This window comes from Faecalibacterium hattorii (assembly GCF_003287455.1).
Classification (GTDB): domain Bacteria; phylum Bacillota; class Clostridia; order Oscillospirales; family Ruminococcaceae; genus Faecalibacterium; species Faecalibacterium hattorii.
This window is the reverse complement of the sequence record NZ_PRLC01000016.1, coordinates 1-56,801: the sequence shown is the minus strand read 5'-3', so window position 1 is coordinate 56,801 and position 56,801 is coordinate 1. Positions and strand designations below refer to the sequence as shown.

The following is a 56,801-nucleotide window of genomic DNA, read 5'->3' as shown; positions in this document are numbered from 1 at the left end:
TGCCAATATAAGGTATATATCATCGACGAGGTGCACATGCTCTCCACGGCAGCCTTCAATGCGCTGCTGAAAACGCTGGAAGAACCGCCCGCCCACGTGATCTTCATCTTGGCGACGACGGAGATCCAGAAGGTCCCCGCCACCATCCTGTCCCGCTGCCAGCGGTATGATTTCACCCGCATCGGGCCCGAAGATATCGCCAAGCGGGTGGAGTACATCGCCGGGCAGGAGGGCTTGGAGCTGACCGGCGACGGCGCAGAGCTGATCGCCCGGCTGGCCGATGGCGCCATGCGCGATGCGCTGTCCATTCTGGACACCTGCGCGGGCGTGACGGCTAAGGTGGACGCCGATGTGGTCCGCCGGATGGCGGGCGTCACTGACCGGAGCTACCTGTTCCGCATCTCGGACGCCATCGAGGCGCAGGATGCGGCGGCGGCGCTGGCTCAACTGGCCCAATTGCGCCAGCAGTCGGTGGACGTGAAGCGGCTGACCGAAGAGCTCATCGCGCATTACCGTGCTTTGATGCTGGCGGCGCTGCCCGGCGGGCAGACGCTGCTGTCCGGTGTGTCGCCGGAGGAAGAGGCACAGTACCTCGAAAAAGGGCCGCATCTGGGCCAGCGGGAGGCCATCCGTGCCATCCGCACGCTGGGCAACGCCTTGGAGCACATGACCCGCGGCAGCGATCAGCGGATCGAGCTGGAATTGGCCCTGTTCAGCCTGTCGGAACCGGCCCAGCAGCCGGTGTATGCGGCAGCTGCCGCACCGGCCCGCGCAGCGGCTCCCCAGCCGGAGGCACCCCGTCCCTTTGCGACGGCTCCGGTGCAGCCCTTTGCCAGCGAACCCGCTGCGCCGACTGCGCCCGCTCCGGAGCCGGTCCAGCAGCCGACCATTCCGACCTCGCAGCCGGAACCGGCAGCACCCGTGGCAGAGGAGCCAGCAAAGTCGGCTCCCGCGCCGCAGGAAAGCGTCCCAGCCCCTGTGGAGGACGACCTGCCTCCGCTGCCAGAAGAGCCGCCGGTCGCCGACGCAGCCCCGCTGCCGTGGGACGAACCGGCCCAGCTCACTCAGCCGGTGCAGGAGCAAAAACCGGCTCCGCAGCCGGAACCCCGGCCGCAGCCGACGGCACCCGCCCCGGCGAACCCCGCAGACCCCAAGCTCAACACGCCCCGCAAGGTGGCGGCGGAGGGCATCAACCCCTTCCCACAGTGGGGCGAGGTGGTCAAGCTGCTGCAAGAAAAAGACCCCATGCTCTACACCTATCTGAAGAAGTCGAAGGGCTATTTCGACGGCACCCGTGTGCTGATCGACGGAGGAAAGACCTTCCGGGATTTCATCCGCGCCAACAAGGACAGCCAGCGGCTCATCAAAAAGCTGATCGCGCAGGTGTCCGGCGTGGCGGTGCCCATTGGCCCATACGAGCCGAAGAATGTCCACCGCCCCTCGGCCAACGCCGAGGAGTCGCTGCACAAATTGGAGCAGCTGGGGCTGGACGTCAGCATTGAGGATTCCGCGAAAAAGAATCGATAATATAAAAAGGAGAACCCACTATGAAAGCAAGAATGCCCGCAGGTTTTGGCCGCCCCGATATGAACGCCCTGATGCGTCAGGCACAGAAGATGCAGGATGACATGAAGGCCAAACAGGCCGAGCTGGAAGCCGCCGAGTACACCGGCAGCGCCTCCGGTGAGATGGTCACCGTCAAGATGAACGGCAAGCACGAGGTGCTGAGCATCTCCATCAAGCCCGAAGCCGTGGACCCCGACGACATCGAAATGCTGGAAGACCTCGTGGCAGCGGCCATCAATGCCACCGTCAAGCAGGTGGACGAGACGGCGGAAGCCGAGATGGGCAAGCTGACCGGCGGCCTGAACATTCCGGGCCTCTGATCCGGCAGGAGGGATCGTCATGGGTTATAATGCAGCCCCGCTGGAAAAGCTGATCGAAGAGTTCGGCAAGTTTCCGGGAATCGGCCGCAAGGGCGCGACCCGGATGGCGTATCAGGTGCTGAGCATGTCGGATGAGGACGCCGCCGCGCTGGCGGGTGCCATCCAGAACGCCCACACCAAGCTCCATCGCTGCCGCGTCTGCCAGAATTACACCGAGGCCGAGCTGTGCCCCATCTGCGCCAGCGCCAAGCGGGACCATTCCATCATCTGCGTGGTGGAGACCCCCCGCGACGTACAGGCTTTTGAGCGCACCCGCGAGTACCACGGCATGTACCATGTGCTCCACGGCCTCATCAGCCCGATGGACGGCATCGGCGCCGAGCAGCTCACCGTCAAGGAGCTGCTGGCCCGGCTGGGCGACGGCGAGGTAAAAGAGGTCATCATGGCGATGAACCCCACCGTCGAGGGCGAGGCGACCGCCATGTATCTGGCCAAGCTCATCAAGCCGCTGGGCATCAAGACCACCCGGCTGGCCTACGGTCTGCCGGTGGGTGCCAGCTTGGAGTACACCGACGAAACGACCCTGTACCGGGCCTTGTCCGGTCGCGGGGAACTGTGACGGCCTGATTTTTGGGAAGAATTTACACTTTCTTCAAAAACGGGCCTTGCAAAACCATAAAAATATGATATACTAACAAGACGATACCAGAGCAGAAGGGAGGCGTGCCCATGGCACCGACCAAAGAGCGTCCGGCGACGAAGACCATCGCCACAAACCGTGAAGCACGCCACGAATATTTTGTTCTGGAAGCGCTGGAAACAGGTGTGGAGCTGAAGGGCACCGAGGTGAAGAGCCTCCGCGCCGGCGGCGTCAACCTGAAGGACAGCTGGGTCGATATCGAAAACGGCGAGCTTCTGGTCAAAGGGATGCACATCACCCCCTACGACCACGGCAACATCTTCAATCAGGATCCCATGCGGGTGCGGCGTTTGCTGGCCCACAAGAGCGAGATCCGGCGGCTGCACCAGCAGTGCAAGCTGCAAGGCTACACCCTTGTGCCCCTTTCGCTCTACTTCAAGCATGGCCGCGTCAAGATGGAAGTGGGCCTGTGCAAGGGCAAAAAGCTCTACGACAAGCGTGCCGACGCCGCCAAGCGCGACGCAAAGCGCTCCATCGACCGGGCCGTTAAATCCAACGGCGTCTACTATTGATTCAGGCAGACTTCCTGCCGCAGGATCTTTTCGCTTTTCCGCACATCGCAAGGTGTGCGTTATAAGGGGGCGTAAAGGTTTCGACGGGGGGAGCGAGGTCTGGGCAGCGGGTAGCAGCGGGGGACCTGCTCTAAACTCCTCCAAAAAATTAACTGACAACAACAATTATCAGTTGCTCGCAGCCTGAGTGCTGCGCGTTCCGCCCACTCTTGTGTCGTGTGGGGCCGGGGCGTCCTTTAGACACAGCACCTGAACGGACCTAAGCTTTGCGGACCGGCAGGAACTCATGAAGCTACCAAAGCGTTAGCCTGACGATCGGCGTGACGCGGCGGGAATGTTGTAGATCGCCTGCACCCGGAGACACCTACACTGAACTCCTTTCGGACATGGGTTCGACTCCCATCGCCTCCACCATCCGCAGCGCGGACGAACCCTCGAAAGAAAACGAGTGATCGTTTCCTTTCGGGGGCTTTCTTTTTGGCAAAAATGTTCCAAGAGAAATATTTGTGATCCAATATGAGAAAAATCGGAGAGGTACGATGCTGATTTATACGGCGGCAACGCTTCTGTCCTGCCTTTTGACATGGCACAGACAAAAAAGACTACAGGCTCAGATGGTGCAGGAAACAGCACTTCAGGCGTTTTTTCAAAACATGATCTGCGCATTGCCGCTGCTGATCGTGAGTGCGGCCCGCTGGGGTGTCGGCACAGACTTTTATTATACATACCTGCCGGAGTTCCGGGAGCTGCAATGGATCCGAGGCGGCGGGGGAGAGGCGCTGCGGGATGAACTGTTTGGCCCGCTCCTGCCATGGCTGAGCCAGTGGGGGCTGCCCGGAACTACGCAGGAAGCGGCGGAATTTTTCCGCGTCGTTCTGGATAACAGCGAGGCGGGGTATCGCGCCTTGATGGAACTGGGCGTTTGGCTGAATGGAAACTTCCGCGTGGTGATCGTTCTCACTTCGACTCTCGTGGCGGGCTGCGTGTTCTATGCGATTTTTACCCAAAGCAGCAGCCCGGTGCTGGCAGTTTACCTTTATGTGGCGACCAGCAATTATTTTTTGAGCCTGAACATCATCCGGCAGTACGTTGCAATTGGCATTGGTCTGGTCGCCGTCCGCTTCATCCGGGAACGGCGGCTGCTTCCGTTTCTGATTTGCGTGGCGGCGGCAATGTTTTTTCACACAACGGCGGTGCTGCTTTTGCCGTGCTATTTTCTCTGCCGCATCGAGGTCAAGCCTCGCTGTGCGTTTGCGGCGGTGGGGGTGACATTGGTGCTCTCCGGTCCGCTGGGAGCGCTGGCTGCGTGGCTCATGCCGCGCGTCGGGCTGGCTTACTATGCCCGCTATCTCGGTTCGGCATGGTCAAAGGACGGATTTGAATGGATGTTCTTTGCCATCAATCTGTGCGTGCTGCTTTTCTGCGGTCATTACTGGGCCAAAGCCAAGGTGGAGAACCCGTATTACGTGATCTGGTATAATATGACACTCCTCGGAACTTTGGCGCTGGCTTTTTCCGGAGTGCTGCCGCTGATGAAGCGGGTCAATTACTATTACGCGGCACCGCAGTTTCTGCTTCTGCCGGAAGCATTGCGGGCAGAAGAGGACTCCAAACGCCGCAAATTGATGACGGCGGCGCTGGCGGTCGCTTTTGCGTTGGAAACACTGGTGGCTGTGGGAATCTATAATAAAAATGGTGTGCTTCCTTATTGTGTGCTGGAACGCTGATTCGGGCTTGATAGGAAGCCCAAAGCATGATATAATCTAAAATAGTACTGTTATGAGGCTAGAAGTGCGGACTGATTGGGGAGAACATAAAGGAATGCAGAAAATTAAAATACTGGTGGCGATGCACAAGGCGTATTCACTGCCGGGAGAAAATATTTATGCTCCCATTCAGGTGGGCGGGGTCCGGATCCCCGGAATGGAAAATGCTCTGCGTGACGATACCGGGGAGAATATTTCCGCAAAGAACAAGTACTATTGCGAGATGACGGCGCTCTATTGGGCGTGGAAAAATCTGGACGCGGACTGCATTGGGCTGGTCCACTACCGGCGCTACTTTGCCGGAAAGCGGTTCGCGCTCCGCAAGGAAAGCCGGATCGCGAACCGTTCCCAGATCGAAGAGGCACTGGAAAAGGCGCCGGTGATCCTGCCGCAAAAGCGAAATTACTGGATCGAGACGACCTATTCGCAGTATGCCCATGCGCACCATAAAAAAGATATGGATCTTGTACGGTCGATTCTGGAAGAGCGTTACCCGGAGTATGTCCGCGCGTTCGACGATGTGATGGAGCGGACGGCAGGGCACCGGTTCAATATGTTCATTATGCGCCGGGATCTGCTGGATCACTACTGTACATGGCTCTTTGATGTTCTGGATCGTGCGGAGCGGCAGATCAACCTGTCGGAGTACGATGAATACAACAAGCGCGTCTTCGGTTTTCTTTCGGAGCGGCTGCTGGATGTGTGGGTCGAGACGAATCATATTTCCTATACCGAAATGCCGGTGGTGTTCATGGAAAGCCAGCATTGGCTGAAAAAGGGCATGGCATTTATTGAGCGCAAGTTTCGGAAAAACTGGACGTAAAAGTAAAAATGACAAAACCAATGGACGAAATAAAAGATCGGGTCGCGGCAGTGGTCGTGACCTATAATCGCGCAGAGATGCTGCGGCAATGTCTGATGTCTCTGCAAAAGCAGACGATGCCCTGTGATATTCTGGTCGTGGACAATGCCAGCACGGACGATACCCAAGCCCTTGTGCAGCGTGCGGCGCAACACGATGCGTCGATCTTCTACCGGAACACGGGCGAGAACCTCGGCGGCGCTGGCGGCTTCAATTTTGGGATGCGCTGGGCGGTAGAAGTAGGCTATGCCTTCGTCTGGGTCATGGACGACGACTGCTTCCCGGAACCAGTGGCTTTGGAGAAGCTTCTGGATGCAGACCGTCTTTTGCAGGGCGAGTATGGCTGGCTGAGCAGTGTGGCGCTTTGGACGGACGGCAGGGAATGCCGCATGAACCGCCCCAAGATCAAGAAGAACTTCTATGACCGCATCGAGCTGCTGCGGGATGGCATTCTGCTGGCGGAACAGGCGACATTTGTCTCGCTGTTCCTGAAAGCGGAAACGATCCACGCAGTGGGTCTGCCCGTCAAAGAGTTCTTTATCTGGGGTGATGATATCGAATATACCCGGCGCATCACGATACGGGAGAAAATGCCGTGCTATGTGGTGGGCCAGAGCCGCGTCATCCATGCTATGAAAAACAACAGCGGAAGCAATCTGGCGGTGGATTCCGTGGAGCGTCTGGGCCGCTATAAACTGGCTTTCCGCAACGAAGCCTATATTTACCGCCGCGAGGGGGCAAAGGGCATCGCCTATTACATTGCCAAGCGCGGGCGGGATTTTTTATGGGTGCTGACCCGCGCAAAAGATCACCGGCTGAAACGGCTTGGCGTGCTCCTGTGCGGCGTGGGGAAGGGACTTGCGTTTTACCCGAAGCAGGAACGGATTTGAAATGGCGGGCTTGCTGAGGAAGTGGAATAGAGTGCACGAGGAAATGAGAGAGGATTCATTGACGACAACACCTAAAATATCGGTCATCATTCCGGTCTACAATGTGGAGGACTATTTGCGGCCCTGTCTGGACAGTATGATCGACCAGCCTGTAGCAGCAGCCGTCAACATCCTGCGAGAGTACCGCCCGGAGCTTTTGACCGAGCCGACAGCCGAAAAAGAAGGATTCTAAAACATTTGCCGTCTGTGTGTTTTCACACGGACGGTTTTCTTGTATAATAGAGGAAACTTCTATTTCAGGAGCCAAAGGAGGCCGCTCTATGCTCAAACAATCGCAGCTCGACCTTTGCGGGCGGGTGGATTTTACGCGCGAGGTGCCGCTGCTTGGGCGGGACGAAGGGTTTTCGTTTGCGTGCGCGGGGTGCGGGGACTGCTGCCGGGGGCGGGAGGACATCGTGCTGTCGGGGTTTGACCTGTGGCGGATCGCGGCGCGGCTGCGTCTGCCGCCCCGGACGGTGGCGCGGGCGTTCTGCAAGGCGTCCATCGGGGTGGTGAGCCGTCTGCCCGTGCTGCGGCTGGCCCCGGTGCGGGAGGAGGGGAACAACTGCCCCTTCCTGACCCACAGCCGCTGCGCCATCCATGACGCCGAGCCGCTGGTCTGCGCGCTCTACCCGCTGGCGCAGGAGATCACCAAAGAGGGGAGCGTCAGCTACTTTTTGCAGCCGACCTCCTGCGGCGGGCAGGTCATCTCAGCCAAAGTGGGGGACTATCTGGCCCGGTACGACATCCCGGCGCGGGAGGCTACGGATGTGCGCTGGGCGCAGGTGTGCATGGCGCTGGAAGACCGGGTGGAGGCGCTGGAAGCGGTGTTCGAGCCGGTGTTTATCCGGCGGGTGCAGCAAAAACTCTGGCAAGCGCTTTATTATCGGTACGACTTCGCCGCGCCCTTTCTGCCCCAGTTGGAAGAAAATCTGCGCGGATTGGACGCAGAACTGGAAAAACTGTCCGCACTGCAAAAGCGAAGGAACGTTCGTTTTCGTGAATCAATCGAAAAAACTGATAAATAAAATTACTTCCATCGATAACTTAGGTTGTTGCCGGATTGTATTCGGGCAGGAAATGTGCTATACTTCACGAGTGTAAAGCGGAACGAGAAAAACCGCTTGTCAAAACGCTTTCCCGCGGCAGCCTGTGGCCGCGAAATGTAAAATTGAGGGAGTAATGATTATGCGTAAAATCACTCGTCGTTCGTTCCTGTCTGCCGCCGCTGTCTGCGGCGCTGCCGCAGCCTTGACCGCTTGCGGCGGCTCTTCCAGCTCTGCCGCAGCTTCTTCCACGGCTTCCTCCGCGGCCTCCGCTGCCGGTTCCGCTGCTGCGGACGGCCAGAGCTATACCGTCGGCATCTGCCAGTTGGTCGAGCATGCGGCGCTGGACGCAGCTACGCAGGGCTTTGAGGACGCCCTGACTGAGGCGTTCGGCGACAACGTGAAGTTCGACTTCCAGAACGCACAGAACGATTCCGCGACCTGCGCCACCATCGCCAACGGCTTTGTTTCCGCCGGTGTGGATCTGATCATGGCCAACGCCACCCCCGCCCTGCAGGCGGCACAGGCAGCCACCAACAGCATCCCCATTCTGGGCACCTCCGTCACCGAGTACGGCGTGGCGCTGGGCCTGACCGACTTCGACGGCACCGTGGGCGGCAACGTCTCCGGCACCTCCGATCTGGCTCCGCTGGATCAGCAGGCTGAGATGATCACCGAGTGGCTGCCCGACGTTAAGAAGGTCGGTCTGCTCTACTGCTCCGCTGAGGCCAACAGCCAGTATCAGGTGGATGAGGTTCAGAAGTATCTGGAAGCTGCCGGTGTGACCGCCACCCAGTACGCCTTCTCCGACTCCAACGACCTCGCTTCCGTCTGCCAGAAGGCGGCCGACGAGAACGACGCCGTCTATGTTCCCACCGACAACACCGTTGCCGCCAACACCGGCATTGTGGACGGCATCTGCCGCCCGGCCAAGAAGCCCGTCTTCGCGGGTGAGGAGGGCATCTGCGCGGGCTGCGGCGTGGCGACCCTGTCCATCAGCTACTACGATCTGGGCCACACCACCGGCGAGATGGCAGCTAAGATCCTGACCGGCGAGGCCGATATCTCCACCATGCCCATCGAGTACACCAGCGTGACCAAGAAGTACAACAAGACCATCTGCGATGATCTGGGCGTGACTGTGCCGGAAGGCTACGAGGCCATCGAGGGCTGAATTCCTCGGATAAACATCTGAAATACAGCGGAGAAGGGCGATTTTTGGCTCTTCTCCGCTTTGGTGTCCTAAAAAAGTGTATCGTTTGGAGGTTTTATTTTGGAACTGCTTGCTAGACTTGCCAATCTGCCCGGTGCGCTGCCCGGTGCCTGTGCGCAGGGCCTCATCTGGGGCATCATGGCCATTGGCGTGTATCTGACCTACCGCATCCTTGACGTGGCAGACCTGACCGTGGACGGCTCCTTCGGCACCGGCGGCGCGGTCTGCGTCATGTGTCTGCTCTCCGGCATGAACGTCTGGGCGGCGCTCTTCATCGCGCTGCTGGCCGGCCTTGCCACCGGCCTTGTCACCGGTCTGCTCCACACCTTTATGGGCATCCCGGCCATCCTTGCCGGTATCCTGACCCAGTTGGCCCTTTACTCCATCAACCTGAAGATCATGGGCAAGGCGAACCAGTCCATCAATGTGGACAAGTACGATCTGCTCATCTCCTTGCGCTGGGTCAAGGAGTTCGCCCTGCACAACCCCATCATCATGGTCATCATCGTCACGGCTGTGCTGATCGGTGTGCTGTACTGGTTCTTTGGCACGGAGCTGGGCTGCGGCATCCGCGCCACCGGCTCCAATCCAGCCATGTCCCGCGCACAGGGCATCAACACCAACCTCAACGTGGTGCTGGGTCTGGCCGTGTCCAACGGTCTGGTGGCCCTGTCCGGTGCGCTGCTGAGCCAGTATCAGGGCTTTTCGGATGTCAGCATGGGCCGCGGCGCCATCGTCATCGGTCTGGCCGCTGTCATCATCGGCGAGGCCGTATTTGGCCGCATCTTCCAGAACTTCGCCCTCAAGCTCGTGTCCGTTTCGCTGGGCGCAATCATCTACTACATCGTCATCCAGCTGGTGCTGACCCTCGGCTTTGACGCAAACCTCCTCAAGCTGCTCAGTGCTTCGGTCGTGGCCGTGTTCCTCGCGGTGCCGTATTGGAAGGGCAAGTATTTTGCCAAGCCCACCGCCAAGAAGAAGGAGGGTGCAAAAAATGCTTGAGATCCAGAACGTATCCAAGACCTTCAACGCCGGTACCGTCAACCAGAAGACCGCGCTGAACGGCCTGAACCTGAAGCTGAACGAGGGGGACTTCGTCACCGTCATCGGCGGCAACGGCGCGGGTAAGTCCACCATGCTGAACGCGGTGGCCGGTGTCTGGCCCGTGGACGAGGGCAAGATCCTCATTGACGGCATCGATGTGACCAAGCTGAGCGAGCACCAGCGTGCCGCCTACATCGGCCGCGTTTTCCAAGACCCCATGACCGGCACCGCCGCCACCATGCAGATCGAGGAGAACCTTGCGCTGGCGGCCCGCCGCGGCAAGCGGCGCGGGCTGCGCATCGGCATCACCAAGGCGGAGCGGGAGCGCTACCGCGAGCTGCTCAAGAGCCTCGACCTCGGCTTGGAGGATCGCCTTACCGCCCGCGTGGGTCTGCTTTCCGGCGGCCAGCGTCAGGCTCTGACCCTGCTGATGGCCACCATGAACAAGCCCAAGCTCCTGCTGCTGGACGAGCACACCGCTGCGCTGGACCCCAAGACCGCGCTCAAGGTGCTGACCCTTTCGGCCAAGATCGTGGAAGAAAACCATCTGACCACCATGATGATCACCCACAATATGAAGGATGCCATCAAGTACGGCAACCGCCTCATCATGATGTACGAGGGCCACATCATCTACGACGTCTCCGGCGAGGAGAAGAAGAAGCTGCAGGTCTCCGACCTGCTGGCCAAGTTCCAGATCGCCAGCGGCGGTGAGTTCGCCAACGACCGGATGATCCTGTCTTGATGGGATCATAACACAAAGGGCGTTCCGCCCGGAAATGGGAGGAACGCCCTTTTTCTGCGCCCGGATTGCAATCGTAAGGGAAAACGTGTGCAATAAGGGTAGATTTCAAAAACTCCATGAAAGGAGGAGACCGGATGAGCCGCGAGATCATAAACAGTGTGCTTCTGTTATGGGGCAGTCTGTTCTGTGCGGTGTCGAGTCTGTATTTCTGGATCACAAAATATTATCGGACGGTGAAGCGTGACTGGATCTACCGGATGCAGGTCTCGACATCGGTTCTGCTGTTCTGGGATGCGATGACGAACCTGTTCCGGGGCAGACCGGACCTGCTGGGGTTCTGGATGGTCCGCATCAGCAATTTTCTCAACTTTTTTCTCGTGGAACTGACGCTGCTGTTTTTTCACTACTACATCTGTGCAATGCTCCTGACGCCGGAAGAAAACGCAGCCCTCAAGCGGGTGAAGGTGGTGCGGGCCCTTTGCTGTGTGGGCCTTGCGCTGGTGGTCGTATCGCAGTTCACCGGGTTGTATTATACGTTCGATGCGTCCAATGTCTACCACCGCAGCGCAGGGTATCCCATTTCCATGATCGTTCCGGTGGTGGCCATGGCGCTGGACGGCAGTCTGCTGCTGCAATACAGGGCACGCATCAGCCGCGGCATGTTTCTGGCAACGGGGTCTTATCTGGTGCTGCCGCTGCTGGCGATCTCGATCCAGATCGTACACTACGGTCTGGCGCTGGTCGATCTGGCCATCGGCGTTGCGATGGTCCTGATGTTTCTGGTCTCCATCAAGGAGCAGAACGAGGCGATGCTCCGGCTGGAAACGAGCCGAGCCCAGATCGCCGAAAAGCTGGAGATCGCCACGGTGCTGAACCGCTGCGTGGAGAAGCTTTCCACCGGCGGGCGGGACCTCGACAAGGCCACCAACGAGCTGCTGGGGGTCATCAGCGATTACTTTGCCGCCGACCGCAGCTATATCTTCGAACTGGACCGGGAGCGGAACGTCATCGTCAACACCCACGAGGCGGTGCGGGAGGGCGTGAGCGAGGAAAAGGACAATCTGCAGGAAGTCCCGCTGGAAGCAGTGGCCGAGTGGATCGAAGCGTTTGAGCGGGAGGGCGTCTACTTCCTGCCCGACCTCGAACAGAAAAAGGGCCAGCTCATCTATGACGTGCTGGCACCCCAGAACATTCATTCGCTGCTGGCGGTGCCGCTGCTGCGAGACCATGTCGTGACCGGTTTTCTGGGGGTAGACAACCCCAAGGAGCATGTGGGAGACGCCACGCTGCTGTCCTCCATCCAGTTCTTCGTGACCAACAGTCTGGAGCAGAAAAAGACGCAGGAGCGGCTGTATAAGTTCTGTTATATCGATATGCTGACGGGCCTTTCCAACCGCAACCGCTACATGGAGAACCTGAGCGGCTGGGAGAAAGGGACGCTGAGGGAGATCGGCGGCATTTACATGGACCTGAACGGTCTCAAGCACTGCAACGACCGCTTCGGCCACGAGGCCGGGGATGCCCTCATCCGCCGCACCGCCGACGCCCTGAACGAAGTCTTCCCCGGCGAAGGATACCGCATCGGCGGCGATGAGTTCGTGGTGCTGCGCTGCCCCATCGGGCAGGAGGACTTTGCCGACAAGGTGCACCAGCTCCGGGAAGCCCTTGTCCGCCACGGCGTCGATGCCGCCATCGGCTCGTTCTGGCAGCCGCTGGTCGAAGATCTGCCTGCCTTCCTCCGCGAAGCCGACGACCGGATGTACAGGGAAAAGGAACGCCAGAAGCGCTCTGCGCGGCCTTCCGTTTAGGCAAATCGTTCGGAATCCAATAAGATACAATAAGCAGCGCCCGCCGGGAGATCTCCATGCGGGCGCTGCTTTTTTCTTAGAACCGTTATTTTCTTGCCTCACATTGCGGCATAAAAAAGCCGGGAGCCGACGCGCAATGGTCGGTTCCCGGCAGACGGAAGCGCGGGGGCGAAACTCAGCGTTTGATATCGTAGTTCATATTCATCAGGTTGCGGATGGAGCTCACATCGTCGGTGATGTTGGCATCGCCGTGGATGGTGTGCTTGATGGCGCTGCTGGCCACGGCGAAGTTGATCATATCCATGGCCTTGTAATCGTGGAGCATGGCGTAGATCAGGCCGCTGGCAAAAGCGTCGCCGCCGCCCACGCGGTCGAGGATGTTAAAGGTGAACAGCTTGCTCTCGAAGGTGTGGCCTTCGTACCACATAAAGGCCTTCAGGCTGTTTTCGCTGCCGCTGTGGGCGTAGCGCACATGGCGGGCGATGCACTTCAGGTTGGGATAGCGCTCAATGAAGTGCTGGAAAATCTCATCCTGCTGCTCGTAGCTGGGCTGCAGGGGCACGCCGTCCTTCCAGTCGCCCTTGGAGTGGTCGGTTTCGTCCTTCCACAGGTGGTAAGGCTCGATGCCCAGCAGCACATCCACGTAGGGGAGGCACTCGGTGCAGAAGTCGCGGGCTTCCTCCCAAGTCCAGAGCGTCGAGCGGAAGTTGCCGTCGAAGCTGACGGTCAGGCCCTTCTTCTTGGCGGTCTTGAGCATGTCGATGATGAGGCCGCGGCAGTTGGGGGCCAGCGCCGGGGTGATGCCGCTCAGGTGCAGCCAGTCGAAGCCGTCCAGCAGAGCGTCGAGATCCACCTGCGAGAAATCGTACTCGGTGATGACGCTGTGCTTGCGGTCATAGATGACCTTGGAGGCACGGATGCCATAGCCGGTCTCCAGATAGTAGGTGCCAAGGCGGTTCGAGGGGGTCTCGTCCGGCTCGGTCAGAATCATGGGGGTGCAGTGGACATCGTTGGAGCGCAGCCAGCGCACGGCGCTTTTGCCCAAGCTGTTGTTGGGCACTACGCTGAAGAAGGTGCTGTCCACGCCAAGGTTTGCCAGAGCCAAAGCGATATTGGCCTCGCTGCCGCCGTAGCTGGCCTCGAAGCTGGATGCCATGCGGATCTTCTCGTAGTTCGGCGGGGTCAGGCGCAGCATGATCTCACCGCAGGTGATGAACTTCTGGCCGTTGGCCTCGCTGCCAAGGATCGGATTGTAGTGTTCCATAACGCTCCTCCTAAAAAGTCGTTGCTTTATACCGTAACGATGTGAGAACACATTGTTGTATCCATTATACCGCACCCCGAAGCAGATAGCAAGCAAATGCCGCGGATGAAAAGAGAAAATAAGCGGGGATTTTTGTGGAGGGTGACGAAAAAAGCTTTACGTGAAAATGGGGTCTATTTGGGAGCGAATGTCTTCCGATAGATCATCGCTTCGATAGCCGTGATAGATATTGTTCTGCGTGCAATTGAATGTATAATATTTTCCGTTTCGCTTTCCATAGAAGCGCTGCCCAATAGGTACGGAGCGGTTTAAAAGATCTTGCGCTTCATCATCGGTAAGATCCATGGGACTGGCGACCTTACCTTTTCCATAAGGGTTAAAGCGGGAGGACTTATGTTTTCCACTGTTGGCCTGATAAATACGACGACCTAAGGCAATCTCATAGTCCTGAAGGTGCTGAACGGTTGCAATGTTTTTCAGGGTACAATCCATGCCTCTGCGCGTTCCGGTCAAAACTGGAGCGATAAAGTGATCGTGTGATAAGAGGCTGGCGACAAAACCACCATTTTCAGCAGCGTAGGCACAAATGGAAGAAGTGTTTCCATCAAAAAGAAAAGGGAAATCCGAAAAATCAGCTGTAGCAGAGTTTGAAAGAATCGTACTGAGCAAAATCCTTTCATTGGGGTCCGGAATCAAAGCAAGCAGCTTGCGAAGCGGAAAACCCTTCACAAGTTCAAATCCCGTATCCTTGCGTGGTGCGGTGATAAAAGGAGATTCCTCCAAGTTGGAGTAGGTTCTATTTTTGGCGGCTTTTTTGATTTGAAAGCAGATCGTTGCGTACCGATGCAGTGCTTCCAAAGCATCATGAAAATTTTCAAAGGAATAAAAAAATGAAAGATCGTTTATCCCAATACGCATTTTTCGTCCTTGCTCTTATAATAAGTCCAATAAAGCGTTTTCCCACTCATCAAAAAATCCAGCAGGCCACTCGCTGATCTGCCCGGATGGGAACATTTTCGGGAAAACAACGGTATGTGCGTAATCATTGTTCTGACTCTGTGAAAAGTACGCGATCGAGACATTACTGCTTTCAATGTGCTTTTGCTTTACGGCGACGCGGAGACCATTCAAAATGTGATCGCTATGAGTTTCAACGATCACCTGAATCCCGCTGGCAGCAACACGCGCAAGAAGTTCACCGAGCATCCGTTGACCGCGCGGATGAATATGCGCTTCTGGATTTTCGATCAGAATCAGGTCACCGGGTCTAGATGAGAGAAGTGAAATCAAAACGGGGAGCACGTAAGTGATTCCGAAGCCGACATTGACGCTTTTGTAGGTACCGGAGCGATCATTGCCTTCGCGATAATCATAAGTCAAATCGACACTGCGCCGCAAACTGTCAACAACGACACGGGGAGAGACGCCGGGAGAGATCTCATTACACCAAAGTTGAAGCTGGTCAATCAATGAATTGCTTCGGGCACCGGGTTGAGAAGAACGAATTGCCTTAGTGCAAAGAATAGGATCACCAGAGTGCTCTGCAAGATATTGCAAAGAAAACTCACCATTTACACCGAATTCGTGATTTTCCAACTGCATGGGGTCATCAATGGTGTGATAATCTGGCTGTGGCTCGATTCGAGCAGAAGAAAGATAAAGAAAACGGTTCCCGAAAAGTACAGAGTCTTGTGGGGCAAGAGCCGGATCAAGGGGATCCTTTAACGGCAAAACGGCGCTTTCTGCGTTGTACGCAAAGGAATAGGAGTGGGAAATTCCGTTTTCCCAAAAGGCCAGAGTAATTTCATCGGAAGCGGCTTTTTCGTAAAGAACATCCTGCCCATTGCCAAGCTTGATGTATCGACCGTTCAATTTTAGAGACTTAATGGTTTCGCCTTCGGCGGATTGGCGAAGCAAAAGAAGGCTTTGCAAAACGGTAGATTTTCCCATGCCATTGAGACCGGTCAGAATGGAAATCGAGCCCAGAGGAATTTCCTGAGATTTAAAACATTTGAAGTTTTCGAGCTTTATTCGTTCGAGCATATAAATGCCTCCAGAAATTCTTGTGTCATGTTAATGCGGCGACGTACAGCAGAGCTATCGCCGCCGCGCAAAGCGTTGCGGTATTCGTCTTTTTGCAGAAGGTCATGAAAGCATTTCAAAAAATCCGAAGAATGTGCGCGAAGAATACTTTCTTTTTCTGCGGACAGACGAGAAAAACAAACCGAACATACTTCAAACAGCGCTTTGTTGAGACGCCCGCGCCGCCAATCCTTGTTTTGCGTCCGAAAAGCATACTTTCCAAACAGAAAAGCGCATAGATCCATCGTATGGCAAAAATCAGAGCGAATTTGATCGAGTCTTCCGGGGGAACATTTTTTCAGTTCTTTTAGTGCATAGCTTAAAAAGCTGTCAATATTGCCATTGTAACATTTTTCGTAGTCGAACAGAGTAAAAGCAAGATATCGATTGATGTACTCCCGGTCGGTCATACGATCTGTTTCAACAGCGTTCTGCGTTGCATTCAGGAACGATTCGGATTTTGCAAGTTCCTCCGTCAATTTCGTTCCGTCACCCTCATAAAGCGCTTGTCGGATTTCTTGCTCCGAAAGCGTAAGGCCGCCGGTATTGATGCGTTGGAAGATATTGCGGACGATTTCATCCGGCGTCCCGCGTTCGACCAAGTATAACACCAACTGAGATTCTTTGATGCGGCGAATATACTGCCGTGGGAGTTCTGAGAATGTCTTTCCGTTAAATTGCGTCAAATATTGAAGCCCCTCTAATCTGTAAGGCGGAGTTTTAGAAGGGTCGTTATCCTTTTCGGAAGGCATCAGATAATTCTGGAATGCAGTAAGACGCTGAAGGCCATCAATGACTACCCATGAGCTTTCATCGGCTGCATCGAAATAGAATGCAGGAAGGGGGATCTTTAGCATCAGAGACTCGATCAGACGACTCTGCTGCTGCATGGACCATAAATTGCCCTGCCTTTGAAAAAGCGGCTTCAAGTCGATTTCATTATAATTCAGACGATCCAAAATGGCGTCGACATTAACGGATCTGGTTTGGATATGCACATCTGCAGGAATAAAGGTGGGTGCACTAGAGGGGTCATCAGGATAATCCTCACTGGTTTCAAAAGAAGTGATTTGAACTCCCTTTGCGCGCAGGTCATTTGAAGCTTGTTCGAATTCTTCAACGGTCAAGTGATTGTCCTTATCTTGCAAAATATCAAAAGCAATCTGTTGGCTGACAATATGATTGCTTTCTTGCGCGATCTTGACAATTTGAGATATACGATCTTGATACACGCTGTCTATCACAGTGCACGCCCTCCATTTAAAGTAAAAACAATTTACTTTATTATAACATGCGTCGGTTAAAACACAAGAAAAATCCAATCAAATCCCCGTCAAATCAAAGCTGGGGGTATACTCTTCCTTGGCGCTGCTCTTCTGCTGCATATAGCCGTCGGTCAGGCCGAGGTCCATGGCGTAGTTGACCACCCGGCGGTACTCGTAGGTGGTGATGCGGCGGCCGATGCCGTGGTCGGCGGCTTTGTAGAAGGGAGTGTACTGGCTCATGACGCTGGGCAGGAAGCAGCCGGGGTCCGCGCGGTTCCATGCGGCCATCTGGTCGAGGACGGCGAAGCTGTCGTCCACATGGCCGGGCAGGGCGAGGTGGCGCAGGATGACGCCCTTTTGCAGGATGCCGTCTGCGTCGAAGACCGGATGGCCGGTTTGGGCCATCATGGCCTCAATGCCCGCTTTCGCCGCCGCGAAATAGTCCGGTGCAGCGGAAAGCTCCGCCGAGAGGGAAGAGGAAACATATTTCAGGTCGGCCAGCCAGATATCAATGTACCCCCGCCAGCGCTCGATGCTGTCCAGCGTTTCGTAGCCGCCGGTGTTGCAGACGATGGGCAGGTGCAGCCCCTTGGCGCGGGCTTCGTCCAGCGCCGCGATGATCCACGGCTGCCACTGGCCGGGGGTGACAAGGTTGATGTTGTGGGCCCCCTGCGCCTGAAGGTCGAGGAAGATCTCGGCCAGATGCTCCACCGTGATCTCTTTGCCCAGCCCCTCGGCGCTGATGGGGTAGTTCTGGCAGAAGCAGCACTTCAGGGTGCAGCCGGAGAAAAACACCGTGCCGCTGCCCCGTGTGCCGCTGATGCAGGGTTCCTCCCAGAAGTGGAGGGCGGCGCGGGCGGCCTTTAAGGTGCCGCCGGCCCCGCAGAAGCCGATCCGCCCGGAAGCGCGGTCGGCATGGCACTGCCGGGGGCAGAGCGTACAGTTTTTGGGGGCGAAGGGGAAGGTTTTCGGCATACTATCCAAGTCCTTTGCAAAAGTTTCGAACAAATTGCTCGCTTCTATTATACCATTTTCGGGCGCAGTTGTGGTATACTATGGGTGAATATTTCATATCGTGAAAGAATACTGCATAATTTTTGGGAGGAAGCCATGCGTACCGAAAACGAAGAGATCCGAGATCACCTGAAATATCTGTCTCTGCTGGCGCGGGACTACCCGTCCCAAGCGGCGGCGGCCAGCGAGATCATCAGCACACAGGCGCTGCTCAAGCTGCCCAAGGGCACCGAGCACTTCATGAGCGACCTGCACGGCGAAAACGAAGCCTTCGTCCACATCCTGAACTCGGCCTCCGGCGTCATCCGGGAAAAGGTCGATATCGTGCTGGGGGACACCATCCCGGTAGGAGCCCGTGCGGAGCTGGCCACCCTCATCTATTACCCTAACGAGAAGCTGCCTCAGCTCAAGGCCCGCTGCGCCGACGAGGACGAGCTGGAACAGTGGTACACCACGACCCTGTTGCGGCTCATCGACATCTGCCGCTTGGTCTCCTCGAAGCACACCCGTGAGCATGTGCGGGGGTGTCTGCCCGTCAGCTGCGGCTACATTCTGGACGAGCTGCTCCATGCCCACTTCGAGGATCACGACAAAGACCTGTATTACGGCCAGATCGTCGGCAGCATCATCGAGAATGGCCGGGCCGATAAATTCATCGTCCGCCTGTGTGAGCTGATCAAGCGGCTGGCCGTGGATAAATTACATATCGTCGGTGATCTGTTTGATCGCGGCCCCCGCCCCGATATCATTCTGGATCTGCTCATGCGCCACCACAACGTCGATATCCAGTGGGGCAACCACGATGTCGTCTGGATGGGCGCTGCGGCGGGCAGCCCCATCTGCATCTGCACCGTGCTGAAAACGACGCTGGCCTACCACAACCACGGGATGCTGGAAGACTGCTACGGCATCAACCTCCGTCACTTGCAGCGGATGGCCGAGCAGTTCTATGGCGATGACGACCTGACCCTCTGGATACCCCACACCGACGCGGCCCGCGGCCCCTACACCCCCGGTATGCTCCACCGCTGCGCCGTCATGCACAAGGCCGTCACCATCCTGATGCTCAAGATGGAGTGCCGCGTCATCGACCGCAACCCCGATTTCAAGATGCAGGGGCGGGATTTCCTCCGCCGCATCGACTGGGAAAAGGGAACCGTCACCGTGGGCGGCAAGGAGTACCCCCTGCGGGATACCAGCTTCCCCACCGTGGACCCCGCCGACCCCGCCAAGCTCAACCCCGACGAGCAGGTGGTGCTGGATAAGCTCGTGCAGTCCTTCCGCCAGAGCGAGAAATTACAGCAGCACATTGAATTTTTGTACGCCAAGGGCAGCGTCTACCACATTGAAAACGGCAACCTGCTTTACCACGGCGTCGTGCCCATGACCAAAAACGGCAGCTTCGCCGTGGAGCGGTTCGAGGGCCACAGCTATTCCGGCCGTGCCCTGATGGATTACTGCGATGAGCGTGCCCGCCGGGGCTACTTTGCGCCGGAGGGCTCTGCCGCCCGCCAGAGCGGACAGGATTTCCTGTGGTATCTGTGGTGCGGCAAGCTGTCGCCGCTGTTCGGCCGCAGCGCCATGACCACCTTTGAGCGCATTTACATCGCCGACCCCGCCACCTATGAGGAAATCAAGGACCCCTATTATACATGGTATAACGAGGAGGCCGCCTGCCGCCGCATCTTGGCCGAGTTCGGTCTGCCCGGCACGAACCACATCGTCAACGGTCATGTTCCCGTCCGCGAAAAGAGCGGCGAGAGCCCCATCAAGGGCGGGGGACGGCTCGTGGTTATCGACGGCGGCTTCTGCCGCGCTTACCACGACAAAACCGGCATCGCGGGGTATACGCTGGTCTACTCCAGCCGCACCATGTCCCTGCGCACCCATCAGCCCTTCGAGAGCGCCGAAAAGGCCGTGAACGAGAACATCGATATCATTTCCCAGAAAAACATTCTGGAGACCGAGAACCACCGCATCCTCGTGGAGGAGACCGACGAGGGCGAGGTGCTGCGGGAGCGCGTGCATGACCTGAAACAGCTCGTCAAAGCCTATCAGTTGGGCTGGATCAAGGAAACCCACTGCGAAGACTGCGTCTGGTAAGGGCGGTTTGTATCGTGCAGTCTGTCGAAGTTTCTGGCAGATTTTTGAAAAAACGAACAAATTCACAGAATATCTTCATTTTTTCTGGGCAAAACAGAAAATAATCCCTGCTGTGCAAATGGGTCTTTGCTTTTTGGCCGAAGTTGTGTATAATAAGATAGCATATCATGAGGGCTTTTGCCCTTTTGGTACGCATCGGATGTAACGAGTGAAGAGAAACGGAACCCTTTGGGGGCGGTCACACGCAGCCCCACGACAAGGAGATCATAAAATTGGAAAAGTTTGTTATTACGGGCGGTAAGCCCCTGCACGGCGCGGTCACCATCTCTGGCGCAAAAAATGCGGCTGTGGGCATCCTGCCGGCCACCATTCTGGCCGGTGACGTCTGCGTCATTGAGAATCTGCCCGATATCAGCGATGTGGCGGTGAGCCTGAAGATCCTGAGCGTCCTTGGTGCCCAGATCCGGATGCTGAACCGGAACACCTACGAGATCGACACCACCCACCTCACCAGCACCAATGTGCCGGACGATCTGTCCCGCCAGATGCGCGCCAGCTACTACTTCCTCGGCGCGCTGCTGTCCCGCTTTGGCAAGGCGCAGGTGGCCATGCCCGGCGGCTGTAACCTTGGCCCCCGCCCCATCGACCAGCACCTCAAGGCCTTCAGCGCCCTCGGCGCGGAGGACAGCGTGGACTACGGCATGATCACGGTCCGCGCCAAGGAGGGCCTGACCGGCGCTCATATCTTCTTCGATAAGGTCAGCGTCGGCGCGACCATGAACGGGATGCTTTCCGCCGTCATGGCGGAGGGCCAGACCATCCTTGAGAACTGTGCCAAGGAGCCTCATGTCGTCGATCTGGCAAACTTCCTGAATATGTGCGGCGCGGATGTGCGCGGCGCGGGCACCGATGTCATCAAGGTGCGCGGCGTCGAGCGGATGCACGGCTGCACCTACAGCATCATCCCGGATCAGATTGAGGCGGGCAGCTATATGGTGGCTGCCGCTGCCACCGGAGGCGATGTCCTTATCGAAAACGTCACCCCGAAGCATCTGGAACCCATCACCGCAAAGCTCCGCCGTGCGGGTGTCGAGGTGGAGGAGTTTGATGACTCCGTCCGCGTCCGCCGCACCGGCGATATCCTGCCCCTGAAGATCAACACCATGCCCCACCCCGGCTTCCCGACTGATATGCAGCCCCTGATGGGCGTGCTGCTCAGCGTGGCCAAGGGCACCTCTACCATCACCGAGAGCGTCTGGGACAACCGCTTCCGCTATGTGGACGAGCTGCGCAAGATGGGCGCGAACGTTCAGGTGGACGGTCAGGTGGCCGTTTTTGAGGGTGTGGAGAAGCTCACTCCGGCCCCGCTCCGCGCTTCCGACCTGCGTGCCGGCGCGGCCATGGTCGTCGCGGCCCTGATGGCCGACGGCACCAGCGAGATCGAGGAGATCGGCCACATCGAGCGCGGCTACGAGAACATCGTGGAGAAGCTGCGCGGCCTTGGTGCCGACATCTGCAAGGTGGATCGTGCACCCGCCGCGCTGGAATCGGCGATGTAACAAATAAATCATGCAGCCTACTGCGGTCCCGCGGTGGGCTGCTTTTATGAGGAGATCAATGTCTGAATTCATCTCATTATACTCCGGTTCCTCCGGCAACAGCAGCGTGGTGCGCTGCGGGGAGCGGTATCTCATCATCGACATGGGGAAAGGTGTGCGCACTACGAGTGCGGCCCTCAAGGCGCTGGACCTGAACATCTCGGACTGCGCGGGCATCCTCGTCACCCACGAGCACAGCGACCACGTCAAGGGGCTGTCCACCTTCCTCAAGAAGAATCCGCTGCCGGTCTACGGCGCGGCGGCGACGTTGGATTTTCTGGACGCCAACGGCATCGTGCCCGTCTCCTGCGAGCTGCGCAGCCTTTCCGGAGGGGAAGAGGACATCGGCGATTTCGGCGTTACGGCCTTTCCCACCAGCCACGATGTACCCTGCGTCGGCTACCGCATCCACACCCCGGACGGCAAGACCATGACCATCGCCACCGACCTTGGCGTGCTGACGCCGCCGGTGCACGAGGCGCTGTCCGGCTGTGACCTCGTTGCACTGGAAAGCAACTATGATCTTCACATGCTCCGCAGCGGCCCGTATCCCTACTACTTACGCTCCCGCATCGAGTCCCAGCGGGGCCACCTCTCCAACGACGAGTGCTCGGCGAAGCTGCTGGAACTCATCCAAGAGGGCTGCGAAAAGTTCGCGCTCTGCCACCTCTCGCAGGAGAACAACAGCCCCCAGTTGGCATTGCAGACCGTTTTCAGCACCCTCGGCGCCGCCGGTGTCGTGCCCGATAAGGACTGCGTTGTCCAGACCCAGCGCCGAAATGAGATCAGCCCGGCGCTGGCGTTTTAAGGCTCCGGGCGGCTGTCCGCACCGGGTCGTTTGACGAAGTTCGAATCCTTCCTGCAGACCATCTTCGGATGGTCTGCTTTTTTATGCTTTTCTCTCTGTTTTCTTGTGCAAAACTGCTACATTTCCACAGGTTAGATGAAACGGGAGGTCCTGAAATCAACGAAATAAGGTATCATTACAAAAGCAAAAAAATTCGAATGCCAAAAAATCCTATAAACCTATTGACATTCTAGGGAAATGGGTATATCATACGGCCAACGGGAAACGAGCCGGGGAAAAGGGAGAGCGCACAAACCGAGGCAAAAACGTGCTGCTCCGGCCCGGCGGACCGGAAATTCTGACAAAAGGAGGGGACGGCAATGGACTGGAACGTGATCGCGCAATATCTGCCGCAGTACGAAAAGGCCGCGTGGCTCACGCTGCGGTTGGGCGTCATTGGCATTTTATGGTCCATCGGCATCGGCCTTGTCTGTGCCGTGCTCCAATACGATAGAGTTCCGGTGCTTCGCCGGATCGTAGGAGCTTACATCCAGCTCAGCCGGAACACGCCGCTTCTGGTGCAGCTGTTCTTCATTTACTATGGTCTGCCGAAAGTCGGCATCAAGACCAACGCCGAGATCTGCGGCATCGCGGGTCTGGCATTTCTGGGAGGCAGCTACATGGCGGAGGCGTTCCGCAGCGGCTTGGAGGCCATTGAACCCATCCAGACCGAAAGCGCCTACAGCCTTGGCATGAGCCGTCTGCAGACGCTGCGCTACGTCATCCTGCCGCAGGCAGTGTCCACCAGTATGCCGGCCTTCATGGCAAACGTCATCTTCCTGCTCAAAGAGACCAGTGTCTTCAGCGCGGTCAGCCTGATGGACCTGATGTTTACGGCAAAGGATCTCATCGGCCTGTACTACAAGACACCGGAGTGTCTGTTCCTGCTGGTGGTGTTCTACCTCATCATCCTGCTGCCGGTGTCGCTGCTGGGCAGTTGGCTGGAAAGGAGGGTGCGCTATGCCGGATTTGGGTCTTGAAGTCCTGTTCAAGGGCAAAAACATGCTTCGCCTGTTGGGCGGCCTCGGCGTGGCGCTCCGGATCAGCGCCATCTCCGTTCTCATCAGCTTGCCGCTGGGCATCCTGCTGGGCGTGCTGATGACCTTCAAAAATCCCATCCTGAAAGCCATCCTCCGGGTCTATCTGGAGATCATCCGGATCATGCCGCAGATGGTGCTGCTCTTCCTTGTCTACTTCGGCACGACCCGCGCCTTCGGGTGGGACCTGCCCGGCGAGACGGCCTCCATCATCGTCTTTGTGCTGTGGGGCACGGCGGAGATGAGCGACCTTGTGCGTGGAGCGCTGATCGCCATCCCGAAGCACCAGTACGAGAGCAGCGAAGCGCTGGGCATGAGCCGGGCGCAGACTTATTGGTACATCATCATCCCGCAGACGGTGCGGCGGCTGATCCCGCTGTCTATCAACCTCATCACCCGCATGATCAAGACCACCAGCCTTGTGCTGATGATCGGCGTGGTGGAGGTGCTGAAAGTCTCCCAGCAGATCATCGAGGCCAACCGCATGGCCAGCCCCAACGCGGCCTTTGGCATCTATCTGACCGTCTTTATGCTTTACTTCCTCGCGTGCTGGCCCATCAACCTGCTTGCGAGCTGCCTCGAAAAGAAATGGAAGTGACCGGAAATGGCAGAACCGATTTTGACCGTAGACCATCTGGTGAAAAGCTATGATGGTCATACCAACATCCTTGAAAATGTCAGCTTCGCCGTCAAACCCGGCGAGGTCATCGTGGTGGTCGGGCCTTCCGGCTGCGGCAAAAGCACGCTGCTGCGCTGTCTGAACGGCTTGGAGCCGGTGCAGAGCGGCCGGGTGCAGTTGGGCGGCGAGACCATCGCCTACGGCGGCAAGAACCTACAGGCCCTGCGCCAGCGCATCGGCATGGTGTTCCAAAGCTACGAGCTCTTCCCGCACCTGACCGTGCTGGACAACATCCTGTTGGGCCCGACTAAGGTGCAGAAGCGCCCGAAGGCCGAGGTACAGAAGGAGGCCGAAGCCCTGCTGGACCGGGTGGGCCTTCTGCAAAAGGCCAAGAGCTACCCGCGGGAGCTTTCCGGCGGCCAGAAGCAGCGCGTCGCCATTGTTCGGGCACTGTGTATGCACCCGGAGATCCTGCTCTTTGACGAAGTGACCGCCGCCCTCGACCCCGAAATGGTCCGCGAGGTGCTGGACGTCATGCTGGACTTGGCGCGGGAAGGGAAGACGATGATCATCGTCACCCACGAGATGCAGTTTGCCCGTGCCGTGGCGAACCGGGTGCTGTTCCTTGACGGCGGGCGGATCGTAGAAGAGGCTGCACCGGCCCAGTTCTTCGACCACCCCCAGACCGAGCGGGCAAAGAAGTTCCTGAATACGTTCACGTTCGATGCGGTGAAGTAAGGGAAAAGCTCCCGAAGATGCGGCCCCTTCGCACAAATTCTGTTAGAAACTGCAATGGTGTGCAGTTTGAGATCGTATGGGAAAGATTTTGTAAAGGAGAAACCATTATGAAAACGAATAAGATCACTCGCCGTTCCTTCCTGCTGGGTCTGGGGGCTGTGTCCGCAGCCGCTGTGCTGACGGCGTGCGGCTCCTCCAGCTCCAACGCTGCTTCCGGTGCAGCCTCCGGCAGCACCGCTTCTGCGGGCGGCGATACCGTTTACCGCACACTGGACGAGATCAAGGCCGACGGCACCGTGAACATCGGCGTCTTCTCCGACAAGAACCCCTTCGGCTATGTGGACGAGAACGGCGAGTATCAGGGCTACGATGTCTACTTCGCCAACCGTCTGGGCGAGGATCTGGGCGTCGAGGTGAACTTCGTCTCCACCGAGGCGGCCAACCGCATCGAGTACCTGCAGACCGGCAAGGTGGACATCATCCTCGCCAACTTCACTGTGACCCCGGAGCGCGCCGAGGAAGTCGATTTCGCGCTGCCTTACATGAACGTTGCGCTGGGCGTCATCTCGCCGGACAGCAATGTGATCACCAGCCTCGACAACTGGAACGCCGACGATCAGATGATCGTCATCTCCGGCACCACCGCCGAGACCTATCTGGTCAAGAACTACCCCGATATCCCCCTGCAGAAGTACGATTCCTACGCTACCGCTAAGAACGCGCTGGAGAACGGCAACGGTGTGGCATGGGCCAACGATAACACCGAGGTCATCGCTTTCGCAAAGCAGAACCCCGGCTATACCGTCGGCATCCCCTCGCTGGGCAGTCAGGACACCATCGCCCCGGCCGTCAGCAAGGGCAACACCACCCTGCTGGACTGGATCAACGATGAGATCAAGTCGCTGGCCGAGGAGCAGTTCTTCCACAAGGACTACGAGGAGACCCTTGTGGACACCTACGGCATGGATTACGAGGACGAGCTCGTGGTTGAGGGCGGCGTGACCAACGCATAAGCTCAACAGCAAACAGAAAGGGAGCTTCCCCATTGCGGGAGGCTCCCTTTTCGTGTGGGTTGCGTTTACTCGATATCCTCGTATTCGGGGTCTTCATCCTCTTCGTCGTCGGAAACATCCTCGGCGTGGATGCGCTTGCGCAGCCGCTCACGGAATTCCTCGGCGCGGATGCCGCTCTGGTTTGGCGTCAGGTCGGGGGCAGGGTGGCCGTCCGGCAGATGGGCACCGAAAGCGGGCACGAAGAAGAATTTACGGACGATGAAGATCAGCGCGATAGCGCCGACGCTGAGGAGGTTCTCGATGGCGGATTCATGCCCGACGACCATGTGGCGGGCGATGGCATAGAGCAGCACCTCCAAGCTGCTGCCGGGGCTGTGCTTGGCCAGCATCTTGATGAACTCGATGCCGATGACGATGTCCAGCGCCCGTTCCAGAAACGACCGGATCTCCACATCGTTGCCGTCGAACAGCAAGCCGGGCATCCACTTGATCAGCGGTATGATCGTGAGCAGCAACCCGATGAGCACCAGCCCGGAAAGTACGATCTCCAACAGGGTGGACGCTTGAATGATGTAGTTCTTCAGGGCAGCGCGGCTGTGGCTCTCCATGCGGGAAGTCTCTGGTTTGAGCATGATCGGTTCTCCTTCACATCAGAAATCTGGGGGAAATACCCAAACTTTTTCTTCATTGTAGCAAAGATTCTGAGGGAAGTCAAATAAACTGAACAAACTGTAAGAATTTATTGGGCCGCCACATAGCCGGACTGCTCAACACAGGCGCGGCCCGCGTCGGTGGAGAGCCAATCGTAGACCTTGCGCTCCGGGCTGTCGGCGGCGGAATCCTGCCGGATGGCGGCATAGAATTCGTTGCACAGCGGGTAGCTCTGGTCGGCGATGGTGTGGTTGGAGGGCGTCACGCCGTCCACGGCAAGCAGCCGCAGACCGGGCTTCGAGTACATCTCGCTGATGTAGTAGTAGACCGAAAATCCGATGGCGTTAGCGGAGTTGTTGTACTCGGCGATGTCGTCCACCAGTTCGTCCATCATGGTGGGGGCCAGCTCGGTGGGGGCGTCCATCAGCTCGCCGCCTTGGATCAGAAGCTTCTGGAACAGGGTCTGGCTGCCGGAGTCCTCCCGGCGCTGGAAGGCGACGATCTCAGCATCCGCGCCGCCGACCTCCTTCCAGTTGGTGATCTTCCCGGCGTAAATGTCCCGGAGCTGCTGCTGGGTCAGGCTCTGGACCGGGTTTTCCTCGTTCACGATGAAGACCAGTGCATCCCGGCCGAGGGCTTTCTGGTCCAGCGGGGCACCGTCTGCGGCCAGTTCTTCCTTAACTGAGTCCGGGGCCTCATACGCGATGATGAGCTTGGTGCCGTTCTCGTTGTCACCGTACAGGCCGAGGTTCCGCCACGCCCACGCAGTCGTGTTGGTGGTCACGCAGCTCTGGGCCGTTTCCAAGTCCATGCCGGTGGTGTCGGCCATGACCTGCGCAATGAGGGGGATACAGGCTGTGGAACCGTCGGTAACCGGGAACTCATCCACGGAGAGGATGGGTGCGGCGGGCACCTCACTGGAAGCCGAGGATGCGGGCTCTTCGGGCTGGGAAGAGGAGGCGGGTTCGCTGGAGGAAGCGCTGCCCCCGCCGCACGCGGTCAGCACCGCAGCGGACGAAAGGAACCCCAGACCCAGCAGGAAAGAGCGGCGGGAAATCTTAGACTGTCTCATGAAAAATACCTCCCTTAGAAGTAGTAATTCTCCGCGTCGTCGCCGGAGGAGTAGAAGATGTTCTGGCAGTAGACCCACTGGCCGTGGAGGTCCATCCAGCCGTACTCGAAGCCTTTGCGCGCCACGAAGACGCCGTCGGGCAGGGGATTGGCCGTGTTGGTGTAGTAGCCGTTGCAGGAACCCAGCCCGGCAAGGACCACGTTGCCGGTGCTGTCGATGAGGTCATAGAGCCAATTCTGGCCGGGGCCTTGGTAGGAGACGGAGAGATAGAACTCACCCCCGGCGGCGGTGACGGGCCACAGGTAGCCTTGGAAGTCGGCCCCGTAGCGGGCTTTGATGGCGTCGAGGTCAAGGGTCTTATTCGTGCCGTTCGGCCCGCAGATGGTGCTGGTGGTCACCTCGTAGTCGTCGTTGTCGTACTGGCGCAGCCAGACCCAGCCGCCGTCTACGTTATACAGATCCGTGCGCTGTAAGCCCTCAATGGGCGCTACCACCGTATCGGTCAGGACAGCACCGGTGTTCTGGTCATAGATGCGGAGGGTGCCGTCCTTGGCGTAGACGGCGAGGGTGTCGGTGCCGAGGGATTCGTCGCGCACTTCCAGCACATCGCCGGTGTTCAGGTCGTGCAGCTCGTAGTCGCCAAGGTCTTGCCGATAGGTCACGGCCACGCCGGGGGCATAGGCGCTGATGGGATCCTCAAACTCACAGAGCACCTCGCTCTGGCCGGTGCTGGTGAGGTCAACGAGCTGATACGTTCCGTTTTCGCTCTGGAAGCTGGCCACCCCGGCACTCAGATAGGCGACAAAGCCGCTCCGCTCCTCGCCGGTGGTGGCATTCAGCAGGGAGGTCTGCTCAATAGAAGATCCGTCATCGGAATAGGTGTCGATCTCCAGCCAGTCCGTCGGAGCGGAAGCGTCCCCGTTGGAAAGTGTCACCGAAAGGACGGCGGCATGGTCGTTCCGGTAGACCACAGTGCCGTCCCGCTCCTGTATCTGCACGGCGGAATACTGGTAGAGGTCGTCGTTTTCCTCGTCGGGCGCGGCGTCACCGGGGGCATAGATGCCGAACGCCAGCCGGTCGCCCGCCGCAACGCAGGTGTAGGCGTTTTCGGGCACGGGCAGCTCTTCGCCGGTGGCAAGGTCAAGGACCCGGACATCGCCCGGCGCATGATCGTGAACGGGGGAATCAGCAAAGCTCGTCGGGGTCGTCAGGATCAGCAGACCGCCGGAAAGGTCGGCGTCATAAGGGGCCTCCAGCGAAAGCACTTCCGCACCGGTCTTGTCGAACAGGCCGCAGCGCCGCCCGCTGGCGGTGGAGTTGTCCGACCACTGGCAGAAGTAGTAGTTCGTCTCGCCGGTGATGTGGTCTGTCAGCAGGTAGGAAGTCTCTGTAATAGGGGACTGGCGCAGCACCGTATCCCCGCAGAGGATGGTATTGCCGCCCGGTGCATTGTAGCTGTACAGGATGCGCAGTTTGCCGTCCTTCAGAGAAGCGGCGTCGTAGTTCTTGGGCGCGTCCTGCTCCTGCTGGGCCGGGCGGGAAGCCGGAGCAGAAGGCTGGGGCAGCACCGAGCAGGATGCCAGCAGTCCTGCCGCCATGGAGAGGCTGAGCGCGGCGCAGCCGACACGGAGAAGGTTCTGTTTCATCATTCGTACCTCACTGGGTCAAGGGGAAAAATCAGAGGGAAGGATTCCCATTTGATTATAATACGAAACACCCGGACATTCCATTGCATTGGAACATCCGGGTGTGGTTACAATTTGGTTACAGCGAGTCAAGCCTTCGCCGTCTCCGCTTCTTCCATTTTGACGAGTTGGTGGAGGAAGGGGAAAAGGAAGGGCACCGTGACAACAAAGGTCAGCACGTCGGCGATGGGCTGACAGATCTCAATGCCCAGCAGCCCGAACATCCGGGGCAGGGTAAGGATGAGCGGGATGAAGAAGACGCCCTGTCGGCAGCACGCAAGAAAGGTGGCCCGGCCGGATTTGCCGATGCTCTGGAACAGCATGTTGCCCGCTACGATCACCGGCTGCAGGAAGCACGCAAAGCACTGATACCGGAAGGCGGGCAGGGCAATGGCGGTCACTTCGGGGTCATCGCGGAACAACTTGATGAGGGCTTCCGCGTTGAACCAGCACGCTGCAACGATGACGCTCAAAAAACAGAAGCTGGCGCACATGGTAAAGACACAGGCCTTTTCCACCCGGCGGTATTTGCGGGCACCGTAGTTGAAACCCGCCACCGGTTGAAAGCCCTGTCCGGTGCCGATGGCCACCGAGATGATGAACATGAAGATGCGGGACACGATGCTCATGCCCGCCACGGCAGCGTCGCCGTAGCTGCGGGCGGCAATGTTCAGCAGCATACCACCGATGCTGTTCAGGCCCTGCCGCCCGAAGCTGGGCAGACCGGTCATCAGGATGGTGCCGAACTCCGCCGGGCTGCGGGTGACGGCGCTGAACTGGAACTGGCTGACCGTCTTGCCGCGCAGGAACATGGACAGCAGGATGCAGAAGCTGATGCTCTGGCTCAGGGCAGTGGCGATGCCCGCCCCGGCGGTGCCCAGCCCGAACCCGAAGATGAACACCGGGTCCAGCACCATATTCAGCACGCCGCCGGTGACCAGACCGATCATGGCGAAGCTGGCCTTGCCCTCGTAGCGCAGGATGTTGTTCATCACAAGGCTGGACATCATCAGCGGTGCTGCGATCAGGATGGGCCGCGCGTAGGCGCATGCGTGAGGCAGGATGGTCTCGGTGCTGCCCAGCAGCATCATGAAGTGGGGCAGGGTAGTGAGGCCGACAGCGGCAAGGATCAGGCCGAAGGTCAGCGCTGTGAAGAAGCTGGTGGACGCGAACCGGGTGGCAGCCTTGGTGTTCTGGCTGCCGAGGCTCCGGCTGATGATGCTGCCTGCGCCGTGGCCCAGCATAAAGCCCAGCGCCTGAATGATGGCCATCAGGCTGGAAACGACCCCCACCGCGCCGGACGCGCTGGTGGAGATCTGGCCGACAAAGAAGGTGTCAGCCAAGTTATAGATGCTGGTGATGAGCATACTCAGAATCGTCGGTGCGGCAAGGCTGAGGATGAGCTTCGGGATGGGCGTCTCGGTCATCTTCCGGAATTGCTGCGCCGTGCGGTCTTCTGCGGACATAAAAGGACCTCGCTTTCTCAAATGGCATAGAAAAGCCGCCCTTTTTGTAAAAGAGCGGTAAAATATCATACATTATCAGTATAGCGGATAAGTGGGATTTTGTCCAGTGGGACCGCTGGGGCCGCATCTCCGGGAGCTTTCTCCGCGAACAGCCCGGAACCCCGGTTCCGCCCCAACGCTTCGCGCCGGGGCCCCACTTCCCGGACGTTCGACGGAGAAATTCCCCTCGTGCGGCCGGTCAGCAACGAAAAAGTTCAGTTGAACCTTGCAAAAGAAAATAAAAAACGGGCACTTTTTGTGAAAAGTGCTAAAGGAAGGTCGAAATCCTTGTAAAAAAATACGACAAGTGGTATAATTTAACAGTACTAAGAAGAAAGATTTGTTCGCGAGGAACAAACTTGGAGGGAATTATCATGAAAACTGTTGCACAGACTGTGATCGAAGCAGACCACTTTTACACCATCGCTGCCCGTACCGGCAGTGTCATCGAGGCGGTGGAGTCCGCTAAGAACGAGGGCAGCATCCGTCTGGGCAAGTATGACCACAAGCCCGAACAGGAGTGGTCCTTTGTCCGCGTGGGGGATGGGGTCTACCGCATCCGCAACCGCGCTTCCGGTAAGCTCATCGACCTGATGATGACCGGCACCGCAAACGGCACTTGGCTGCACCTGTGGGAGGACGTGGGCGGCACGTCCCAGATGTGGACCGTAGAACCCACCCCCGCCGGTACCGTCCGTCTGCGCTCCTCTTGGGCCAGCGGCAAGTGCATCGACACCGTGGGCATGGGCGTCGCCGACGGTGCACAGCTCCAGATCTGGCAGGAGACCGCCGGTGAGGACCAGCTGTGGACCATCGCCGAGGTGAAGGACCGCGCAAAGCGCGTCGCTAAGGCCGCCAAGGAAGAAGAACCCGCTGCCGCTCCTGTGGAAAAGGCTGAGGAGAAGCCGGTAGAGGCTGCCCCCGTGAAGGCAGAGCCGGTCGTGGAAGCTGCCAAGGCCGAGGAAAAGCCTGCCGAACCCGCACCTGCGAAGGTGGAAGCTCCGGCTGCTGAGGCTCCCAAGGCAGAAGAGGCAAAGCCCGAAGGGAAGGCCGAGCCCGCGAAGGCTGCTCCCGCCGCCAAGGCTCCCGCAAAGAAGCCCACCGCCAAAAAGACCAGCCGCGCCGCCCGTAAGAAGGCCGCCGCGAAGAAGTGATTTCATAGAAACAACAGAAGGCCCTCTGTTCCATACCATTGCGGTGTGAGGACAGAGGGCCTTCTGTTATTTTATTCACTCACAGCGTTTGCCAGCCGGTGATCTTTCATAACCTTGTCTTCACCCAATATTCGCCCATGCTCTGACCGGGCTGGCCGGTGACGTCATCGCTGAGGTAGGCCGCCAGTTGGCAGGAGGCCGGGTCCCACGCACGGGCCTGTTCGACGGTGGGGTACTCCACCTCGGCGTACCAGAACTCGGTAGGCTGGCCCTCGTCCACATGGTTCACTTCCAGCACCAGCCCGTCCGGCAGAAGGTAGCTGCGGCGGATCTTGGGAATCAGCGGCTTTGCGATGATCTTGGTCTCCAGATCCTCGAAGAGGGCTTTATCGATGGGGCGTTCGATCTCCTCCCGCGCCAGCCCGCCGCCGGACTTGAAGCAGAGGATATAGTCGGTTCTGCCGCCCCTGAGCGCTTCTTCCCGGATGCGGACGGTTGGGTGGACGCTGATATAACCCTGCCGCATGGCGAACTCTTCCTTCAGCGGCAATGCCGGGAAGCCTTCGCCCTCCGGCCAGCCGTTCACCATCCATTTGCGTTCGATTTCCATCTGTACGACCTCATTTCTGTTGGATTTTGTATTTATTCTAGCACGGTTTTATGATATTATAAAGTAGAATTGAAATTTAAGAGGAGCTGTTTTATGAAATCGACCCGCAATTATCCCGTCTACAAAGTCAACAAACACGCTGAGGGGCTGCTGGTGGGCGGCCACCCGTGGGTGTACGAGAACGATATCCTCGAAAGCCCGGAGGCGGAGCCCGAAAACGGCACCCTCGCCGATGTGGTCAGCCCCAAGGGTGCCTACCTTGGCACCGGTTTTATTTCGCTGAAGAGCAAGATCCGCGTCCGGCTTATCTCCCGCAACGCCAATGATACCTTCGATGCGGCCTTCTGGCGGCGCCGGGCCGAGTATGCGTGGAGCTACCGCAAGACCGTGCTGGAGCCGGACGACCTGTCCGCATGCCGCGTCATCTTCGGCGAGGCCGACCAGTTCCCCGGCCTGACTGTGGACCGTTTCGGCAGCATCCTCGTCACCCAGACCCTGAGCGTTGGGATGGAAAAGCTCAAGCCCGTGCTCTTCCCGATCTTGGCGGAAGTGCTGCGGGCCGACGGCCAGACCATCGACGGCATCTATGAGCGCAACGACGAAGCCCTGCGCGCCAAAGAGGGGCTGGAGCAGAACAAGGGCTGGTTTGAGCTGCCCGGCGAAGCGCACCCGGCCTCCACCCAGACCGAGATCTGCGAGAACGGTGTTTTCTACCACGTCGATTTTGAGAACGGCCAGAAGACCGGCTTCTTCCTCGACCAGAAGTACAACCGCCGCGCCGTGGCCCGCATTGCGGCGGGGCACACGGTGTTGGACTGCTTTACTCACACCGGCAGCTTTGCACTGAACGCGGCCAAGGGCGGGGCAGCCCGCGTTACCGCCGCCGACATCAGCGCGGAGGCCATCGCGATGGCAAAACGGAATGCCGAGCGCAACGGCCTTGACAACATGGACTTCCTCTGCGAGGACACCTTTGAACTGCTGCCCCGGCTGGAAAAAGAGGGCCACCCCTACGACTTTATCATCCTCGACCCGCCAGCCTTCACCAAGGCCCGCCGCACCGTTGAGAACGCCATGCGCGGTTACAAGGAGATCAACTACCGCGCCATGAAGCTGCTGCCCCGCGGCGGCTATCTGGCCACGGCCAGCTGCTCCCACTTCGCCACCGAGGAGCTGTTCATCAAGATGCTCCACGCCGCCGCGAAGGACGCCCACCGTCAGCTTCGCCAGATCGAAGTGCGCCAACAGGCCCCCGACCACCCGATCCTCTGGGGCGTCCCGGAGACGAACTATCTGAAGTTCTTCCTGTTTCAAGTAATCTGAAACGGCAGGACATCGGGAAAAGCTCCCGGAGATGCGGCTCAAATGAAAGCAATAGTCATACTACCTCCCGCATACTCCAAAATTTCAGGAGACCGTTTGTGCAAAATCGTCAGTTTTGTCTATTGCGTTTTTTCCCCCTGTGGGCTATAATCATGCCATAGACAGCAACGGCGCTGTGGGTCACCTCCTGACTCGCAGCGCCGTTTTGTTTAAGAAGCTTTCGCGTGAAGACGCATCGACGCAGATGGGTCTTTGCGATATTGGGAAAGACACGAGATCAAGTAAGGAGTAGGATTTATGGCAGCAAATGTTATGGAAATCTACGGCAGCAAGGTCTTTAACGAACATGTCATGAAGGAGCGCTTGCCGAGCGCGACTTACAAATCGCTGGAGCGCACCCTGCACAAGGGTGCCCCGTTGGACATCGAAGTGGCAAACGTCGTGGCCAGCGTGATGAAGCGCTGGGCCATGGAGCTGGGCGCTACCCATTACACCCACTGGTTCCAGCCGCTGACCGGCATCACCAGTGAGAAGCACGACGGCTTCGTCTCCCCCGTGGGCGACGGCACCGCGATCATGGAGTTCTCCGGCAAGGAGCTGGTGCGCGGCGAGCCCGACGCTTCTTCCTTCCCCTCCGGTGGTCTGCGTGCTACCTGCGAGGCCCGCGGCTACACCGCATGGGACCCCACCAGCTACGCCTTCGTGAAGGATGATGTGCTGTGCATCCCCACCGCCTTCGTCAGCTACACCGGCGAGGCGCTGGATAAGAAGACCCCCCTGCTGCGTTCCATGAATGCACTGTCCGGTCAGGCCATCCGTATCCTGAAGCTGTTCGGCAAGGATGTGGACTACGTTTCCACCACCGTCGGCCCGGAGCAGGAGTACTTCCTCATCAAGAAGGAAGACTACGAGGCGCGTCAGGACCTGATCCTGACCGGCCGCACTCTGTTCGGCGCTCCCTCTGCCAAGGGTCAGGAGCTGGAAGAGCACTACTTCGGCGTCATCCGCCCCGAAGTTTCCGCGTTCATGAAGGAACTGGACGAAGAGCTGTGGAAGCTGGGTGTTCCGGCCAAGACCAAGCACAACGAGGTCGCTCCCTGCCAGCATGAGCTGGCCCCCATCTTCGACACCACCAATGTCGCCATCGACCACAACCTGTTGACCATGGAGCTGATGAAGAAGATCGCTCCGAAGTACGGTCTGGTCTGTCTGCAGCATGAGAAGCCCTTCGAAGGCGTCAACGGCAGCGGCAAGCACAACAACTGGTCCATGAGCACCTCTCACGAGAACCTGCTGGACCCCGGTGACACCCCGATGGAGAACCTGCAGTTCCTCGTCTTCCTCGCCGCCGTCATCAAGGCTGTGGATGAGTACGCCGACCTGCTCCGTACCTCCGTCGCGACCCCCGGCAACGATCACCGTCTGGGCGCCAACGAGGCACCTCCGGCCATCATCTCCATCTTCGTGGGCGAGGAACTGGAAGCCGTCATCGACGCCATCGCGTCCGATTCTCCTTATGCCGGTCCCGTCAAGATGAAGATGGACCTCGGCGTGGACGTCCTGCCCAAGTTCAGCAAGGACACCACTGACCGCAACCGTACTTCTCCCTTTGCCTTTACCGGCAACAAGTTCGAGTTCCGTATGCCCGGCTCCGCTGAGAACCTGAGCGACTGCAACACCATCCTGAACACCGCCGTCGCCAAGGAGCTGAAGGGCTATGCCGACGAGCTGGAGGGCGCAGAGGACTTCACCAGCGCCGCCATCGCTCTGATCAAGCGCACCATCCGCGACCATCGCCGCGTCATCTTCAACGGCAACGGCTACTCCGCCGAGTGGGAGGCCGAAGCCGCAAAGCGTGGTCTGCCCAACAAGAAGAACACCCCGGCTGCTCTGCCCGCCCTCGTCGCCGAGAAGAACATCAAGCTGATGGAGGACTTCGGCGTTCTGACCAAGGTGGAGATGGAGAGCCGTTACGAGGTCGAGATGGAGCACTACGCCAAGATCATCAATATCGAGGCGCTGACCATGCTCGAAATGGCCCGCAAGCAGCTGCTGCCCGCCGTCAATGCGTACATGAGCGAAGTCGCCAACACCGCCGCTTCCAAGCTGGCTGTCAGCGAGTCCATCAGCGTCCGCAGCGAGACCAAGACCCTGACCAAGCTTTCTGACGATGCCGACGCCATGAGCGACGCCATCGATACGCTGCAGCAGGTCGTGGATGCCGCTGAGGCACTGACCAGCGAGAGCGAAAAGGCCGTGGCCTTCCATGATACCGTCATCCCGGCCATGGATGCCCTGCGCGCTGCCGCCGACGCAGCCGAGACCATCTGCGGCGAGGATTACTGGCCTCTGCCCAGCTACAGCAAGATGCTCTACTACGTCTGATTTCCGGCGCATTCCATAACGCATCGTTAGGCTGTAGAATTTATTAGCCATTCTCCTTTTCCTATTTCTTACACCAGCCTAAAGACCTGCTCTTTTCCGAGGGCAGGCCTTTAGGCGTTTTTCTTGAGAGGGGATCTTTATGAGCTATACGACCCAACAGGACATCCTCGATTTTGTGGAGGACAACAACGTTAAATTCGTCCGCTTTGCGTTCTGCGATATCTTCGGCACCCAGAAAAACATCGCCGTATTGGCCAGCGACCTGCCCAAGGCACTGGAGGACGGCGTCTGCTTCGACGGCAGCTCCATTGCCGGGTTCATGAAGGTGGAGGAGAGCGACCTTGTCCTCCGGCCCGACCTGTCTACCGTGACCATCCTGCCGTGGCGGCCCACCGAGGGCCGGGTGATGCAGTTCTTCTGCGACGTGGAGAAGCCGGACGGCGCCCCCTTCGGCGGCAACTGCCGGGGCTTTCTGCGCCAGATGAGCCGCAAGTTCCGCAAGCTGGGCCTTACCTGCAACGTGGGAGCCGAGTGCGAGTTTTACCTGTTCGAAAACGATGACCACGGCCGCCCGACCCGTGTGCCCATCGACTTTGGCGGCTACTTCGACGTGGCCCCGCTGGACGCGGGCGAGAATCTGCGCCGGGACATCTGCCTGACTATGGAGCAGATGGGCATGAGCCCCCAGCACAGCCACCACGAGAGCGGCAACGGCCAGAACGAAATCGACTGTCACCACGCCGGCCCGCTCAAGACCGCCGACAATGTGATGATGTTCAAGCAGATCGTCCGGGCTGTGGCCATGCGCAGCGGCATCCACGCCAGCTTCCTGCCCAAGCCTTTGGTCGATCAGGCGGGCAGCGGGCTCCACATCAACCTGTCCCTTTATATGGACGGCCGCAACCTGTTTGAGGGCGATATCGCCCCCGACAGCATCGCGGGCAGCTTCATGGCGGGCGTTCTGGCCCACAGCCGGGAGCTGACCGTCTTTACGAACCCGCTGCCCAACAGCTACCTCCGCTTCGGCAGCGACGAGGCCCCCAAATATGTGAGCTGGAGCCGCCAGAACCGCAGCCAGCTCGTCCGCATCCCGCAGGTGAAGGGGGACAACTGCCGCATGGAGCTGCGCAGCCCGGATCCCGCCTGCAATCCCTATCTGGCCATCGGGCTGATCCTTGCCGCCGGTCTGGACGGCATCGAGCACCGGATGATCTTACAGGAGCCGGTGAACAAGAACCTGTTCCGCCCTGCCGAGGCCGAGGGCCTTGGGCTGGAAATGCTGCCTGCCTCGCTGGAGGAGGCCGTTCAGGCTGCGCAGGAAAGCGAATTTCTGCGCTCCGTCCTGCCGGAGGAACTGTCCCACCGCTACTATGAGGAGGAACTCAAGCGCTGTGCCGCGCTGAAGAACGCCGCCGACCCGGCGGAGTATGAGCGCATCCATTACTTCAACGCCGTCTGAGCCGTACCGGAAAAAGAGAGGGGAATAAGAAAGGAGCGATCCGTATGGGACGTGCTCTGATCGTCAGCGCCGGTGCAAGCTCCAACGAGTACATCTCCGCGCGGCTGGCAGAGCTGGGGTATCCCCGGCCTCTGATCGTGCCCAGCGGGGCCGAGGCCCGGCGAAGGATGCTGGAATCCGATTTTGAGCTCATCGTGGTCAACGCGCCGCTGCCGGACGAGTTCGGCCACGAGCTGTGCGCGGACGCCGTGGAGAAAACGGACGCGGGCGTGCTGCTCTTGGCAAAGGCCGCTGCCGCCGAGCAGCTGTTGGGGACCATGAGTGACGCGGGCGTGCTGCTGCTGAGCAAACCGTTTTCCAACACCCTGTTTTTACAGGCCATCCACATCGCCGCCGCCAGCAACCACCGGCTGCTGCGTCTGCGGCAGGAAAACGCCAAAATGCAGGAAAAGATCGCGCAGGTGCGTCTGGTCAGCCGCGCCAAGTGCTGCCTGATCGAGCGGGAGGGGATGACGGAAACCGACGCCCACCGCCTGATCGAAAAGCGGGCCATGGATACCCGCCGCGACCGCGCAGAAATTGCACAGGAAATCCTTGATTCTTACGAGGATTAAGGTGTATAATACTGGTTTGGAAACGTACTCCTTCCGTCATCGCTGGCGCGATGCCGTCTCCCTCAGCGAGGGAGACGTTACAGTACGGTGAGGCCCCCTCTCAGAGGGGGCTGGCTGCGAAGCAGACTGGGGGAGTTTTCTTGGGAAAAGAAACAATAGAGGAGGATAAATCTTTATGGCAAAATTCATCTTCGTCACCGGCGGCGTCGTCTCCGGTCTGGGCAAGGGCATCACGGCGGCTTCGCTGGGCCGTCTGCTGAAGTGCCGCGGCCTGAAGGTCGCCAGCCAGAAGCTCGACCCGTACGTGAACGTAGACCCCGGCACCATGAGCCCGTTGCAGCACGGTGAGGTCTTCGTCACCGACGACGGCACCGAGACCGACCTCGATCTCGGCCACTACGAGCGCTTCATCGACGAGAACCTGAACAAGTATTCGAACCTGACCACCGGCAAGGTCTACTGGAACGTGCTGAACAAGGAGCGTCAGGGTGCTTACCTCGGCCAGACCGTCCAGATCATCCCCCACATCACCAACGAGATCAAGAGCTATATCTACAATCTGGCTTCCTCCACCGAAGCCGATGTGGTCATCACCGAGATCGGCGGCACCACCGGCGACATCGAGAGCCAGCCTTTCCTTGAGGCCATCCGTCAGGTGGGTCTGGAGCAGGGCCGCGACAACTGCTGCTACATCCACGTGGTTCTGGTGCCCTACATCTCCGGCTCGGACGAGTATAAATCGAAGCCCGCGCAGCATTCCGTCAAGGAGCTGCAGGGCATGGGCGTCAACCCGGATATCATCATCCTCCGTGCCGACGGCAGCGTGGGCGGCGACATCCGCCGCAAGATCAGCACCTTCTGCAACGTCAAGCCCGAATGCGTCATCGAGAACCTGACCATGCCCAGCCTCTACCAGTGCCCGCTGATGCTCCACACCAACGGTCTGGACGACGTGGTGGTGAACAAGCTCAAGCTGGACGTTCCCCCCGCCGACCTGACCGAGTGGAAGAACGTCGTCTCCCGCATCGCCACCCGCAGCAAGACCTGCACCATCGCGCTGGTGGGCAAGTACGTCAAGCTGCACGACGCCTACCTCTCCGTCATGGAGAGCCTGTACCATGCCGGCTTCGAGAACGACAGTCAGGTGGAGATCCGCTGGGTCGAGAGTGAGGACCTGACCGATCAGGCTGCCTGCAAGGAAGCCTTCACCGACGTGGACGGCATCATCGTGCCGGGCGGCTTCGGTGACCGCGGCATTGAGGGCATGATCCAAGCGGCCCAGTATGCCCGCGAGAACCATGTGCCCTACTTCGGCATCTGCCTCGGTATGCAGATCATGGTCATGGAGTTTGCCCGCAACGTGCTGGGCTACGCCGATGCCAACTCCAGCGAGTTCACCCCGGACGGCAAGCACAACGTCATCGCGCTGATGGCCGACCAGCAGGGCAACATCCCCAAGGGCGGCACCATGCGTCTGGGCAAGTATCCCTGCACCGTCAAGCCCGGCACCAAGATGGCCGAGTGCTACGGCGAATCCGAGATCTGGGAGCGCCACCGCCACCGCTACGAGTTCAACAATGACTTCCGCACCGAGATGGAGGAGAAGGGCCTTGTCATTTCCGGCACCAGCCCCGACGGCCGCTTGGTGGAGACCGTGGAGCTGCCCGGCCGCGACTTCCATCTGGGTGCCCAGTTCCACCCGGAGTTCAAGAGCCGGCCCAACCGCGCCCACCCGCTGTTCAAGGGCTTCATCGCTGCGGCCCTCAAGTTCCGCACCGTCCAGCAGCGCAGCATGTTGCACGTCTGATCACCGAGATCAACAACAAAGCGCCCTCCGCACCAAACGATGCGGAGGGCGCTTTTTATATACGGAACGCTTACTTTTTGTGGTACTTGCGATCCTCTTCCTCGTAGGCGGGCTCACAAGTCAGGTACATGCCGAGCTTTTTCACGGTGTCGGTGTCCACGCTGGACAGGATGACCGTGGAGTGCATGTCACAGCCCTTCAGGGCGGAGAGCTGGCGCAGCGCAAGGGCGGCGGTGGGGTTGGCCGCAGCAGAGCTGGACAGCGCAATGAGGATCTCATCGGTGTGCAGCCGGGGGTTCTTGCTGCCCAGATAGTTGGTTTTCAGGGTCTGGATGGGCTCGATGGCGGCGGCGGAGACCAGATCGACTTCCTGATCGATGCCGGCCAGCTTCTTCAGCGCATTGAGCAGGGCCGAGGACGCCGCACCCAGCAGGGGGCCGGTCTTGCCGGTGACCACGGTGCCGTCCGGCAGCTCGATGGCGGCAGCGGGGGCTCCGCCGGTCTTCTCGGAGACGGCGTGGGCGGCCTGTTCCACCGGGCGGCTGCCCAGCACAAGCCCGGCCTGATTCATCAGCAGCTCCAGCTTGTAGACCTCGCTCTGGACCTGTGCGCCGTTCTTCAGCTCGCACAGGGACTTGAAGTAACGGCGGATGATCTCGTTGCAGGAGGCCTCGCAGCAGACGGCATCGTCCATGATGCAGTTGCCCGCCATGTTCACGCCCATGTCGGTGGGGGAGTGGTAGGGGCTCTTGCCCGCGATCAGCTCAAACATCGCGTTGACCACCGGGAAGATCTCGATGTCGCGGTTGTAGTTGACGGCGGTCTTGCCGTAGGCTTCCAGATGGAACGGGTCGATCATGTTCACGTCGTTCAGGTCGGCGGTAGCGGCCTCATACGCGAGGTTGACCGGGTGCTTGAGGGGAATGTTCCAGATGGGGAAGGTCTCGAACTTGGCGTAACCGGCCTTGACGCCCCGCTTGTACTCGTGGTACAGCTGGGACAGGCAGGTGGCCATCTTGCCGCTGCCGGGGCCGGGGGCCGTGATGACCACCAGCGGGCGCTGGGTCTCGATGTAGTCGTTCCGGCCGTAGCCCTCGTCGCTGACGATGCGGGCCACGTCGTTGGGATAGCCGGGGATCTTGTAGTGGCGGAAGGTGCGGATGCCAAGGCTGTTCAACCGCTTTTCAAAAGCCTCCACTTCGGGGGCGGCGGTGTACATGGTCACGCACACGCTGCCCACGAACAGGCCCCGCTCCTGAAACGCGTCGATGAGGCGCAGCACGTCGAGGTCGTAAGTAATGCCGTAATCGCCGCGCACCTTGTTGCTTACGATGTCCTCGGCGCTGATGACGATGACGATCTCAGCCTGATCCTTGAGCTGCAGCAGCATCTGCAGCTTGGAGTCCGGCTGGAAGCCGGGCAGCACGCGGGAGGCGTGGTAGTCATCGAACAGCTTGCCGCCGAATTCCAGATACAGCTTGTTGTCGAACTGCGCGATCCGCTCCCGGATGTGCTCCGACTGCATCTGAAGGTATTTGTCGTTGTCAAATCCTTTTTTCATTCGTTGCTCCTATTCTTTGTAACAAACCCGGCGGCGGCTGTTACACCGTGGGCCGCCGCCGGAAGTTTCAACACATAGAGTTAGTATACCATATCAAGCCGAGCAGCGCAATGAAAAATCAGTGCCAAAAACGGAAAATCAGCCCGCACCGTGCGGAATAGGCGGTATAAGGCTGGATGCAGCCCGGTGGGGAGATGGAGCGGTCAATGCTTTGCTTCCAGCTTTTCAAGATCCTCTTTGATCTCTTCCACATCTTCTTTCAGGAACATCAGGCAGAAGCTGACAGTCAGCAGCAGGCAGGAGAACCAGATGGCCTTGGCCCCGCAGAAATTCAGCGCCACGCTGCCGAGGGCTGCGCCCAGCGCGAACAGGAAGATGATGGCAAAGTAGTGGAGCGCCTTGTCCTTGGCGGCGCGGTTGCCCGCCACGAGCCAACTGCACAGAGAGTCCATGCCGCTGCGCAGGTTGCCGATGCACATGGTGCTGGCAAAGGCGTAGCCGTTCACCTTACGGAAGGCCTGTACCTGCATCGCACAGGCGAAGGAGACGAGGGCGTTGGCCACCAGATTCCATTCCTGCGGGAAGAAGCCCACCACGAAGAGCATCAAAATTTCGCACAGCACCACCAACTGCCGCCAGTGGAGCCGCTGCATCTGCCGGAATTTCTGGCGCAGCAGTTCCGCCGCAAAAACGCCCAGCGCGAAGAAGCAGAGCGGCACCAGATAGTGCAACACGGCCCCCCAGTCGCCTTCGACCAGCTTCACGCCGCACAGCACAATGTTGCCGGTCTGAGCGTTGGCGAAAACTTTGCCGCGATACAAATAGGTGTAAACATCCTGCAATCCGCCGGAAAGCGACAGGAAGATCGCGGTGCAGAACGCTTCGGACATCTGCCCGTTGTGGGACAGTTTTTTGCTGATGGACACGAAAATTTCCCCCTCTTCACAAGTTCCAGTCTATGATAGCGCAATTTGTTGGATTTGTCAAAATCTGAGCGCGATTTTTGGCAAGAACGACCATGTAAATCCCACATGGCAGCCATGCTTTTGCAATGGAGCGCCGGTTGTGCTACAATAGGAGCCATCAAGGAACCGAAGGAGAAATTTTTATGCCGAACATCGTCGAGATCACCGATTTTCACGCGCCGGAGCTGGACCCCTACGCCCGCCTGACGCAGAACCAGCTCCGGAACCGGCTGGAACCGGAAAAAGGCATCTTCATCGCCGAGAGCCCCAAGGTGATCTCCCGTGCGCTGGATGCCGGATACCAGCCCGTTTCGCTGCTCATGGAGCGCAAACAGATCACCGGCCCGGCGGCGGAGATCCTGACCCGCTGCGGGGATGCGCCGGTCTACACCGCAGACCGAGAGCTGCTGGCCGCGCTGACCGGCTTTGAGCTGACGCGGGGCGTGCTCTGCGCCTTCCGCCGCCCGGCTCCCCGCAGCGTGGAGGAGCTTTGCTGGGACGCTAAGCGGGTGGCGGTGCTGGAAGGCATTGTGGATTCCACCAACGTGGGGGCGATCTTCCGCAGTGCGGCGGCGCTGAACATGGACGCCGTCCTCATCAACCCCTCCTGCTGCGACCCGCTCTGCCGTCGCGCGGTGCGGGTGAGCATGGGCACGGTGTTTCAGGTGCCGTGGGCGCAGCTTGGCGAAACGCCCGCCGACTGGCCCGAAAAGGGGCTGGCGCAGCTCCATGCCCTCGGCTTTAAGACCGCGGCCATGGCCCTGAGCGACCGCTCGGTGAGCATCGACGACGAGGCTCTTGCCGCTGAGCCGAAGCTTGCCATCGTGCTGGGCACCGAGGGCGACGGGCTGGCCCACTCCACCATTGCTGCCTGTGATTACACGGTCAAGATCCCCATGTCCCACGGCGTCGATTCGCTGAATGTCGCCGCCGCCAGCGCCGTTGCGTTCTGGCAGTTGGGGAAGCACTGAGGAAGCTGCTGCCGATCACCCGGCACTGGAATTCCGGGTGTGGATCCTGCGGATGGTATCCAGTGCGGGCTGCGCGAGGGGGGCAGGCACTGCAGCGGGGCGGCCGAGGTAGAAGCCCTGCAGCAGGTCCACGCCGAGGTCGATGACCTTGCGCAGTTCAGCGTCGTTCTCAATGCCCTCCGCGATCAGCTGCATACTGCGGGCGTGGGCATAGTCTACGATATTGGAAACGATCTGCTGTTTGTCGCGGTCGGTGTCGATGCCGCGGACGATGGAAATGTCGATCTTGATGTACCGGGGAGCCAGCGCCAGAAGGTTCAGCTCGTTGCTGTAGCCGCTGCCGTAATCATCCAGCGCGAAGGAGCCGGAGAAGCCCGGCACGTTCCGCTTCCGTTCCAGAGAATCGCGGTCCAGATCCTCCTGTTCGGTGATCTCCACCACCAGATACTTGAGCAGTTCGGGGAAACGGCGCTGATACTTGGCCACGTCTGCGGGGGTCAGGCTGACATTGGCGATGGAATTGACGAAGAGGAAGGCCCCCTTCTGGAGCAGACCCTTCTGCTGCAATTGCTCGTAGATCTCGCCGGATTTGAACAGGGTGATCCGCTCGATGTCGTACAGCCGGTCCAGCTCGTGGGCCAGCGTCATGACCTGCGAGGGGGAGGTGATGGTGGGCATGTTCACCCGCATCAGCGCCTCGTAGGCGGCGACCCGCCCGCTGTGGGCCGAGAAGATGGGCTGGAAATAGTAGGTCACCAGTTCTTCCCGCAGCAGCTGTTCGAACTCGCGCTGGGTCTGGGCGGCGTACTCCTCCCGGTGGTACACGCCGATGTCGAAGTCGCCGGTGTGGCCCTTGTGGGACTGCTTGACCTGATACATCGCAAAGTCGGCGTACTTCTTCAAGGTCTTGAAGTCGGTGCCGTCCTCCGGGAACCACGCCACGCCGCCGGAAATGCTGATGTTCAGCGTCTTGCCGTTGGGCAGGGTGGAACAACTGGCCCGCAGGGCCCCGTTCAGGGTGCTCAACTCTTTGCGGATGGCGTCCTGCGAGTCGTACCCGTAGAACAGCAGCAGGAACTCGTCGCCGGACAGGCGGGAGCAGACGGTGCCCTTGGGGGTGTTGGCAGCGAAGCACTGACCGGTCTGGCGGATGTACTGGTCGCCCCAGTCGTGGCCGTAGGTGTCGTTGATGTGCTTGAGGTTGTCGAGGTCCATCATCAGCAGGGCCGCGCAGCGCAGCCGGTCGGGATGGGCGAAGAGATCGGCGCAGACCCGGTTGAAGGCCTGACGGTTGTACAGGCCGGTCAGGATGTCGTAATCGCGCTCACGCTCGATGCGCTGCTGCTCCAGAATGGCGGAGGTGACATCCTCCAGCAGACCCACCTCCGAGGGCGTCTCCGCCACAATGCGGGTGACGCGGAGGACGATGTACTGCACATTGCCGTCCGGCTGCGCAATGGTGAAAATGGAACTGCCGATGGAAGTGGTGCGGTACAGGCTGCTGTGGGCTACCGCTGAGAGGGCGGCGCGGAAGGAAGAGGGGGTCAGGGGGTCAGGCGTTTGGACGCCGAGCATCCGGAAGAAGTTGTCGGTGACATAAACGCTGTCGTTGCGCAGCTCATAGCCCGCCAGCTCCACACTGGCCATCTCCATGATCCGCAGAAAGCGGGTGGAGGAGGCCAGCATATCCGAAGAAAGCTGGCTGATGGCGGAAGCAAACTGGTCCACCTCGGCGATGCCGGTGGTGGAAAGCTGGGGCAGTGCCGCCGCGTTTTGCGCCTTGGCCACTTCCGCCGAGAGCTGGGCCACGGGCTTGGACATCCGCTCACTGACCAGCCAACTGGCAACAAAGCCCGCGATGAGGGTGAGCAGCACGGTCAAAAACAGCAGCTGCTGCACTCGCTGGGCAAAGGCGAAGAGGGCGGAGGAGGGCACGATGCCCACCAGACACCAGTGCTCCCCGTAGAAGGGGGCGTTTCGGCTGTAAACCTCCAGCGGAACGAGGGAAGCGATGTAAGAGATGTTGTTCTTGGAAAAGCGGAAGCAGTCTGCACCTGCCCGCGTCAGTTGGAGGGCGGTGCTGAGATCCAGCCCGCCGCTGTTCATCACCGGAAACGCCGTGAGCGTGAGGGTGTCTGCATGGAGGGTGGTGCCCGAATAGCACAGGGCGTAACTGCCGGAATTGGATGTGTGCAGCTCGTTGTAGGGCATTTTTTCGGTCAGATAGCTGGTCAGAAGCTCTACGCCCACCACGCCGTAAACGGTGCCGTCCGGCAGGATGAGGGGGAGGCTGTTGGCGATGGCCTGACGGTCATCGCCGTTCATGACATAGGGGCTGGTCGTCCAGTGGCCGTAGGCAGTGGCATCCAGCTTGGTTTCCGCGTCATAGGCGGTCTGGAACGACGAGTAGACCAGCCCCTCTGCGCCGAGGGAGCGGTAGGTGATGGCGGGCTTCCACGCCTTATCCGTGGCGATGTTCTGGGTCTGCACCAGTCTGGCGGGGGCCCGCTCGAACATCAGGTCCGAGTTGTTTTCCGGCGGCGGAGAGTCGGGATCAAGGTCCCGCAGGTAGACGGAGGGCAGCCGGTCGCCGCTGGCCCGCTCGTTCAGGTCGTGGGTGTTCAGGATGAGGTAGATGCCCGTCACCGGCTTGGAGCGCAGGGTAGAGATCAGCTTGGGGGTGACGGCCGCCAGCAGGGGGTAAGCCGCGTCGCTGCTGCTGTCCAGCGTGGCAAGGTCGATGGCACCACTATCCAGCAGTTCCTGCGTCAGGGTGTTGATCCGGCTGGTCAGGGAGGAAAGCTCCTGCGCATCGTTCAACTGGGACTGGATGTAGCCGCTGCGGGTCTCCACCTGCATGGCAAGGATATCCTCGGCATTATGGTTCAGCTGCGGGCCTACCCGCATGAGGTAGATGGATGCGACCAGCAGCAGAACTTCGACGAGCACCACCAGCATCGTGGAGTTGAAGATGGAGCCGAAGATGGAACGCTCGCGGCGTTTCTTCGGCGAGGTGCGCTGGGATGAGATCCCCATAGGGCGGGTGCTCCTTTCAAATCAAATGATCCATTCAGCCCGCAAAGGCTTCCAGTGTGGTGCGGGTGGCCTCGTACCACTGGTCAAAATAGTCGTCGGTCAAGAATTCGGCCTCGGCTTCTTCGGGGGTCTGCCCGGCGGCGATCCGCTCCTCGACCGTGGCGCGGTCGGCTTCGGCGGCGTCCTCCATGGCGTACTGCAATTTGTTGCGGGCCGTGGAACCCTCCGGGAAGGCGTGGGTGGTGTACAGGTGGTCGTTCTCCACGGCATTCAGCGAGAGACCCAGCACCGTGGTGATGGAGTCGGACAGCTCCAGCCCGCTGGACCGGATGGCGTCGAGACTGGCGGCGGCGTGGGTCACGGGCAGGTAACCGGAGCTGACCGAGAAGGCGATGTTATTTTCCGGCTGGGTAAACCACTTCAAAAATTCCACGCTGGCTTCGATCTGGGCATCGGTGCCCTTGGTCACGATCATGCCGGCACCCTGCTGGGCGGCAACGGGGGCGCAGCCAGAGAAGCTGGGGCAGGGCAGGACCGCTATCTCAATGTCGTGGCTCTCGGTGTCACTGGTCAGCACCTGCTTGGGGAAGAAGGTGGAACTGGACGAGGAACCTACGTAGGAAAGCAGGTTGCCGGTCTTCACGTCATCGCTGCGGAAGCGGCCGCTGGCCCCGAACCAACCCTTGAGGAAGGGAACATAGTAGTTGTCCCACAGCTTGCGCATCACGTCTTTGTCAAGGTTCAGGGTCATGACGCCGTTCTCGGCATCAAAGATGGTCACGCCCAGCTCCTGCGCGCCGCAGAACAGGTAGTTCGCCAGCGCGTCGCGGCCGAAGAAAGCCTTGCCGTCGTTGGGGGTGTCGGTCTGGGCGTCGGTCCAGTCGTAGTATTTGTGGGCTGCTTCGGTCACGCCCTCTACGGTGGCAAGGTCGTCATAGGTCACGCCGGTGGCGGCGGCGAAGGGAGCCCAGTCGGTCGCGTTCAGGTAGAACAGCTCGGTGGATTTCGCCACGGGGAAGACCTTCAGCTCGCCGTTGTTCATCAGGTCGCCTTCTTTTAAAAAGCCGTCCACATAGGCGGCCTTTTCCTTATCCGTCAGGTAGGGGGCCAGATCCACGACCTCGCCGAGCTGGTCGAGGTCGTAGGCCATATCCGCATAGCCGGAGTAGATGTTGGGCAGGGCGGCAGCGCCCACTTCGCCCTTGGCAGCGGCCAGCACATTGGTCTCAAGATCGGTCACGCTGCCTTGGCTGGAGCTTTTGACCACGATGTGCTTTTCCTGCCCGACGGTGGAATTGAATTCGTCCACCAGCTCATTGAAGCTGGTGAGCTGGTCGCCGCTGTAGTAGGTCCAGACGGTAATGGTGGTGGCTGCCTTGGGGGCGCCGCCGCAACCCACACAGCCCAGCAAGAGCGCAGCACTCAGTGCGATGCTGACCAAAGAACGAAAGTGAAGTTTCATACGGTTTCCTTCCCCTGCGCGGGGCGGGCATCTCCGGCCCGGACCCCGTAAAAAAGAGCCCCGGTGACCCCGCGGCTCAGAATGCGCACCTTAATCAAGGGCCTTGATGGCCTTGATGGTGCGGTCGTATTCGGTTTTCACGATAGCATACTGCTCCGCAGCGCCTTCAAACGTTCCTGCGCGGAGGATCTCCGTCAGGGCTACCGCCGGGGAGCTGAGGTTGTCGAAGCCGAGGTTGAGGCAGACGCCCTTCAGGGTGTGCGCGGCACGGAACGCCTCTTTCACGTCCTGCTTGGCCATGGCGTCGGTCAGCAGACGGAAACTGTCGTCCTGCAAAAACATTTTGACAAAGCGGCGGATCATATCCGACTTATAGAACCGCTTGAGCACATCCTGATAATTCGCGCCCATGGCGGTGTAGCATTCTTCGAGCGTCATGTACAAAAATCCCCCTATATCGTCAACGGTGATACATAAGCTATTATAGCACCTTTCCCTCTGCGGGGCTACTGTTTGCACCGAAAAAATTGGCCTTTTTTCCGAAAAACCCAACGAAATCCCTCTCTTTTGCGGAAAAGTTTCAAGAAAGCCCTTCCATTTGCCGGAAAACCGTTTATAATGAGTATATATCCTAAAAATACCAGAGATTTGCTTTGCGTTTTGGCAAAGCAGCATAGAAAGGCATGGGGAGCGGCAAAGATGAAGACGATGCAGGAAGTTCAGGCAATGCTCCGCGACTTACAGCAATTGTACACCGATGTGCGGCTGCTGGACAGGGACGCCATTGCACGGATCGAGGAGGGAGAGCGCTCCGACCCCAACGGCGAAGATCTGTGCTATGCCTGCCGCCACAAGAGCCGCCGCTGCCGCCACTGTGCCGTGAAAAGCGCCTATGAGAACCACGATCAGCGTGTAAAACTGGAATACTTTGCACCGGATATCGTACAGGTGACGGCCAGATATCTGGAAGTGGACGGGGACCCCTTCGTGCTGGAACTGCTGCAGCGGATGCACAGCGATACCATCATTGACCCGGACGACACCGAGGCCCTGTTCAGCGCGATCTCCGGCTACAACACCAAGCTTTACCACGATGCCCTGACCGATGTGTACAATCGCCGCTACTATGAGGAGATCGTCCGGGGGATGAAGGGCCCCACCGGCGTGGCGCTGATGGATCTCGACGACTTCAAGGTCTACAACGATACCTACGGCCACCACGCCGGTGATATGGCGCTGAAGACCGCCGTCAACATCGTGCGGAGCTGCATCCGCCAGACCGATGCACTGGTGCGCTTCGGCGGCGACGAATTTCTGCTGGTGCTGCCCGGCATCCCGGAGGATTACTTCAAAGTCAAGCTGGAGCTGATCCGCGAAAAGCTCCACGACGCCATCGTGCCCGGCTACAGCCACATGCGGCTTTCGGCCAGCATAGGCGGCATCGTCCAGATGCCCGGTGGCTCCATGGATGCCGTGGTGCGTCAGGCCGACCGGCTGATGTATCAGGCCAAGCTCCGCAAGAACAGCGTCGTGATGGCTGGTGCGGAGGACCTGCCCGATGAAGCAAACTCCAAGCGGGAACAAAAGCAGCAGGTGCTCATCGTGGACGATTCCGAGATGAACCGCGCCATCCTTTCGGAGATCCTGCGGGGGGACTACCGCATTCTGGAAGCTGCCGACGGCGAGGAGTGCCTTCAAAAGCTGCATCAGCACATGGGGGATATCGCCTTGGTGCTGCTGGATCTCGTGATGCCCAAGATGGACGGCTTCGAGGTGCTGGACTTCATGAACCGCAACCACACCATTGAGGACCTGCCCGTTATCATGATCTCCAGCGAGGACAGCGAAGCCTCCGTCCGCCGTGCCTACGAAATGGGCGTTTCGGATTACGTCTCCCGCCCGTTCGACTCCCGCGTGGTCTACCGCCGGGTGTTCAATACCATTAAATTGTACGCAAAACAGCGGCGGCTGAGCACTTTGCTGTCGGAGCAGATCCGTGAGCGGGAGAAGAACACCACCATGCTGGTGGGTGTTCTGAGCCAGATGGTCGAGTTCCGCAACGGCGAGAGCGGGCTGCATGTCCAGCACATCCAGCACCTGACCGAACGGGTGCTGGAAAAGCTGCTGGAACGGCCCAACCGCTACCACATCACCTCCGAAATGCAGGATAATATCCCGCTGGCTGCAGCCCTGCACGACATCGGCAAGATCGCCATCGACGAGAAGATCCTGAACAAACCCGGCCGCCTGACCAAGGAGGAGTTCGAGGTCATCAAGACCCACACCACCATCGGCGCGGAGATGCTGAGCAAGCTGGAGAACTTCAACACCGAGCCTCTGCTCCAGACGGCTTACAGCATTGCCCGCTGGCACCACGAGCGGTGGGACGGCTGCGGCTACCCGGACGGGCTGAAAGGGGACGAGATCCCCATCGAAGCGCAGGTCGTTGCGCTGGCGGACGTTTACGACGCGCTGACCAGTGAGCGCTGCTACAAAAAGGCGTACCCCCACCGGAAGGCTGTGGACATGATCCTGAACGGCGAGTGCGGTGCCTTCAACCCCATCCTGCTGGAATGCTTTGTGGAGATCGAGGGCGACCTTGGATTGGAATTGGAAGAGAAACATGTCTGTGGGCCGAAAGCGTGATACAACAAAGAAAAGCCACCCGTTCGGGTGGCTTTTCCTATGGTTGGGAGAAATTCAGCTCTGGGGCTGGTCCTGCTCCTGCTGGTCGATGCAGTCGAGGAATTCCTTCGGCGTCTTGGCGGTGCGGAGCTTTTCCACTTTTCTCCTGATCTTAAAGCGTTGCAAGCAGTGTTTCGATCTCACTGCGTTTGGCAAGCCCAAGGCTGAAGGCCGTGGCGCTGCCGCAGGCGGTGCCGAGCCGCAGGGCCTCGTCGTAGCGGCCGGTCTTGAGATACCCGGCCACAAACCCGGCCACCATGCTGTCGCCCGCGCCCACGCTGTTCACGACCTTGCCCTTGGGGCAGCCGATGCGGTGCACGCCGCCCGCTTCGTCCACCAGAAGGGCTCCGTCGCCCGCCATGCTGACCAGAACGTTCCGGGCACCCTTCTCCTGCAAGGTGCGGGCTGCGGCGGTGATCTCGGCGTCGCCGGTCAGTTCCCTGCCCACCAGTTCGCCCAGTTCGTGATTGTTGGGCTTGATGAGGAAGGGGTGGAAGGGCAGGACGTTGGCCAGCAGGGCGCGGGTGGCGTCCACAACGCAGCGCACGCCCTTGCCGTCCAGCCGGGCCAGCAGCCGCTCGTAGGTGTCCTGCGGCATACTGGACGGGATGCTGCCCGCGAGGATGAGTACATCGTTTTCGGTCAGCCCATCGAGCTTTTCTTCCAGCTGCTGCAAGGCCGACGCCGGGATGGCGGGGCCCGCGCCGTTCAGCTCGGTCTCTTCACTGGCCTTGATCTTCACGTTGATGCGGGTCATGCCGTGGTCGAGGTGGATGAAGTCGGTGCACAGCCCCTGCGCGGCCAGCCCGCGTTCCAGCCACGCGCCGGTCTCGCCCGCCACAAAGCCCAGCGCCACGCTCTCGCAGCCCAGCTCCCGGAGCACACCGGACACATTGATGCCTTTGCCGCCCAGCACGCAGTCTTCGCCGACGGCGCGGTTCACCTCGCCGACTTCCAGCGCCTTGTCCAGACGGACGACATAATCAATGGCAGGGTTGAAGGTTACAGTGTAGATCATAATTCCGTCTCCTTTATCAAAGTAAATTCTCGGTATTTGGGGTTGGGGCAGCGGTTGGTCAGGATGGCTCCGCTGTGCAGATCGGTGATGACGGCGGGGTAGACCTGCGCGAACTTGGAATCGTCCACAAGGAACCATGCCTCCCGCGCCCGGCGGACGGCAGCAGCCTTGACGGCGGCTTCCTCCGGGTCCGGGGTGGTGAACCCGGCCTCCAGCGCCACGCCGTTGGCCCCCATGAAGGCTTTGGTGAAGTTGTACTGCTGCAAAGCCGTCAGCGCCGCCGCCCCGATGATGGCTTCGGTCTGGGGGCGGAGCAGCCCGCCGGGCAGGAACACCCGGCAGCCCTTCTGGGCCAGCAGCCGCGCGTGGGCCACGCCGTTGGTCACATAGCTGGCCTTGAGCGCCGGGCCGCTGAGCAGCCGGGCCACCGCAAGGGTGGTGGAACCGGCATCCAAAAAGATGAAGTCCTCCGGCTGGATGAGGGAAGCTGCCGCCTGTGCGATGCTCTGTTTCTGGTCCACGGCCAGCGTTTCCTTGGCGGCCATGGTGGGTTCGTCGGTGCGGAAGGGGCTGTCCGGCAGCGTGGCTCCGCCGTGGACTTTGTTCAGCTTGCCCAGTTTGTCCAGCTCGTTCAGATCGCGCCGGATGGTGGACTCGCTGGCGCTCAGCGCCTCGCACAGCTCCTGCACGGTGGCAGTGCGCTGGCGGGCCAGCAGGTCAAGGATGAGGGCGAAGCGTTCTTCTGCCAACATGAGGAAAGGTCACTCCTTTGGTGTTTTGTGATTGGACTTGAAGCTTTGTGAAGCTTTCTGTCCTTATTATAGCAAGATTTCCGTCAAAATCAATCACAATGCGCCAGAAATAACCGACAAAAATCACCTCGGAAAATTGAGCAGGTTGCACAACAACTGGGATACATTTGGCAAACGGCAGCAAGTGTGCTATGATATAAGAAAAATGCAGGAGGAACGCTATGACAAAGCCCAAGATCATCTTTTTTGACATCGACGGCACTCTGGTGACGCTCAAGGAGGGCATCCGCCCCAGAACGGTGGAGGCGCTGCAAAAACTGCGGCAGAACGGCACCAAGATCTGCATCGCCACCGGCCATTGCCGCGATGTGAAGGAAGACGGTATCTATTGGTGCTGCGTGAAAAATAAGTTGATATAGGTGTTCTTTTATGAGAGGTCTGTGGACAGGTAAACAGAACTCTCAAATATGGATATATTATGCAATACACAATTGGAGGAAAAATATGTTAAATCAGATGACGAGAAGAAACTTTCTAAAATCAACTTCTGCACTTGCTGCTTTAGTTGCACTTAGTGCTTGTTCGGGTGAAGAATCCTCTAGCTCGTATACGGCAAAACCTTATGGATATGCTACAGCAACAGTCGGGTCTCTTAGTATTGAGCTGGGGTCTATTACGAGCTACAATTCCGTGGAAGAGTGCCGTTTCCGCATAACAAACAACAGCACGGCGCCAATTACCCTCACCAAGGATAATTTTACAGCACAGTTCAATGGGAAAGATGCTCCGTTTTGTGGGCAAGATGAAATGCGCACGGATTTTCCGGAGCTGTTTAGTCAGATGCCCATCCCTGCCAATGGAAGTGTAAAAGGCTATGTGGCTTTTCATGTGTCGGAACAGATTGATTCCTATAAAATAACAGTCAAATATGGTGGAAAGCAGACAGTGTTTGCCTCCGATGAAAAAGAAAAGTCATGGTATGAATAATTTTATTTGGTTAGACGGAAAGAGACCGATGCAATAGCGCTCCGAAAAATAATACATAAAACCCGGAACCTTTTCAGAGCGAAAACAGCTCAAAAGGTTCCGGGTTTCTGATTTTGTACTAGTTCTTTGCACAAGGTGTAGTTGCATTTTTGTTTTGCAACAGTGTGCCATCTCGCTTTAAACTCTAAATGGAAACTTACTTATTCTGAATGTACTCGTCAATGGCCTTCGCGGCTGCCTTACCGGCACCCATGGCCTTGATGACGGTAGCGGCACCGGTCACGGCGTCGCCGCCCGCATAAACGCCCTCGCGGCTGGTCTTGCCCTCGTCGCCTTCGGTGACGATGCAGCCGTGCTTGTTGGTCTCCAGACCGGGGGTGGTGGAGCGGATGAGGGGGTTCGGGCTGGTGCCCAAGCTCATGATGACGGTGTCCACATCCATGGTGAACTCGCTGCCCTTCTTCTCGATGGGGCGGCGGCGGCCGGAGGCGTCGGGTTCGCCCAGCTCCATCTCCACGCAGGTGATGGCCTTGACGAAGCCGTCGTCATCGGACAGGATCTCCACCGGGTTGCACAGGGTCTTGAAGATGATGCCCTCTTCCTCGGCGTGCTCCACTTCCTCCTTACGGGCGGGCAGTTCGGCCATGCCGCGGCGGTAGACGATGTAGACGGTCTCGGCACCCAGACGCAGGGCGCTGCGGGCAGCGTCCATGGCCACATTGCCGCCGCCCACAACGGCGACCTTCTTGCCGGTGCGGATGGGGGTCTTGCTGGTGGGCAGGTAAGCCTTCATCAGGTTGGAGCGGGTCAGGAACTCGTTGGCGGAGTAAACGCCCTTCAGGCTCTCGCCGGGGATGCCCATGAAGCGGGGCAGACCGGCACCGGAGCCCACGAAGACGGCCTCGTAGCCGTACTCGCCCATCAGCTCGTCGATGGTCAGCACCTTGCCGATGACCATGTTACACTCGAAATCGACGCCCATCTTCTTCAGGCCGTCGATCTCCTGCTGGACGATGGCCTTGGGCAGACGGAATTCGGGGATGCCGTACATCAGCACGCCGCCCGCCACATGCAGCGCCTCGTACACGGTGACCTTGTAGCCCAGCTTTGCCAGATCGCCCGCAGCGGTCAGGCCGGCAGGACCCGCGCCGATGATGGCGACCTTGTGGCCGTTGGATTCGGGCACGACCGGGGCAGTGTGGACGTTTTCACGGTGCCAGTCGGCCACGAAGCGCTCCAGACGGCCGATGCCGACGGGCTCGTTCTTGATGCCGCGGGTGCACTTGCCCTCGCACTGGCTCTCCTGCGGGCAGACACGGCCGCAGACAGCGGGCAGGGAAGAGGAGCGGTTGATGACCTGATAGGCGGCTTCAAAGTCGCCCTCGGCCACATGGCCGATGAACTCCGGGATGTCGATGCCGACCGGGCAGCCGGTCTGGCAGGGCTTGTTCTTGCAGTGGATGCAGCGCTTTGCTTCGTTCACGGCCATTTCGGCGGTATAGCCAAGTGCCACTTCCTCAAAGTTCTTGTTGCGGACGTTGGGGTCCTGCGTGGGCATGGGGCACTTTTTCGGGTCCATATTGAAAGCCATCTTATTTTCCCTCCTGAGTCTTGAACAGATTGCAGGCCGCTTCGCGGGCCTTGGCCTCAAAGGGGCGGTACATGGTGCCGCGGGCCATGGCCTCGTCGAAATCCACGAGGTCGCCGTCGAAGTCGGGGCCGTCCACACAGGCGAACTTGGTCTCGCCGCCCACGGTCAGGCGGCAGCCGCCGCACATGCCGGTGCCGTCGATCATGATGGGGTTCATGGAAACGATGCTCTTCAGGCCGTGCTTCTGGCAGGTCTTGACGACGAACTTCATCATGATCAGCGGGCCGATGGTGATGACGAGGTCGTACTGGTTGCCGGCAGCCACCAGCTCGTCCAGTGCAGCGGTGACGACGCCCTTGGTGCCGTAGCTGCCGTCGTCGGTCATGATGCGCAGCTCGTCGCTGCAAGCGTTGAACTCGTCCTCAAGGATGAGCAGATCTTTATTGCGGAAGCCGATGACGCTGTGGACGGTGCAGCCCTGCTCGTGCAGTTCGCGGGCAATGGGCAGCGCAATGGCGCAGCCGACGCCGCCGCCCACGACGCAGACCTTCTTCAGGCCCTCGGTCTCGGTGGCGCGGCCCAGCGGGCCGACAAAATCGTGGACGCTGTCGCCCGCGTTCAGGCTGTTCAGCTCCATGGTGGTGCCGCCGACGATCTGGAAGATGATGTCCACGGTGCCTTTCTCGCGGTCGTAACCGGCCACGGTCAGGGGGATGCGCTCGCTGTCCTCAAACGGGCGCACAATGATAAACTGGCCCGGCTTTGCCTTTTTGGCGATGAGCGGGGCTTCAATGACCATCTTCGTCACGGTGGGGTTCAGCGCGACTTTTTCAGTGATCTTGTACATTGCGTTAGCTCCTTTTTCTGGCAGAATCTCGGCATGAAAATGCGTCTGCCCGCCCGCGAGGCGCAGCAGACGCGAAAAACATGCAGCTTTTAACTTTTCCATTATAACCTTTTTTATATAGGAATGCAATTGAATTTTGCTTGTGTCTCGGCCCTGAGAGCTGAAACTTTCCCAAGGGGCGGGAACGGGTGTGCAGAATTTGTTTTACGATGTTGGGTCGGTTTTGCAAAAAGTAAGAGTTTTTGAAAATTTGTGGTTGACAAAGGGGCGGCGGTGCGGTATAATAACCAACGTCGCCGGGAGCGAAACCCCGGCACGCCACATGGAGTATGCGGCCGTAGCTCATCTGGTAGAGCGCCACCTTGCCAAGGTGGAGGTAGCGAGTTCGAGCCTCGTCGGCCGCTCCATTTTTGTGGAAGTTTAGCTCAGCTGGGAGAGCATCTGCCTTACAAGCAGAGGGTCAGCGGTTCGAGCCCGTTAACTTCCACCATTGTGGCCCGGTAGCTCAGTTGGTTAGAGCACCAGCCTGTCACGCTGGGGGTCGTCGGTTCGAGCCCGATCCGGGTCGCT

The 56,801-nt window shown here is 59.1% G+C and carries 49 protein-coding genes, 3 tRNA genes and 1 other RNA gene (1 of these 53 running past the window's edge); 34 read left to right on the top strand and 19 right to left on the bottom strand.

The annotated features are described in order from the left end of the window. The 14 genes from dnaX to C4N23_RS11115 all read left to right on the top strand — a co-directional run. On the top strand, positions 1–1,527 hold the 3' portion of the coding sequence (dnaX, locus tag C4N23_RS11180; protein ID WP_112146082.1) for a DNA polymerase III subunit gamma/tau. Its footprint begins 348 nt before the window's first position; the window shows 1,527 of its 1,875 coding nt (coding positions 349–1,875); its start codon lies off the left edge, out of view; the stop codon is at positions 1,525–1,527. A 20-nt stretch (positions 1,528–1,547) separates the two neighbouring features. Beyond that, a complete protein-coding gene (locus tag C4N23_RS11175) occupies positions 1,548–1,886 on the top strand; it encodes a YbaB/EbfC family nucleoid-associated protein (protein ID WP_055191133.1) in 339 nt (112 codons plus the stop codon). A 19-nt stretch (positions 1,887–1,905) separates the two neighbouring features. Then, positions 1,906–2,505, top strand: a complete 600-nt coding sequence (gene recR, locus C4N23_RS11170) for a recombination mediator RecR (protein WP_055191131.1) — start codon at positions 1,906–1,908, stop codon at positions 2,503–2,505. Positions 2,506–2,615: 110 nt separating this feature from the next. Continuing rightward, positions 2,616–3,098, top strand: a complete 483-nt coding sequence (gene smpB / locus C4N23_RS11165) for an SsrA-binding protein SmpB (RefSeq protein WP_055191129.1) — start codon at positions 2,616–2,618, stop codon at positions 3,096–3,098. Between the two features lie 65 nt (positions 3,099–3,163). Next, positions 3,164–3,512: a transfer-messenger RNA gene (gene ssrA / locus C4N23_RS11160) on the top strand. Positions 3,513–3,751: 239 nt separating this feature from the next. Next, entirely contained in the window at positions 3,752–4,825 is a 1,074-nt protein-coding gene (locus C4N23_RS11155; protein WP_181567122.1) for an EpsG family protein, read from the top strand. A 94-nt stretch (positions 4,826–4,919) separates the two neighbouring features. Next, complete coding sequence (locus tag C4N23_RS11150) at positions 4,920–5,687, top strand: DUF4422 domain-containing protein (RefSeq protein WP_112146078.1); 768 nt, start codon at positions 4,920–4,922, stop codon at positions 5,685–5,687. A 20-nt stretch (positions 5,688–5,707) separates the two neighbouring features. Continuing rightward, positions 5,708–6,616, top strand: coding sequence for a glycosyltransferase family 2 protein (locus C4N23_RS11145; RefSeq protein ID WP_112146075.1), 909 nt, complete (start codon positions 5,708–5,710; stop codon positions 6,614–6,616). A 58-nt stretch (positions 6,617–6,674) separates the two neighbouring features. Further along, positions 6,675–6,848 carry a glycosyltransferase gene (locus C4N23_RS14150; RefSeq protein ID WP_207657360.1) on the top strand — a complete coding sequence of 58 codons (174 nt, stop codon included), beginning with the start codon at positions 6,675–6,677 and terminating at the stop codon, positions 6,846–6,848. An 88-nt stretch (positions 6,849–6,936) separates the two neighbouring features. Further along, the gene (locus C4N23_RS11135; protein WP_112146072.1) at positions 6,937–7,683 is read left to right on the top strand and encodes a YkgJ family cysteine cluster protein; all 747 of its coding nucleotides are present in this window, start codon (positions 6,937–6,939) and stop codon (positions 7,681–7,683) included. 160 nt (positions 7,684–7,843) lie between these two features. After that, positions 7,844–8,875 (top strand): ABC transporter substrate-binding protein, encoded by a 1,032-nt coding sequence (locus C4N23_RS11130; RefSeq protein WP_055191117.1) that lies wholly within the window; start codon positions 7,844–7,846, stop codon positions 8,873–8,875. Between the two features lie 99 nt (positions 8,876–8,974). Beyond that, the gene (locus C4N23_RS11125) at positions 8,975–9,916 is read left to right on the top strand and encodes an ABC transporter permease (protein WP_112146070.1); all 942 of its coding nucleotides are present in this window, start codon (positions 8,975–8,977) and stop codon (positions 9,914–9,916) included. Further along, positions 9,909–10,703 (top strand): ABC transporter ATP-binding protein, encoded by a 795-nt coding sequence (locus tag C4N23_RS11120; RefSeq protein WP_112146068.1) that lies wholly within the window; start codon positions 9,909–9,911, stop codon positions 10,701–10,703. Before C4N23_RS11125 ends, C4N23_RS11120 begins: the two co-directional genes overlap by 8 nt. A 134-nt stretch (positions 10,704–10,837) precedes the next feature. After that, on the top strand, positions 10,838–12,511 hold the full coding sequence (locus tag C4N23_RS11115) for a sensor domain-containing diguanylate cyclase (RefSeq protein WP_181567121.1): 1,674 nt from the start codon (positions 10,838–10,840) through the stop codon (positions 12,509–12,511). Between the two features lie 175 nt (positions 12,512–12,686). On the opposite strand, the gene C4N23_RS11110 is transcribed toward C4N23_RS11115, so the two are convergent. From C4N23_RS11110 to C4N23_RS11090, 5 genes are all read right to left on the bottom strand, one after another. Beyond that, positions 12,687–13,775 (bottom strand): sugar kinase, encoded by a 1,089-nt coding sequence (locus tag C4N23_RS11110; RefSeq protein ID WP_097839412.1) that lies wholly within the window; start codon positions 13,773–13,775, stop codon positions 12,687–12,689. A 156-nt stretch (positions 13,776–13,931) separates the two neighbouring features. Further along, positions 13,932–14,693 carry a hypothetical protein gene (locus C4N23_RS11105; RefSeq protein WP_112146063.1) on the bottom strand — a complete coding sequence of 254 codons (762 nt, stop codon included), beginning with the start codon at positions 14,691–14,693 and terminating at the stop codon, positions 13,932–13,934. 15 nt (positions 14,694–14,708) lie between these two features. Next, entirely contained in the window at positions 14,709–15,818 is a 1,110-nt protein-coding gene (locus C4N23_RS11100; RefSeq protein ID WP_112146061.1) for an AAA family ATPase, read from the bottom strand. Beyond that, on the bottom strand, positions 15,803–17,101 hold the full coding sequence (locus tag C4N23_RS11095) for a DUF262 domain-containing protein (RefSeq protein WP_112146059.1): 1,299 nt from the start codon (positions 17,099–17,101) through the stop codon (positions 15,803–15,805). The genes C4N23_RS11100 and C4N23_RS11095 overlap by 16 nt, the downstream gene beginning before the upstream one ends. A gap of 78 nt (positions 17,102–17,179) precedes the next feature. Continuing rightward, positions 17,180–18,097: a radical SAM protein gene (locus C4N23_RS11090; protein ID WP_112146057.1), complete on the bottom strand. Its 918-nt coding sequence runs from the start codon at positions 18,095–18,097 to the stop codon at positions 17,180–17,182. Positions 18,098–18,232: 135 nt separating this feature from the next. On the opposite strand from C4N23_RS11090, the gene C4N23_RS11085 reads away from it, so the two are divergent. The 7 genes from C4N23_RS11085 (at position 18,233) to C4N23_RS11055 (ending at position 26,091) form a co-directional block, all read left to right on the top strand. Further along, positions 18,233–20,239: a fructose-1,6-bisphosphatase gene (locus C4N23_RS11085; RefSeq protein WP_112146055.1), complete on the top strand. Its 2,007-nt coding sequence runs from the start codon at positions 18,233–18,235 to the stop codon at positions 20,237–20,239. A 263-nt stretch (positions 20,240–20,502) separates the two neighbouring features. Continuing rightward, entirely contained in the window at positions 20,503–21,798 is a 1,296-nt protein-coding gene (locus tag C4N23_RS11080; protein WP_342587761.1) for a UDP-N-acetylglucosamine 1-carboxyvinyltransferase, read from the top strand. A 58-nt stretch (positions 21,799–21,856) separates the two neighbouring features. Beyond that, a complete protein-coding gene (locus tag C4N23_RS11075; protein ID WP_112146053.1) occupies positions 21,857–22,645 on the top strand; it encodes an MBL fold metallo-hydrolase in 789 nt (262 codons plus the stop codon). Between the two features lie 359 nt (positions 22,646–23,004). After that, on the top strand, positions 23,005–23,664 hold the full coding sequence (locus C4N23_RS11070) for an amino acid ABC transporter permease (protein ID WP_112146051.1): 660 nt from the start codon (positions 23,005–23,007) through the stop codon (positions 23,662–23,664). Continuing rightward, positions 23,645–24,319 carry an amino acid ABC transporter permease gene (locus tag C4N23_RS11065; protein ID WP_055191105.1) on the top strand — a complete coding sequence of 225 codons (675 nt, stop codon included), beginning with the start codon at positions 23,645–23,647 and terminating at the stop codon, positions 24,317–24,319. Before C4N23_RS11070 ends, C4N23_RS11065 begins: the two co-directional genes overlap by 20 nt. Positions 24,320–24,325: 6 nt before the next feature. Then, positions 24,326–25,078, top strand: a complete 753-nt coding sequence (locus C4N23_RS11060) for an amino acid ABC transporter ATP-binding protein (protein WP_112146049.1) — start codon at positions 24,326–24,328, stop codon at positions 25,076–25,078. 107 nt (positions 25,079–25,185) lie between these two features. Continuing rightward, positions 25,186–26,091: a substrate-binding domain-containing protein gene (locus C4N23_RS11055; RefSeq protein ID WP_112146046.1), complete on the top strand. Its 906-nt coding sequence runs from the start codon at positions 25,186–25,188 to the stop codon at positions 26,089–26,091. A 65-nt stretch (positions 26,092–26,156) separates the two neighbouring features. On the opposite strand, the gene C4N23_RS11050 is transcribed toward C4N23_RS11055, so the two are convergent. From C4N23_RS11050 to C4N23_RS11035, 4 genes are all read right to left on the bottom strand, one after another. Beyond that, positions 26,157–26,723, bottom strand: a complete 567-nt coding sequence (locus C4N23_RS11050; protein ID WP_181567120.1) for a transporter — start codon at positions 26,721–26,723, stop codon at positions 26,157–26,159. A 107-nt stretch (positions 26,724–26,830) separates the two neighbouring features. After that, positions 26,831–27,814: a PstS family phosphate ABC transporter substrate-binding protein gene (locus C4N23_RS11045; protein WP_112146044.1), complete on the bottom strand. Its 984-nt coding sequence runs from the start codon at positions 27,812–27,814 to the stop codon at positions 26,831–26,833. A gap of 14 nt (positions 27,815–27,828) precedes the next feature. Continuing rightward, positions 27,829–29,463: a DUF5046 domain-containing protein gene (locus C4N23_RS11040; protein ID WP_112146042.1), complete on the bottom strand. Its 1,635-nt coding sequence runs from the start codon at positions 29,461–29,463 to the stop codon at positions 27,829–27,831. Positions 29,464–29,588: 125 nt separating this feature from the next. After that, positions 29,589–30,965 (bottom strand): MATE family efflux transporter, encoded by a 1,377-nt coding sequence (locus C4N23_RS11035; RefSeq protein WP_112146040.1) that lies wholly within the window; start codon positions 30,963–30,965, stop codon positions 29,589–29,591. A gap of 413 nt (positions 30,966–31,378) precedes the next feature. Between C4N23_RS11035 and C4N23_RS11030 the strand changes: the two genes are divergently transcribed. Continuing rightward, a complete protein-coding gene (locus C4N23_RS11030) occupies positions 31,379–32,158 on the top strand; it encodes an RICIN domain-containing protein (RefSeq protein ID WP_112146038.1) in 780 nt (259 codons plus the stop codon). A gap of 106 nt (positions 32,159–32,264) precedes the next feature. Here C4N23_RS11030 and C4N23_RS11025 read toward each other — a convergent pair whose 3' ends face one another. Next, positions 32,265–32,768 carry a CYTH domain-containing protein gene (locus tag C4N23_RS11025; RefSeq protein ID WP_112146036.1) on the bottom strand — a complete coding sequence of 168 codons (504 nt, stop codon included), beginning with the start codon at positions 32,766–32,768 and terminating at the stop codon, positions 32,265–32,267. Positions 32,769–32,861: 93 nt separating this feature from the next. Between C4N23_RS11025 and C4N23_RS11020 the strand changes: the two genes are divergently transcribed. The 5 genes from C4N23_RS11020 to C4N23_RS11000 all read left to right on the top strand — a co-directional run bounded on the left by C4N23_RS11020 (position 32,862) and on the right by C4N23_RS11000 (position 40,356). Beyond that, the gene (locus tag C4N23_RS11020; protein WP_097839427.1) at positions 32,862–34,091 is read left to right on the top strand and encodes a class I SAM-dependent rRNA methyltransferase; all 1,230 of its coding nucleotides are present in this window, start codon (positions 32,862–32,864) and stop codon (positions 34,089–34,091) included. 297 nt (positions 34,092–34,388) lie between these two features. Next, complete coding sequence (locus tag C4N23_RS11015; protein ID WP_055191080.1) at positions 34,389–36,476, top strand: glutamine synthetase III family protein; 2,088 nt, start codon at positions 34,389–34,391, stop codon at positions 36,474–36,476. 139 nt (positions 36,477–36,615) lie between these two features. Then, complete coding sequence (locus C4N23_RS11010) at positions 36,616–37,935, top strand: glutamine synthetase family protein (protein WP_112146034.1); 1,320 nt, start codon at positions 36,616–36,618, stop codon at positions 37,933–37,935. Between the two features lie 44 nt (positions 37,936–37,979). Beyond that, positions 37,980–38,549, top strand: a complete 570-nt coding sequence (locus C4N23_RS11005) for an ANTAR domain-containing response regulator (RefSeq protein ID WP_055191076.1) — start codon at positions 37,980–37,982, stop codon at positions 38,547–38,549. Positions 38,550–38,724: 175 nt separating this feature from the next. Further along, positions 38,725–40,356, top strand: coding sequence for a CTP synthase (locus C4N23_RS11000; protein ID WP_055191074.1), 1,632 nt, complete (start codon positions 38,725–38,727; stop codon positions 40,354–40,356). Between the two features lie 70 nt (positions 40,357–40,426). On the opposite strand, the gene C4N23_RS10995 is transcribed toward C4N23_RS11000, so the two are convergent. Both C4N23_RS10995 and C4N23_RS10990 read right to left on the bottom strand, forming a co-directional pair. Further along, positions 40,427–41,917 (bottom strand): DUF1846 domain-containing protein, encoded by a 1,491-nt coding sequence (locus C4N23_RS10995; protein WP_112146032.1) that lies wholly within the window; start codon positions 41,915–41,917, stop codon positions 40,427–40,429. 203 nt (positions 41,918–42,120) lie between these two features. Then, complete coding sequence (locus C4N23_RS10990) at positions 42,121–42,807, bottom strand: YoaK family protein (RefSeq protein ID WP_112146105.1); 687 nt, start codon at positions 42,805–42,807, stop codon at positions 42,121–42,123. Positions 42,808–43,025: 218 nt separating this feature from the next. Here C4N23_RS10990 and C4N23_RS10985 point away from each other — a divergent pair, with 218 nt between their 5' ends. After that, positions 43,026–43,853: a TrmH family RNA methyltransferase gene (locus C4N23_RS10985; protein ID WP_112146030.1), complete on the top strand. Its 828-nt coding sequence runs from the start codon at positions 43,026–43,028 to the stop codon at positions 43,851–43,853. Positions 43,854–43,868: 15 nt separating this feature from the next. On the opposite strand, the gene C4N23_RS10980 is transcribed toward C4N23_RS10985, so the two are convergent. The 3 genes from C4N23_RS10980 to C4N23_RS10970 all read right to left on the bottom strand — a co-directional run bounded on the left by C4N23_RS10980 (position 43,869) and on the right by C4N23_RS10970 (position 48,789). Further along, on the bottom strand, positions 43,869–46,889 hold the full coding sequence (locus C4N23_RS10980; RefSeq protein ID WP_112146028.1) for a bifunctional diguanylate cyclase/phosphodiesterase: 3,021 nt from the start codon (positions 46,887–46,889) through the stop codon (positions 43,869–43,871). Positions 46,890–46,923: 34 nt separating this feature from the next. After that, entirely contained in the window at positions 46,924–48,351 is a 1,428-nt protein-coding gene (locus tag C4N23_RS10975; protein ID WP_112146026.1) for an extracellular solute-binding protein, read from the bottom strand. A 90-nt stretch (positions 48,352–48,441) separates the two neighbouring features. Next, positions 48,442–48,789 (bottom strand): Hpt domain-containing protein, encoded by a 348-nt coding sequence (locus C4N23_RS10970; protein ID WP_055191064.1) that lies wholly within the window; start codon positions 48,787–48,789, stop codon positions 48,442–48,444. A 261-nt stretch (positions 48,790–49,050) separates the two neighbouring features. On the opposite strand from C4N23_RS10970, the gene C4N23_RS10965 reads away from it, so the two are divergent. Beyond that, entirely contained in the window at positions 49,051–50,997 is a 1,947-nt protein-coding gene (locus C4N23_RS10965; RefSeq protein WP_242983779.1) for a diguanylate cyclase, read from the top strand. A 151-nt stretch (positions 50,998–51,148) separates the two neighbouring features. Here the strand turns inward: C4N23_RS10965 and pfkB are convergent, their stop codons facing one another. Both pfkB and C4N23_RS10955 read right to left on the bottom strand, forming a co-directional pair. After that, positions 51,149–52,054, bottom strand: a complete 906-nt coding sequence (gene pfkB / locus C4N23_RS10960) for a 1-phosphofructokinase (RefSeq protein WP_112146022.1) — start codon at positions 52,052–52,054, stop codon at positions 51,149–51,151. Continuing rightward, the gene (locus C4N23_RS10955) at positions 52,051–52,806 is read right to left on the bottom strand and encodes a DeoR/GlpR family DNA-binding transcription regulator (RefSeq protein WP_055191056.1); all 756 of its coding nucleotides are present in this window, start codon (positions 52,804–52,806) and stop codon (positions 52,051–52,053) included. The genes pfkB and C4N23_RS10955 overlap by 4 nt, the downstream gene beginning before the upstream one ends. A gap of 221 nt (positions 52,807–53,027) precedes the next feature. Here C4N23_RS10955 and C4N23_RS10950 point away from each other — a divergent pair, with 221 nt between their 5' ends. Both C4N23_RS10950 and C4N23_RS10945 read left to right on the top strand, forming a co-directional pair. After that, positions 53,028–53,225: an HAD family hydrolase gene (locus tag C4N23_RS10950; RefSeq protein ID WP_112146020.1), complete on the top strand. Its 198-nt coding sequence runs from the start codon at positions 53,028–53,030 to the stop codon at positions 53,223–53,225. An 85-nt stretch (positions 53,226–53,310) separates the two neighbouring features. Then, positions 53,311–53,793 carry a twin-arginine translocation signal domain-containing protein gene (locus tag C4N23_RS10945; RefSeq protein WP_181567119.1) on the top strand — a complete coding sequence of 161 codons (483 nt, stop codon included), beginning with the start codon at positions 53,311–53,313 and terminating at the stop codon, positions 53,791–53,793. A gap of 196 nt (positions 53,794–53,989) precedes the next feature. Here C4N23_RS10945 and gltA read toward each other — a convergent pair whose 3' ends face one another. Together gltA and C4N23_RS10935 are read right to left on the bottom strand one after the other, a co-directional pair. Next, on the bottom strand, positions 53,990–55,384 hold the full coding sequence (gene gltA, locus C4N23_RS10940) for an NADPH-dependent glutamate synthase (RefSeq protein ID WP_112146016.1): 1,395 nt from the start codon (positions 55,382–55,384) through the stop codon (positions 53,990–53,992). A 1-nt stretch (position 55,385) separates the two neighbouring features. Then, positions 55,386–56,231: a sulfide/dihydroorotate dehydrogenase-like FAD/NAD-binding protein gene (locus C4N23_RS10935; protein WP_097839440.1), complete on the bottom strand. Its 846-nt coding sequence runs from the start codon at positions 56,229–56,231 to the stop codon at positions 55,386–55,388. Positions 56,232–56,562: 331 nt separating this feature from the next. On the opposite strand from C4N23_RS10935, the gene C4N23_RS10930 reads away from it, so the two are divergent. The 3 genes from C4N23_RS10930 to C4N23_RS10920 all read left to right on the top strand — a co-directional run bounded on the left by C4N23_RS10930 (position 56,563) and on the right by C4N23_RS10920 (position 56,799). Continuing rightward, positions 56,563–56,638 (top strand) — tRNA-Gly (locus C4N23_RS10930). 7 nt (positions 56,639–56,645) lie between these two features. Then, positions 56,646–56,721: transfer RNA gene (locus C4N23_RS10925), tRNA-Val, on the top strand. Positions 56,722–56,725: 4 nt separating this feature from the next. Further along, positions 56,726–56,799, top strand: a tRNA-Asp gene (locus tag C4N23_RS10920). The last annotated feature ends 2 nt before the right edge of the window (positions 56,800–56,801 follow it).

Excerpts from the sequence above, each read along its gene's own strand:
- C4N23_RS10975 (WP_112146026.1), bottom strand. The coding sequence starts at position 48,351 with ATGAAACTTCACTTTCGTTCTTTGGTCAGCATCGCACTGAGTGCTGCG.
- smpB (WP_055191129.1), top strand. The coding sequence starts at position 2,616 with ATGGCACCGACCAAAGAGCGTCCGGCGACGAAGACCATCGCCACAAAC.
- C4N23_RS10995 (WP_112146032.1), bottom strand. The coding sequence starts at position 41,917 with ATGAAAAAAGGATTTGACAACGACAAATACCTTCAGATGCAGTCGGAG.
- C4N23_RS10965 (WP_242983779.1), top strand. The coding sequence starts at position 49,051 with ATGAAGACGATGCAGGAAGTTCAGGCAATGCTCCGCGACTTACAGCAA.
- C4N23_RS11030 (WP_112146038.1), top strand. The coding sequence starts at position 31,379 with ATGAAAACTGTTGCACAGACTGTGATCGAAGCAGACCACTTTTACACC.
- C4N23_RS11120 (WP_112146068.1), top strand. The coding sequence starts at position 9,909 with ATGCTTGAGATCCAGAACGTATCCAAGACCTTCAACGCCGGTACCGTC.
- C4N23_RS11040 (WP_112146042.1), bottom strand. The coding sequence starts at position 29,463 with ATGATGAAACAGAACCTTCTCCGTGTCGGCTGCGCCGCGCTCAGCCTC.
- C4N23_RS10945 (WP_181567119.1), top strand. The coding sequence starts at position 53,311 with ATGTTAAATCAGATGACGAGAAGAAACTTTCTAAAATCAACTTCTGCA.
- C4N23_RS11065 (WP_055191105.1), top strand. The coding sequence starts at position 23,645 with ATGCCGGATTTGGGTCTTGAAGTCCTGTTCAAGGGCAAAAACATGCTT.
- C4N23_RS11070 (WP_112146051.1), top strand. The coding sequence starts at position 23,005 with ATGGACTGGAACGTGATCGCGCAATATCTGCCGCAGTACGAAAAGGCC.
- C4N23_RS11010 (WP_112146034.1), top strand. The coding sequence starts at position 36,616 with ATGAGCTATACGACCCAACAGGACATCCTCGATTTTGTGGAGGACAAC.
- C4N23_RS11050 (WP_181567120.1), bottom strand. The coding sequence starts at position 26,723 with ATGCTCAAACCAGAGACTTCCCGCATGGAGAGCCACAGCCGCGCTGCC.
- C4N23_RS10990 (WP_112146105.1), bottom strand. The coding sequence starts at position 42,807 with ATGTCCGAAGCGTTCTGCACCGCGATCTTCCTGTCGCTTTCCGGCGGA.
- recR (WP_055191131.1), top strand. The coding sequence starts at position 1,906 with ATGGGTTATAATGCAGCCCCGCTGGAAAAGCTGATCGAAGAGTTCGGC.
- C4N23_RS11000 (WP_055191074.1), top strand. The coding sequence starts at position 38,725 with ATGGCAAAATTCATCTTCGTCACCGGCGGCGTCGTCTCCGGTCTGGGC.
- C4N23_RS11085 (WP_112146055.1), top strand. The coding sequence starts at position 18,233 with ATGCGTACCGAAAACGAAGAGATCCGAGATCACCTGAAATATCTGTCT.
- C4N23_RS11155 (WP_181567122.1), top strand. The coding sequence starts at position 3,752 with ATGATCTGCGCATTGCCGCTGCTGATCGTGAGTGCGGCCCGCTGGGGT.
- C4N23_RS11025 (WP_112146036.1), bottom strand. The coding sequence starts at position 32,768 with ATGGAAATCGAACGCAAATGGATGGTGAACGGCTGGCCGGAGGGCGAA.
- C4N23_RS10950 (WP_112146020.1), top strand. The coding sequence starts at position 53,028 with ATGACAAAGCCCAAGATCATCTTTTTTGACATCGACGGCACTCTGGTG.
- C4N23_RS11130 (WP_055191117.1), top strand. The coding sequence starts at position 7,844 with ATGCGTAAAATCACTCGTCGTTCGTTCCTGTCTGCCGCCGCTGTCTGC.
- C4N23_RS11110 (WP_097839412.1), bottom strand. The coding sequence starts at position 13,775 with ATGGAACACTACAATCCGATCCTTGGCAGCGAGGCCAACGGCCAGAAG.
- C4N23_RS10970 (WP_055191064.1), bottom strand. The coding sequence starts at position 48,789 with ATGACGCTCGAAGAATGCTACACCGCCATGGGCGCGAATTATCAGGAT.
- C4N23_RS11150 (WP_112146078.1), top strand. The coding sequence starts at position 4,920 with ATGCAGAAAATTAAAATACTGGTGGCGATGCACAAGGCGTATTCACTG.
- C4N23_RS11055 (WP_112146046.1), top strand. The coding sequence starts at position 25,186 with ATGAAAACGAATAAGATCACTCGCCGTTCCTTCCTGCTGGGTCTGGGG.
- C4N23_RS11075 (WP_112146053.1), top strand. The coding sequence starts at position 21,857 with ATGTCTGAATTCATCTCATTATACTCCGGTTCCTCCGGCAACAGCAGC.
- C4N23_RS10985 (WP_112146030.1), top strand. The coding sequence starts at position 43,026 with ATGCCGAACATCGTCGAGATCACCGATTTTCACGCGCCGGAGCTGGAC.
- C4N23_RS11005 (WP_055191076.1), top strand. The coding sequence starts at position 37,980 with ATGGGACGTGCTCTGATCGTCAGCGCCGGTGCAAGCTCCAACGAGTAC.
- C4N23_RS11115 (WP_181567121.1), top strand. The coding sequence starts at position 10,838 with ATGAGCCGCGAGATCATAAACAGTGTGCTTCTGTTATGGGGCAGTCTG.
- C4N23_RS11105 (WP_112146063.1), bottom strand. The coding sequence starts at position 14,693 with ATGCGTATTGGGATAAACGATCTTTCATTTTTTTATTCCTTTGAAAAT.
- C4N23_RS11015 (WP_055191080.1), top strand. The coding sequence starts at position 34,389 with ATGGCAGCAAATGTTATGGAAATCTACGGCAGCAAGGTCTTTAACGAA.
- C4N23_RS11145 (WP_112146075.1), top strand. The coding sequence starts at position 5,708 with ATGGACGAAATAAAAGATCGGGTCGCGGCAGTGGTCGTGACCTATAAT.
- C4N23_RS11100 (WP_112146061.1), bottom strand. The coding sequence starts at position 15,818 with ATGCTCGAACGAATAAAGCTCGAAAACTTCAAATGTTTTAAATCTCAG.
- C4N23_RS10980 (WP_112146028.1), bottom strand. The coding sequence starts at position 46,889 with ATGGGGATCTCATCCCAGCGCACCTCGCCGAAGAAACGCCGCGAGCGT.
- C4N23_RS11035 (WP_112146040.1), bottom strand. The coding sequence starts at position 30,965 with ATGTCCGCAGAAGACCGCACGGCGCAGCAATTCCGGAAGATGACCGAG.
- C4N23_RS11020 (WP_097839427.1), top strand. The coding sequence starts at position 32,862 with ATGAAATCGACCCGCAATTATCCCGTCTACAAAGTCAACAAACACGCT.
- C4N23_RS11060 (WP_112146049.1), top strand. The coding sequence starts at position 24,326 with ATGGCAGAACCGATTTTGACCGTAGACCATCTGGTGAAAAGCTATGAT.
- C4N23_RS11090 (WP_112146057.1), bottom strand. The coding sequence starts at position 18,097 with ATGCCGAAAACCTTCCCCTTCGCCCCCAAAAACTGTACGCTCTGCCCC.
- C4N23_RS11045 (WP_112146044.1), bottom strand. The coding sequence starts at position 27,814 with ATGAGACAGTCTAAGATTTCCCGCCGCTCTTTCCTGCTGGGTCTGGGG.
- gltA (WP_112146016.1), bottom strand. The coding sequence starts at position 55,384 with ATGGCTTTCAATATGGACCCGAAAAAGTGCCCCATGCCCACGCAGGAC.
- pfkB (WP_112146022.1), bottom strand. The coding sequence starts at position 52,054 with ATGATCTACACTGTAACCTTCAACCCTGCCATTGATTATGTCGTCCGT.
- C4N23_RS11135 (WP_112146072.1), top strand. The coding sequence starts at position 6,937 with ATGCTCAAACAATCGCAGCTCGACCTTTGCGGGCGGGTGGATTTTACG.
- C4N23_RS10955 (WP_055191056.1), bottom strand. The coding sequence starts at position 52,806 with ATGTTGGCAGAAGAACGCTTCGCCCTCATCCTTGACCTGCTGGCCCGC.
- C4N23_RS10935 (WP_097839440.1), bottom strand. The coding sequence starts at position 56,231 with ATGTACAAGATCACTGAAAAAGTCGCGCTGAACCCCACCGTGACGAAG.
- C4N23_RS11175 (WP_055191133.1), top strand. The coding sequence starts at position 1,548 with ATGAAAGCAAGAATGCCCGCAGGTTTTGGCCGCCCCGATATGAACGCC.